Annotated in this window: 57 protein-coding genes (2 of these 57 cut by a window edge); 26 read left to right on the plus strand and 31 right to left on the minus strand. The window is 66.1% G+C overall.

Annotated features, from left to right (window positions below; translation table 11 throughout):
- The 5 genes in view from ACQR50_RS10510 to ACQR50_RS10530 are tightly spaced (at most 14 nt apart) and all read left to right on the plus strand, a layout consistent with a single transcriptional unit that may run on beyond the window.
- Nucleotides 1-148 carry the 3' portion of a hypothetical protein gene (locus ACQR50_RS10510; protein WP_428968280.1) on the plus strand. 449 nt of this gene lie to the left of the window's left edge, so the window shows 148 of its 597 coding nt (coding positions 450-597); its start codon lies off the left edge, out of view; it ends in the stop codon at nt 146-148.
- On the plus strand, nt 148-717 hold the full coding sequence (locus ACQR50_RS10515) for a hypothetical protein (RefSeq protein WP_428968281.1): 570 nt from the start codon (nt 148-150) through the stop codon (nt 715-717). The genes ACQR50_RS10510 and ACQR50_RS10515 overlap by 1 nt, the downstream gene beginning before the upstream one ends.
- The gene (locus tag ACQR50_RS10520) at nt 710-1132 is read left to right on the plus strand and encodes a DUF6950 family protein (protein ID WP_428968282.1); all 423 of its coding nucleotides are present in this window, start codon (nt 710-712) and stop codon (nt 1130-1132) included. The genes ACQR50_RS10515 and ACQR50_RS10520 overlap by 8 nt, the downstream gene beginning before the upstream one ends.
- Entirely contained in the window at nt 1120-3123 is a 2004-nt protein-coding gene (locus ACQR50_RS10525) for a hypothetical protein (RefSeq protein ID WP_428968283.1), read from the plus strand. Before ACQR50_RS10520 ends, ACQR50_RS10525 begins: the two co-directional genes overlap by 13 nt.
- A 14-nt stretch (nt 3124-3137) precedes the next feature.
- On the plus strand, nt 3138-5510 hold the full coding sequence (locus ACQR50_RS10530; RefSeq protein ID WP_428968284.1) for a hypothetical protein: 2373 nt from the start codon (nt 3138-3140) through the stop codon (nt 5508-5510).
- Here ACQR50_RS10530 and ACQR50_RS10535 read toward each other — a convergent pair.
- Nucleotides 5494-6162, minus strand: coding sequence for a 2OG-Fe(II) oxygenase (locus ACQR50_RS10535; protein ID WP_428968285.1), 669 nt, complete (start codon nt 6160-6162; stop codon nt 5494-5496). The genes ACQR50_RS10530 and ACQR50_RS10535 overlap by 17 nt on opposite strands.
- Before the next feature lie 169 nt (nt 6163-6331).
- Here ACQR50_RS10535 and ACQR50_RS10540 point away from each other — a divergent pair, with 169 nt between their 5' ends.
- The 7 genes from ACQR50_RS10540 to ACQR50_RS10570 all read left to right on the plus strand — a co-directional run bounded on the left by ACQR50_RS10540 (nt 6332) and on the right by ACQR50_RS10570 (nt 10817).
- Nucleotides 6332-6814 (plus strand): hypothetical protein, encoded by a 483-nt coding sequence (locus ACQR50_RS10540; protein WP_428968286.1) that lies wholly within the window; start codon nt 6332-6334, stop codon nt 6812-6814.
- On the plus strand, nt 6814-7095 hold the full coding sequence (locus ACQR50_RS10545) for a hypothetical protein (RefSeq protein WP_380865291.1): 282 nt from the start codon (nt 6814-6816) through the stop codon (nt 7093-7095). Before ACQR50_RS10540 ends, ACQR50_RS10545 begins: the two co-directional genes overlap by 1 nt.
- Nucleotides 7096-7340: 245 nt before the next feature.
- Nucleotides 7341-7844 (plus strand): TIGR02594 family protein, encoded by a 504-nt coding sequence (locus ACQR50_RS10550; protein ID WP_428968287.1) that lies wholly within the window; start codon nt 7341-7343, stop codon nt 7842-7844.
- Nucleotides 7841-8224: a DUF6527 family protein gene (locus ACQR50_RS10555; RefSeq protein ID WP_428968288.1), complete on the plus strand. Its 384-nt coding sequence runs from the start codon at nt 7841-7843 to the stop codon at nt 8222-8224. The genes ACQR50_RS10550 and ACQR50_RS10555 overlap by 4 nt, the downstream gene beginning before the upstream one ends.
- A complete protein-coding gene (locus ACQR50_RS10560; protein ID WP_428968289.1) occupies nt 8212-8649 on the plus strand; it encodes a hypothetical protein in 438 nt (145 codons plus the stop codon). Before ACQR50_RS10555 ends, ACQR50_RS10560 begins: the two co-directional genes overlap by 13 nt.
- Before the next feature lie 186 nt (nt 8650-8835).
- Nucleotides 8836-10485, plus strand: coding sequence for a hypothetical protein (locus ACQR50_RS10565; protein WP_428968290.1), 1650 nt, complete (start codon nt 8836-8838; stop codon nt 10483-10485).
- Entirely contained in the window at nt 10485-10817 is a 333-nt protein-coding gene (locus tag ACQR50_RS10570; protein WP_428968291.1) for a hypothetical protein, read from the plus strand. The genes ACQR50_RS10565 and ACQR50_RS10570 overlap by 1 nt, the downstream gene beginning before the upstream one ends.
- A 603-nt stretch (nt 10818-11420) precedes the next feature.
- On the opposite strand, the gene ACQR50_RS10575 is transcribed toward ACQR50_RS10570, so the two are convergent.
- Nucleotides 11421-11606: a hypothetical protein gene (locus tag ACQR50_RS10575; protein WP_428968292.1), complete on the minus strand. Its 186-nt coding sequence runs from the start codon at nt 11604-11606 to the stop codon at nt 11421-11423.
- A 41-nt stretch (nt 11607-11647) separates the two neighbouring features.
- Here ACQR50_RS10575 and ACQR50_RS10580 point away from each other — a divergent pair, with 41 nt between their 5' ends.
- Nucleotides 11648-11935 (plus strand): hypothetical protein, encoded by a 288-nt coding sequence (locus ACQR50_RS10580; RefSeq protein ID WP_428968293.1) that lies wholly within the window; start codon nt 11648-11650, stop codon nt 11933-11935.
- Here the strand turns inward: ACQR50_RS10580 and ACQR50_RS10585 are convergent.
- The 4 genes from ACQR50_RS10585 to ACQR50_RS10600 all read right to left on the minus strand — a co-directional run bounded on the left by ACQR50_RS10585 (nt 11914) and on the right by ACQR50_RS10600 (nt 14360).
- Nucleotides 11914-12072 (minus strand): hypothetical protein, encoded by a 159-nt coding sequence (locus tag ACQR50_RS10585; protein ID WP_428968294.1) that lies wholly within the window; start codon nt 12070-12072, stop codon nt 11914-11916. The two genes, ACQR50_RS10580 and ACQR50_RS10585, sit on opposite strands and share 22 nt — an antisense overlap.
- A gap of 292 nt (nt 12073-12364) precedes the next feature.
- Complete coding sequence (locus ACQR50_RS10590; protein ID WP_428968295.1) at nt 12365-13513, minus strand: glutathionylspermidine synthase family protein; 1149 nt, start codon at nt 13511-13513, stop codon at nt 12365-12367.
- Nucleotides 13510-13887, minus strand: coding sequence for a hypothetical protein (locus ACQR50_RS10595; RefSeq protein ID WP_428968296.1), 378 nt, complete (start codon nt 13885-13887; stop codon nt 13510-13512). The genes ACQR50_RS10590 and ACQR50_RS10595 overlap by 4 nt, the downstream gene beginning before the upstream one ends.
- 104 nt (nt 13888-13991) lie before the next feature.
- Nucleotides 13992-14360 (minus strand): glycine zipper 2TM domain-containing protein, encoded by a 369-nt coding sequence (locus ACQR50_RS10600; RefSeq protein ID WP_056437916.1) that lies wholly within the window; start codon nt 14358-14360, stop codon nt 13992-13994.
- A 102-nt stretch (nt 14361-14462) separates the two neighbouring features.
- Between ACQR50_RS10600 and ACQR50_RS10605 the strand changes: the two genes are divergently transcribed.
- Nucleotides 14463-14882: a secondary thiamine-phosphate synthase enzyme YjbQ gene (locus ACQR50_RS10605; RefSeq protein ID WP_428968297.1), complete on the plus strand. Its 420-nt coding sequence runs from the start codon at nt 14463-14465 to the stop codon at nt 14880-14882.
- Nucleotides 14883-15007: 125 nt separating this feature from the next.
- Nucleotides 15008-15589, plus strand: coding sequence for a CC0125/CC1285 family lipoprotein (locus ACQR50_RS10610; protein ID WP_052811366.1), 582 nt, complete (start codon nt 15008-15010; stop codon nt 15587-15589).
- A 61-nt stretch (nt 15590-15650) separates the two neighbouring features.
- On the opposite strand, the gene ACQR50_RS10615 is transcribed toward ACQR50_RS10610, so the two are convergent.
- The 4 genes from ACQR50_RS10615 to ACQR50_RS10630 form a co-directional block, all read right to left on the minus strand.
- Nucleotides 15651-16001 carry a hypothetical protein gene (locus tag ACQR50_RS10615; protein WP_428968298.1) on the minus strand — a complete coding sequence of 117 codons (351 nt, stop codon included), beginning with the start codon at nt 15999-16001 and terminating at the stop codon, nt 15651-15653.
- Between the two features lie 250 nt (nt 16002-16251).
- Nucleotides 16252-18996 carry a preprotein translocase subunit SecA gene (gene secA, locus ACQR50_RS10620; RefSeq protein WP_428968299.1) on the minus strand — a complete coding sequence of 915 codons (2745 nt, stop codon included), beginning with the start codon at nt 18994-18996 and terminating at the stop codon, nt 16252-16254.
- 109 nt (nt 18997-19105) lie between these two features.
- Complete coding sequence (locus tag ACQR50_RS10625) at nt 19106-19366, minus strand: hypothetical protein (RefSeq protein ID WP_428968300.1); 261 nt, start codon at nt 19364-19366, stop codon at nt 19106-19108.
- Nucleotides 19367-19443: 77 nt separating this feature from the next.
- On the minus strand, nt 19444-20280 hold the full coding sequence (locus ACQR50_RS10630) for an energy transducer TonB (protein WP_428968301.1): 837 nt from the start codon (nt 20278-20280) through the stop codon (nt 19444-19446).
- Nucleotides 20281-20363: 83 nt separating this feature from the next.
- On the opposite strand from ACQR50_RS10630, the gene argJ reads away from it, so the two are divergent.
- Nucleotides 20364-21590, plus strand: a complete 1227-nt coding sequence (argJ, locus tag ACQR50_RS10635; RefSeq protein WP_428968302.1) for a bifunctional glutamate N-acetyltransferase/amino-acid acetyltransferase ArgJ — start codon at nt 20364-20366, stop codon at nt 21588-21590.
- 5 nt (nt 21591-21595) lie between these two features.
- Entirely contained in the window at nt 21596-22207 is a 612-nt protein-coding gene (locus ACQR50_RS10640) for a glutathione S-transferase family protein (protein WP_428968303.1), read from the plus strand.
- Between the two features lie 228 nt (nt 22208-22435).
- Here the strand turns inward: ACQR50_RS10640 and trxA are convergent, their stop codons facing one another.
- The 9 genes from trxA to ACQR50_RS10685 form a co-directional block, all read right to left on the minus strand.
- Entirely contained in the window at nt 22436-22756 is a 321-nt protein-coding gene (gene trxA, locus ACQR50_RS10645) for a thioredoxin (RefSeq protein WP_007404159.1), read from the minus strand.
- Between the two features lie 52 nt (nt 22757-22808).
- Nucleotides 22809-26267, minus strand: a complete 3459-nt coding sequence (gene addA, locus ACQR50_RS10650; RefSeq protein ID WP_428968304.1) for a double-strand break repair helicase AddA — start codon at nt 26265-26267, stop codon at nt 22809-22811.
- Between the two features lie 138 nt (nt 26268-26405).
- A complete protein-coding gene (locus ACQR50_RS10655) occupies nt 26406-29360 on the minus strand; it encodes a PD-(D/E)XK nuclease family protein (protein WP_428968305.1) in 2955 nt (984 codons plus the stop codon).
- Entirely contained in the window at nt 29353-30108 is a 756-nt protein-coding gene (locus tag ACQR50_RS10660; protein WP_428968306.1) for a nucleotidyltransferase family protein, read from the minus strand. Before ACQR50_RS10660 ends, ACQR50_RS10655 begins: the two co-directional genes overlap by 8 nt.
- A complete protein-coding gene (locus tag ACQR50_RS10665) occupies nt 30105-31073 on the minus strand; it encodes an aminoglycoside phosphotransferase family protein (RefSeq protein WP_428970685.1) in 969 nt (322 codons plus the stop codon). The genes ACQR50_RS10660 and ACQR50_RS10665 overlap by 4 nt, the downstream gene beginning before the upstream one ends.
- Nucleotides 31070-31516: a tRNA (adenosine(37)-N6)-threonylcarbamoyltransferase complex ATPase subunit type 1 TsaE gene (tsaE, locus tag ACQR50_RS10670; RefSeq protein ID WP_428968307.1), complete on the minus strand. Its 447-nt coding sequence runs from the start codon at nt 31514-31516 to the stop codon at nt 31070-31072. The genes ACQR50_RS10665 and tsaE overlap by 4 nt, the downstream gene beginning before the upstream one ends.
- On the minus strand, nt 31513-33885 hold the full coding sequence (locus tag ACQR50_RS10675) for a PAS-domain containing protein (RefSeq protein WP_428968308.1): 2373 nt from the start codon (nt 33883-33885) through the stop codon (nt 31513-31515). The genes tsaE and ACQR50_RS10675 overlap by 4 nt, the downstream gene beginning before the upstream one ends.
- A 139-nt stretch (nt 33886-34024) precedes the next feature.
- On the minus strand, nt 34025-35443 hold the full coding sequence (gene ahcY, locus ACQR50_RS10680; RefSeq protein WP_428968309.1) for an adenosylhomocysteinase: 1419 nt from the start codon (nt 35441-35443) through the stop codon (nt 34025-34027).
- Nucleotides 35444-35737: 294 nt separating this feature from the next.
- Nucleotides 35738-36301 (minus strand): YqgE/AlgH family protein, encoded by a 564-nt coding sequence (locus ACQR50_RS10685; protein ID WP_338112289.1) that lies wholly within the window; start codon nt 36299-36301, stop codon nt 35738-35740.
- 123 nt (nt 36302-36424) lie between these two features.
- Here ACQR50_RS10685 and ACQR50_RS10690 point away from each other — a divergent pair, with 123 nt between their 5' ends.
- The 4 genes from ACQR50_RS10690 (at nt 36425) to ACQR50_RS10705 (ending at nt 39274) form a co-directional block, all read left to right on the plus strand.
- Nucleotides 36425-36904 carry a peroxiredoxin gene (locus ACQR50_RS10690; RefSeq protein ID WP_056437958.1) on the plus strand — a complete coding sequence of 160 codons (480 nt, stop codon included), beginning with the start codon at nt 36425-36427 and terminating at the stop codon, nt 36902-36904.
- A 115-nt stretch (nt 36905-37019) separates the two neighbouring features.
- The gene (locus tag ACQR50_RS10695) at nt 37020-37238 is read left to right on the plus strand and encodes a hypothetical protein (protein ID WP_056437961.1); all 219 of its coding nucleotides are present in this window, start codon (nt 37020-37022) and stop codon (nt 37236-37238) included.
- Nucleotides 37239-37317: 79 nt separating this feature from the next.
- Nucleotides 37318-38754 (plus strand): AMP nucleosidase, encoded by a 1437-nt coding sequence (locus ACQR50_RS10700; protein ID WP_184105919.1) that lies wholly within the window; start codon nt 37318-37320, stop codon nt 38752-38754.
- Nucleotides 38755-38827: 73 nt separating this feature from the next.
- A complete protein-coding gene (locus tag ACQR50_RS10705; protein ID WP_428968310.1) occupies nt 38828-39274 on the plus strand; it encodes a hypothetical protein in 447 nt (148 codons plus the stop codon).
- Between the two features lie 200 nt (nt 39275-39474).
- Here ACQR50_RS10705 and ACQR50_RS10710 read toward each other — a convergent pair whose 3' ends face one another.
- The 3 genes from ACQR50_RS10710 to ACQR50_RS10720 all read right to left on the minus strand — a co-directional run bounded on the left by ACQR50_RS10710 (nt 39475) and on the right by ACQR50_RS10720 (nt 43174).
- Complete coding sequence (locus ACQR50_RS10710) at nt 39475-41313, minus strand: M2 family metallopeptidase (RefSeq protein WP_428968311.1); 1839 nt, start codon at nt 41311-41313, stop codon at nt 39475-39477.
- Between the two features lie 76 nt (nt 41314-41389).
- Entirely contained in the window at nt 41390-42151 is a 762-nt protein-coding gene (locus ACQR50_RS10715) for an alpha/beta fold hydrolase (RefSeq protein WP_428968312.1), read from the minus strand.
- Nucleotides 42152-42400: 249 nt separating this feature from the next.
- Nucleotides 42401-43174: a DUF4019 domain-containing protein gene (locus ACQR50_RS10720; RefSeq protein WP_428968313.1), complete on the minus strand. Its 774-nt coding sequence runs from the start codon at nt 43172-43174 to the stop codon at nt 42401-42403.
- Between the two features lie 198 nt (nt 43175-43372).
- Between ACQR50_RS10720 and ACQR50_RS10725 the strand changes: the two genes are divergently transcribed.
- Together ACQR50_RS10725 and ACQR50_RS10730 are read left to right on the plus strand one after the other, a co-directional pair.
- A complete protein-coding gene (locus tag ACQR50_RS10725; RefSeq protein ID WP_428968314.1) occupies nt 43373-43906 on the plus strand; it encodes a hypothetical protein in 534 nt (177 codons plus the stop codon).
- 105 nt (nt 43907-44011) lie between these two features.
- On the plus strand, nt 44012-44656 hold the full coding sequence (locus ACQR50_RS10730; protein WP_428968315.1) for a YitT family protein: 645 nt from the start codon (nt 44012-44014) through the stop codon (nt 44654-44656).
- A gap of 136 nt (nt 44657-44792) precedes the next feature.
- Here the strand turns inward: ACQR50_RS10730 and ACQR50_RS10735 are convergent, their stop codons facing one another.
- The 8 genes from ACQR50_RS10735 to ACQR50_RS10770 all read right to left on the minus strand — a co-directional run bounded on the left by ACQR50_RS10735 (nt 44793) and on the right by ACQR50_RS10770 (nt 51956).
- The gene (locus tag ACQR50_RS10735) at nt 44793-45821 is read right to left on the minus strand and encodes an aspartate-semialdehyde dehydrogenase (RefSeq protein WP_184105915.1); all 1029 of its coding nucleotides are present in this window, start codon (nt 45819-45821) and stop codon (nt 44793-44795) included.
- A gap of 120 nt (nt 45822-45941) precedes the next feature.
- Entirely contained in the window at nt 45942-47228 is a 1287-nt protein-coding gene (lysA, locus tag ACQR50_RS10740; RefSeq protein WP_428968316.1) for a diaminopimelate decarboxylase, read from the minus strand.
- Nucleotides 47225-47473: a hypothetical protein gene (locus tag ACQR50_RS10745; RefSeq protein ID WP_428968317.1), complete on the minus strand. Its 249-nt coding sequence runs from the start codon at nt 47471-47473 to the stop codon at nt 47225-47227. The genes lysA and ACQR50_RS10745 overlap by 4 nt, the downstream gene beginning before the upstream one ends.
- A complete protein-coding gene (locus ACQR50_RS10750; protein ID WP_076716643.1) occupies nt 47470-47880 on the minus strand; it encodes a hypothetical protein in 411 nt (136 codons plus the stop codon). The genes ACQR50_RS10745 and ACQR50_RS10750 overlap by 4 nt, the downstream gene beginning before the upstream one ends.
- 14 nt (nt 47881-47894) lie before the next feature.
- A complete protein-coding gene (locus ACQR50_RS10755) occupies nt 47895-48158 on the minus strand; it encodes a hypothetical protein (protein ID WP_428968318.1) in 264 nt (87 codons plus the stop codon).
- Nucleotides 48159-48276: 118 nt separating this feature from the next.
- Nucleotides 48277-48528 carry a hypothetical protein gene (locus ACQR50_RS10760; protein WP_428968319.1) on the minus strand — a complete coding sequence of 84 codons (252 nt, stop codon included), beginning with the start codon at nt 48526-48528 and terminating at the stop codon, nt 48277-48279.
- Between the two features lie 299 nt (nt 48529-48827).
- Entirely contained in the window at nt 48828-49544 is a 717-nt protein-coding gene (locus tag ACQR50_RS10765; protein WP_428968320.1) for an MgtC/SapB family protein, read from the minus strand.
- A 144-nt stretch (nt 49545-49688) separates the two neighbouring features.
- Complete coding sequence (locus tag ACQR50_RS10770) at nt 49689-51956, minus strand: DPP IV N-terminal domain-containing protein (RefSeq protein WP_428968321.1); 2268 nt, start codon at nt 51954-51956, stop codon at nt 49689-49691.
- A 268-nt stretch (nt 51957-52224) separates the two neighbouring features.
- Between ACQR50_RS10770 and ACQR50_RS10775 the strand changes: the two genes are divergently transcribed.
- Nucleotides 52225-52875 carry a DUF6975 family protein gene (locus ACQR50_RS10775; protein ID WP_428968322.1) on the plus strand — a complete coding sequence of 217 codons (651 nt, stop codon included), beginning with the start codon at nt 52225-52227 and terminating at the stop codon, nt 52873-52875.
- 123 nt (nt 52876-52998) lie between these two features.
- A complete protein-coding gene (locus ACQR50_RS10780) occupies nt 52999-53535 on the plus strand; it encodes a CHAP domain-containing protein (protein WP_428968323.1) in 537 nt (178 codons plus the stop codon).
- A 197-nt stretch (nt 53536-53732) separates the two neighbouring features.
- Here the strand turns inward: ACQR50_RS10780 and ACQR50_RS10785 are convergent, their stop codons facing one another.
- Nucleotides 53733-54827 carry an anhydro-N-acetylmuramic acid kinase gene (locus ACQR50_RS10785; RefSeq protein ID WP_428968324.1) on the minus strand — a complete coding sequence of 365 codons (1095 nt, stop codon included), beginning with the start codon at nt 54825-54827 and terminating at the stop codon, nt 53733-53735.
- A 118-nt stretch (nt 54828-54945) separates the two neighbouring features.
- Here ACQR50_RS10785 and rimO point away from each other — a divergent pair, with 118 nt between their 5' ends.
- Nucleotides 54946-55394 carry the start of a 30S ribosomal protein S12 methylthiotransferase RimO gene (rimO, locus tag ACQR50_RS10790; protein ID WP_428968325.1) on the plus strand. 892 nt of this gene lie beyond the right edge of the window, so only the first 449 of its 1341 coding nucleotides appear in the window; it begins with the start codon at nt 54946-54948; its stop codon lies off the right edge, out of view.

Raw genomic sequence — 55394 nt, forward strand, 5'->3', positions numbered from 1 at the left:
AATGCTGCGCTGGCCATTTGCTGACGGCGCGCGGGTTCATCTGGTGCGCCCGATGATCGAAGGGCTGGTCGACGGCAGCGAGCAGGCTTGGTCGATCAGCGTCGAGAAATTCACCCATGTCGAATTCACCGTCGAGGAGGCTGCCTGATGGATCGCATCCTGCTCGCGGGCCTCATGAAGATGGAGCTTCCCGGCCGCACAGTGCTGCTGTGCGACGGCGGCTTCGTACCGTGGGGCTCGGAAACCTATTTGAGCGTCGACGACACGTTCGGCACGATCGCAGGGTTTGAGGTCCCGGAGGAAGGCGTGGGATCGGTCATCCCCTCGGCTTCGGTGACGATGTTGCCGAAGAGCACCGCTGCAGCAATCGAGATATCGCAGCCCGCCTATCAGGGCTCGCGGATTCGGATGTGGGTTGCTGAGGTCGACGAGGCCACCGGCCAGATCATCGGTCAACCCGACCTTCAGGCCGACTGGCAGCTGGACCGGACGACACTACGCTCCAAGCGCGGGGAGCGACAGGTCACTATCGACTGTGTCAGCCGGTCGCAGCGGCTGCTGGCGAAGGTCGAAGGCAATACGCTATCGAGCGCCTTCCATTCGTCGACCTTCCCCGGCGAACGCGGGTTCGACAACGCCACCGGCTTGGAAGCATCGTTCGCGTGGGGCGTCGCATCGCCCCCGCGCGGCACGGTCGCGAGCAATACCAGTGCTTGACCTCGCGCAACGCGCCAGCAAGACCGAGGCCGTGGTGGCGCGGTTCCGCGGTCGGCCGTTCGACTGGAAGAGCCGGCGCACCTGCATCCATCTCGCGCGCGCTCAGGCCCGGGCGCTGGGCCATCGTCCGCCATCCGTGCCGGACTTCCGGTCACCGTTATCGGCCCGTTCGGCGCTGCGATCGACTGGTCATGAGACATTGGAGGCGCTGCTCGACAGCCTGTTTGAGCGCATTGCGCCGGCGGCCATGTGGCTCGGGGATCTCGCGCTCATGGCGGGCGGGGACGGCTTCGACGCGATCGTCATTGCGGTGGGCGGCAAGATGATCGGCTATCATCATGATCATCTGGCGGACGGGCCCGTCGCCATCGAGCCGGAGAGCATGACTTCGTTCATCGGGGCGTGGCGCCTGTGAGCGGCGTGTTGTCGGCCGTCGGCAAGGTCGCCGGTATAGTTGCCACTGTCGCGGCGTTCATCCCTGGGGGCCAGCCTGTCGCGCTGATCGCCGCAGCCGTCTCCGCCGGTGCCAATGTCGGCGCATCACTACTGGCGGTACCGCCGCCCGCGAAGGGATCTGTCAACGGCATCACGGTCGGCTCGGACCAACCGATGCCATACCTTATCGGGGAGACCTATTATGGCGGGAGCCGGGCCTATCAGATCGGCTATGGCCCGACCGTCAAGAAGGTGCCGAACCCCTACGCACTGATCGTCGACACCTATTCGGGTGCGGGTCCGATCGAGGGTCTGGTCGATGCCCAGGCCGACTTCGTGTCGCTGGGCATTCCGACGACCGGCGGGGCCGCTACAGGCTATGCGGCGGGCTTCCTGTGGGCTTCGGTGCAGCGCGGTGCCGTGCCGGAGCCATCTGCGCTCCAGCCGCACTGGTCGGGGGCGCCAGGCTGGGGCCCCGATTACAGGCTTTCGGGTCATGCGGCGATCGCCTGGTCGCTGCTGTTCGATCGTGACGGCAAGATCTTCGCCAGCGGTGTGCCGCAGCTCGGCGGAATCTGGCGCGGCCAGCTTTGCTGGGACCCTCGGCAGGACTCGACCTATCCCGGCGGTTCCGGCTCGCAGCGTTGGGCGGTGCCGACCGATATTGGCGCGCATGATGCGGCGCGGGCCAGTTGGAGCTATACTGAGAACCCAGGCTTGAACGCGCTAAAATACGCGATGGGTGTCTATCACCGTGATCTGCGCGTCGCGGGATCGACCTATCAGAAGGTCGCAGGCGTCGGGCTGCCGATCGATGCAGTGATCGTTGAGGACTTCGTTCACCTCGCCAATGTCTGCGCCGCCAATGGCTGGACCTGCGGCGGGGTCGTTTTCGAACCGGCGGCCGGTGGCCAGTCCACCCGCTGGCAGAACCTGTGCGACATCCTGGCAGCAGGCGGTGCCGAGCCGTGCTGGCGTGGTGGTCGCCTTGGCCTGAAGATCAACGCTCCGCGCGTCGCACTAGACACTGTCACGGCAGCCGACTTGGCGGATGACGAAATCGTCGTGTCTTCCGGATCGGGCTGGGAAGAGCGGCTGAACACGATTGTGCCGAAGTGGCGGTCACGCGATCACAAATGGGAATACGTCGCCTCCACCGAGCCGATATCAATCGCCGCGTATGTCGCAGTCGATGGCGAGGTGAAGCGAGCGGAGCGCCAGTTCAATCTGGTTCAGGATGGGGATCAGGGGGCGGAACTGGCGGCCTATGAGTTGGTCAACCGGCGCGAGCTTGGCGAGATCGAGATCGTGGTGAAGCCGCGGCTGCGGCGGTACGGACCTGGTGACATGCTGATCGTCGACTTGCCTGACGATGGTCTCGTGCAGCAGCCGTGCGTGATCTTGAAGCGCCAAGCGATGCCAGATCGAATGGCCTGGAAGTTCATCCTGATGGGCGAAACTCCGTCCAAGCACGCGTTCGCGCTTGGGCAGACCTCCGTCGCGCCGGCTATTCCGGCACTGCGCTCGACGGCCGATCTTGATGGCGTCGCGGCGCCGGTGCCAGATCAGAACGTCGAGCAGTTGCTCATTACCAGCAGTTATACGATCGGAGCGACGTTGAGCGCTTCCGATGCGGGCGGCAGTGCCATGGTCACGATCTCCGATCACAGCCGCGTCTATCAGGACCGCACCGTCGCGGTGACCGGATCCACGATTGCCGGACTGGCCAACGGAACGACCTATTTCTTCTATTATGACGACGCGGCGCGCGCGGGCGGAGCGGTGACGATCATCGCCACCACCAATGCGGCCGAGGCATTTTCCACCTCGACGACCCCAGCCCGCCATCACCTCGGCTCGGTGACGGCCCCGGCCCCGGGCGGTCCGCCGTCCCAGGGCGGCGGGTCCAGCCCACCGGGCGGCGATGGCCAGCCCATTCGATACCCCGAGGGCGACGAACGCATCCCCTAAACGCGGAGCATTACATGGCTCATACAGCCTACCTCCCGATCATCGCCGATCGATACGGCGCGGTCGTCCGTCACATCTTCGTCGTCGGGATGGACCTGACCGGGCTCGACATGCGCGCGCAGGTCCGCCTGTATGGCGATGTCCCCGGCACGCCGCTGGTCGACCTGCTGGCCGTCGGCAATGGGAATGCGCAGGGTCTCCGCCTTGTTGAGGTGACCAGCGACGACATCGGCATCCCGACCAGTCACGTCGAGCTCGTCATCAATGAATCGACGATGGAAGCCCTGCCCTATGCCGGGGAGATCGGCGACGTCACCACGCTGGCTTGGGACTGGCAGGTCACGATCGCGGGCCGCAAGCGCCGCCTGGCCAAGGGTGAATTCCAGATCACCGGCGACGGCGTCACCGGCGCCGAGGCAGCGCCCACCAATCGCATCTCCCCCTTCGGCCTCCCCCAGCGTCCCGTTGCTGACGTCTGGTCGTCCGCCCGCATGACTTTCGGAGAAGAGCAAGTGACCGTGCAAATCGACGGCGCCGATCTGGTCGCCCCGCTCGCCAAGAAGGCCGATGACGCTGCGGCGCGTGCCGCCAGCGATGCTCAGACCGCCAACCTCGCGGCTGGGTCAGCCCAGGCGGTCTCCCGCTATTTCACCACCCGCGCCGCTGGCGAAGCGGCCAGTGCGGCCGGACAGGCATTCGCTACCGACGACGGTGCCGGGAACGTCATCTATTACAAGCGGACGGCGAGCGGCTCGACGGAAATCGGGCGGGCCGTGACCCCTGGCTCGCTGGGCGCAGCCGACGGTGCCAGCCGCGTGGGCTATGGTACGACGACCGCTAAGGCAGCCCTCGACGCCACTGCCGCCAAGCTGGCCAAGGTGGTCTATGTCACCGATCCGCCATGGAATGCAGTCGGCGACGGCGTGACGGACGACAGCGCAGCCATCCAGGCATGCATCGATGCGAACAAAGGCGGGACAATCATCCTGCCAGCTGCAAAGACGTTCTTGGCAGCAGGGACGGTCCTCTCCGGTTCGACATATGACGATACGACGCTTCGGATTGAGGGGATCTACCTTTTAAAGCCCAGCGGCGGCGCATCCAATTTTGGGGGAGCGTCCCCGTTTTGGGGCGGTCTGATCGTTCATGATTGCGATGGGGTGACGGTCGACATTCCAGGAATGATCGATGGCAACCGAGGCAATCAGACGCAATGGCAGCAACATCACGCTGTTGTGTTCTGGGGAGCGACCAATTTTGCGGCGCCTCGGATCAACGCCAGAGAGGTTCGCGGCGATGCCGTGTATATTAGTTCGAAGACCAACCTCGCGCCGATGGTCAAGAACTCGTCGAACGGCCAGATCGGCACGATCGTGGCGACGAATAGCGACTATGACGGCCGCAATGCAATTTCGGTTGTCTCGGGGGAGAATATCGTTGTCGGCTCCGTCCTGGGGGTGAAGGTTGGAGGCGTCATCAACGGCGAACGGATGCCCGGCGGAGTCGACATCGAACCCGACGGCGCTTGGCACCTAGTCAAGCGTCTCCGTATTGCATCTGCGATCATAGACTCCGTTGGGACCTCGGGCATTGCCGTCATCGGCCACTCAAAGACCGAAAATGATGCGGTCGAAGACTGGAATTGCGTCGATGTCGAAATCGCAGACTTTTCGGTGTTTAGCCCGATCGCGACGACCGCCAATGGCGCCACTGGAGGACCATTGTTTAAGCGGGCGAAGGGGCTGAAAGTAGCGGGCAGCTTCACTCAGGGGCAGCGCGGAACGGGCTTCACCTTCGATTACATCGATGGCCTGATCGCTGACATTCGCGCCAGCGGCGTGATCCGCGGCGCGACATTTGGCGTGGCCGGAACAGTCCGAAACTTCGATGTCCGCATGACTGTATACGACCATTCGGGGGCAGCGGTGCAAACGACTGGCGTTCGGGACGGGCGTTTCAGCCTTCAAATTCGTGGAGCCCAGGGAGCGGGGTCCTATGGATTGCAGCTGGCTGATCTTGGCCGCGGCGTGACCCAGACGAACGTCGAATACGCTGTGGATATTCCATATAATGCAGGCCTTTCTGGCGGCATTATCGTTTCCTCCGTGCTGATCGGAGAAGGCACGCATGTGACGGGGAGAATGACCGGCTACGTCGGCACCGCTGGCGCCGCTCTTCAATTTGTTGGCGGCGTGATCCCGACCAAATTGGTCGAAGGCCGCAATATCCGAGTGGCAGTCCCAACCGCTGGCCTTTGGCTCCAGCGCGAGCAAATCTGGTATACGACGCCAGTCGCTGGAGCTTCGCCCGGCGCCATCTGTGTGCAATCCGGCGATTTCGCCGGAACGCCACCGCAATTCAAGCCGATGCCTATCCTCGCAGCTTGAACTTCAGCCTGTGCAATAGGTGTCGAGCGCCAAACCGCTCGCCACGGCGGGGCTGGTAATTTGTCATCTCGCTCCGCTGCGCACCAGGCGCTGGGTCGGCGCTATAGTAATAGAGGGCTATGCTGTTCCGGACGACATCCGCCGGGCACATGAGCGGGTCGGGATGACCGTGGAAGCTATCATCCGTCGTCGAAAAGACGGCGAGCCGGTTCAGAATCGGCTGGATCAATGCACCTGGCCCGCTCATGTCCGTATGCCAAAGCTCTAGGCTCCCGCCCCAAACCTTCTGCCAGCCGGGGTTGAGATAGAGCAGGACATTGACCCGCCGGTACATTTGCATCGTCCCGTGCCAGTTGAAGTCGGCATGGACCTTCAAAAATCCGCCGCGCCGGATCTGATGCACGCCGCCGCCGAATAGGTCAGGGTCTGCACGCAAGCCGCCAATACCGGTCAGGTCCTGGAGCCAGGCGACGAAGCCCGGCGCGCTCATTTCGCGGATCAGCCCCGCGGTGACCGGGCCCATTTTCGCCAAATCGCGCTGACCACCCTTGAGGTGCTGACCATAGAATTCCGCACTCATATCCACCGTGCGCGCTTTGATCTCGGCAGCAGCCGCTGTTGCGCGATCCGGCTCGAAAAAGTCGTCGAGCACGATGTGGGGGAATGGTGAGGCAGAAGCGTACTGCTCGCTGAGCCCCAGCGACTTCGGTTGCGTAGCCATAAACAGAATCTGCCCACCGCACTGATGCAGTGCAAGGAGAAAGCGACACCATGGATAATGCAAGCTTCGCGGCCCGAGCGGTCGCGTCGGGGGGCGGCGCATGACCGTCGGAGCCCAGGCCGCCGAGGCCGTCGTGCAGACGGCCGCTGGCGGATCGATCCGAGCGGGTGTCTGGACTGGCGTCATCCTCGCCGCGATCGGCGTCATCTCTCTGGTCGTGCGGCAATGGGGGCCGTGGCAGATCATCGCACGTGACACCCGGCGGGCAGACATGGAGGGGATGGGCCGCCGCATCGCGGATCTCGAAAGCAGACTCGACCGCCAGACCGCCGCGCATGAGGTGAAGCTCGAGCAGGAGCGCGCGCAGCACGCGGCCGAGCTCCAGATCATGCGGCATCGGATGAATAACCTCGACCAGTGCCTGACCATGCTGCTGGCGCTCATCGAGCTCGACCCGGCCAAGGCCCGGGAGTCGGCCGCCCGCGTCCGCCAGATGCGCGAGCGTCAGGAAGCGCTCGAGGTCGCCGAGAAGGGCGCGATTGCCGCCGCCCGCATTGCCTCACCAACCACGGAGGAAACCTGATGTCCGACGTCGACCGCCATTGGCGTTACGTGATCGCTCTGGTGCTGATCATCGGTTACCTCGCGCTCGCGGGCGCTGCGTTCTTCCACGAAGTCCCGGCAAACAACACCCGCTTCGTCGATGGCTATTTCACGGGTCTCGGCCCGATCGTCGGCGCGGCTGTCGCTGCGGTGCTCCAGGTCGGCAAGGGTAGCAGCGCACAGCAGGAGGCTAACCTAGCTACTGCGCTCGATAAGCTGCCGCCCGTGACAGCTACCGCCGAGCCCAAATCCGAGGGCTGATCAAGTCGCCCCGCTCGGGGTGGTGGTGAGCGGGGCGACCTGTTGTCCGCCCAGCCTGCTGGCCGGACGAGCCATGCTTATGACGGCGCGCACTTCGAAATGGTTAACGGGCGGCATCTGGCTATCGCAGGGTCTGCCGTTCTCAGGACGGCAGACCCTGCGGCCGGTCCCATCGGGGGATGACCAACCGGCGCGGCTTCATATCAACGGCATTCTCCGCCGTCTTTAGCAAAAAGGATTCTGACATGACCGAACCGACGTGGCTGACCGCCGCGCGGGCGAAGCTTGGCGTGCGCGAGACGCCCGGCCCCGCAAATAATCCGACGATCATGGGCTGGGCGAAGACGCTCGGGGCCAAGGTGTTGGGTATCGTCTTCAATGCGGACAGCGTGCCGTGGTGCGGTCTCTTCGCGGCGAAGTGCATCGCCGAGGCGGGCCTGACGCCGCCCCCGATCGCGATCCGGGCGAAAGCCTGGGCGAGCTGGGGCAAGCCGCTGGCCGCGTCGGCGCTGGCCCCCGGTGCGGTGCTGGTCTTCGAGCGGGCCGGGGGCGGGCACGTCGGCTTCTATGTCGGCGAGGATGACGCCGCATACCGCGTGCTTGGCGGGAATCAGTCGGACGCGGTGACGATCACCCGCATCGCCAAGGATCGGTGCATCGCGCGACGGTGGCCCACCGACCTGCCCGTGATCGGCAAGCCGGTGAGGCTGATGGCCTCAGGCGAACCTCTGTCGAGGAATGAGGCATGACGAAGCTTCTTTCGCCGGTTCTGGCCGATTATGGTGAGCATCACGTCGCTTTTTGGTGCCCTGGCTGCCATTGCAGCCACGTCCTATCGGTTTCCGGGCCGGGGGCAATCTGGGGATGGGATCGCAACGTCGATCGCCCAACCTTCACGCCGTCCGTGCTGTTTCGGTCTGGTCACCATATCCCCAGTGAAGCGGGCAAACGGTGTTGGTGTGATGCCAACCGGGAACGAGTGGCGGAAGGCAAAGAGCCCTATGGGTTCTCCTGCGGCGTCTGCCACTCCTTTGTGACCGATGGGCGCGTCCAGTTCCTTGGGGACTGCACGCACCACTTGGCGGGGCAGACGGTAGACTTGCCGGAGTATCCGCAATGTCGTGGCTGATCCTGCTCCGCCGGTTCTGGCCCGCCCTAGTCGTGCTGGCGCTCGGCCTATGGGCGGCAAGGCTCGATCATCTCCGGGCCGATCATCTCCAGACGCTGACCAACGAACGCGCCGCCTGGTCTGCGGCGATCGCGAGCGGCGAGAAATCTCGCCTCGCCGATGAGGCGCGCTTCTCTCAGCAGCAGGCCGCCGCCGCCCAGACATATGCCGCCGCCCTGGCCGCCCGCCAGCCCCTCATCATCCACTCGAAAGACACGGTGACACGCTATGCGCAGACTGATGCTGGTCGCGCTCTGTGTCGCGCCCCTGACCGGGTGCGCGACATCGACGCGCTCGATGCCCTACTCGCCCGAGATCCCGCCGCCCCCGGCCGCAGCGGGCGAGCCGTGCCGCCCGACGGCACAGCACCGCCAGCCGGACGGTAGCGCCAGCGCGGCGGACGATGACGCGACTATCCGGGACGGGCGCTTCGACCTCGCTGCCTGTGATGCCAAGCGCCAGCTTCTCTGGGACGCGTGGCCGCGCTGACGCGCGCGTGATGCAGCGCGGGTCGCAATCCCTTCCTCGCCAGCCCCGTCGGCGGCGATCCTCCTGAATTCTGGAGCTTCTCGATGAAGACCATTCTGCTGTTCGATCCGCGCTTCCCGCTCAATCACCCGCGCCGCCTGACCGTCGCCGATGAGATCGCTTCTGCAGCGGTCCGGGCTGGGGTTGCTGCTGCTGCGAATCCCAGCGAAGCCGGAGCGCTAGCTGTAGGCCCGCAGCTCAGCCAGGCCGACATGACCGAAGTCGTCTTGCAGCACGGCGCAACCAACGCCGCCCTGGCGAGGGTCTTCGTCCCGTTGAGCGTCGCTCAGGTTGGCGCGGGGCTTGGCATGCTCGCGGCCGTGTCGCGCCCTATCGCTGGCACGATACCGTCTATCTTTCCGCAATTTCCAGTTGGCACCAAGATCAGCGTTCTCGGTGACAGCACAGTTGCTCACGGGACCTTCGGTGCAAGCCCTGGTGATAAGCTGGTCCGCAAGCTCAATGCGGGTCACTACGAGGTGGCGCAGGCCCTGAAGCCACGATTCGCCATGGAGGAATGGCCGTCCAATACGACCGCCCGCGACAATGCCGCCGCGGGGGGCAGCAGCAGCTATACCAAGCAATGGGTCGACGGTGGCAATCGCGCAGTGTCGGGCTCGCCTGTCAGCTTCCACGCCGGCCTCTTGCCTTCCACTTTGGCGATGGGGGCCCCGATCCTCGCCTATTCGGCGACAGTCAACAGCGCTGCGCTGCCAAACGCCGAGCAGACGATCATCGACCAAATTCTGATGCCCGCTATCAATGCAGGAAAGTATGTGCTGGTCGGCACAATGCTGCCCTGGGCAGCTAGTGGCACCGGCCTCGATACGCCTGCAAACGTCGCTTCGCGTATGCGCATCAACACTGCATTGCGCGCTTGGGCCGCGTCGGTCGGGCCGACAAAAGCGCTGCTGCTGGATTGGGATATCCCCTTCCCACTCGATGGCAGCAATTACGCTTCATCGGACAATTTTTACGATACGCTGCATCCCAATTCGCTGGGCGCGGCACGACTGTCGCTGTACCTGAACAGCCGCCTGGACCTGATCCTCCCGAGCGACAATCAGCTTCTGGCCCGGATCACCCCGAACAAGCAGCCCAATCCGACGTTTACCGGCACCACGGGAACAGCCGCAGGCACGGTATCGGGGCAGGTCCCGACTGGATATCGTCTGATCAACGCATCCGGCACCGTATCCACCGCTGTCGCATCTCTCGAGGCGAATGCCGCAACCGGTGGTCAGTCGCTTGTCGTTACAGTGCAGCCCGTGTCCGGCAGCATCGCCGAAGAAGGCTTCAATTTCACCTATGGAACGGCGGGCACAATCCCGGTGTCCGATATGGCTGGGCAGTATGTCGCCACGTATTTCGAGGTGGAAGTTCCTGCCAGTCCTTATGTCGGTGTCCCCACGGCTTATCTGTATGACGCGGGCAGCACGATGGAAGCTCGCGCTCTCGACCTCGACAGCACCTATGGCAATAGTAGCAAGTCGGACGGATCGGCCAAGACGTTCTGGATCGCGACAGACCCTGTATTGGTGGGTGCGTCGTCTACCGGACCTAATGTGACGCTGCGCCTTCGCCTTCGCGGCGCAGAGGCCTTTGCGGCGGGCGCCGCGCCAATCACTATCAAGATCAAACGGGTTTGGACCGGAGTTGTTGGCGATCCCAAACCACGGTGGAGCGCCAGCTGATGTCCCATGCCTGCCCCCATTGCGGAGCCGACCAGCCCGATCGCGTGGAGCGGTTCGGTTTGATCGTCCAGCGGGATCCGGGGGCAGTCTATTGGAAGGGCATCCGGTACCACCGGCCGCCCGGCGAGGTGGAGACGCTTTACCACCTCGTCCGGCGTGGCCGAGTCTCGCATCTCACCCTCGCCATGCTGACGGTAGGAGAGGATGCCGAGACCGATGTGGCCAAGGTGCGGATATGCAGGCTGCGCCGCTGGCTGCGCAGCCTGGGCGGAGAGGTGATGATCGTCACAGAGCGCGGCTGGGGGTATGTGCTGGAGCGTCCGCAGGCCTGACGTGTAAGATCGCGCCCCTCATCGTGGCGGCTACCATGCAGCGGTAGAATAGCTGGCGTTAGCATGCATGCTACCATACATCTCTAACCGTCCCTGCTCTGCTTCGGCATCAGGCTTTGCAGAGGGGCGCCAAGACTAAACGAATGGCTGCATGCTAGTTGTGCAGCAAATCTTCTGAATTTATCTTACACTCAAAAAGGTAAGGCGATTTTTCAACCTTAAGAATTTTAATAGTGCCCCTTGGAGGATGCGGCGGCAATCCACTAATCTCTGTATTATGCGTTAAAATACCGGAGACAACCATGCGATAACTGCATATATATGGCCCACCTCCATCTTCTGTCTCAACTTTCTCGTAGGCCGATATACAGGATTGACAATCTTCCGCAGGTTCAAGTCTATAAAGCTTTTGGGGATCTGACAGAAATGCAGCACTCTTAGGCCCATCGTCAAAGTCAATAGCAATCAAGGGCTCAGAAGTGAATGTCCTTTGTTTGTTATTGCAGGAGCACAGGGTCCCGGCTGCACAAAACGCCAAAATAATTCGCATCAGCTGCATTGGATACTTCCCCCACCTTCTAGGGCGGTTTCCTACCAGGTCGCTCAACCGAGCAGAGCCAATTTAGCGGACACCGCCATTTCCCGCATCTTAGCCTGCCAATAGGTGCCTGCATCGCTCCATGGCGTTGCAATCTCGAATTCGCCCATACGACTGTCCCATAGCTTCTCAGCCAGATACTCGATGAGCGCCTGATCGTCATTGCTGGTGCAGAGGCGGCAGCGTGCCATGGCAGGTCCCTTGATTCTTTGTTCCCGTTACGTTCCATAGCATGATGCGCCGCCATCATCGAATCGTCGTCGAACTTTCCGTCCAGGTCCTTCGCCAAGCCATGATCGAGAGCGGTGAGCGCCGGTGTGACACGATCCCGGTCCGCCTCGCCCTCCGCTGCCTACTGTCCCACTGCCCCGAGCGCTGGCCGCTGACGACGTTCTGGGAATCGGCCGGGCAGTCGAATGAGATCGGGCGCGCCCAGGGCGTGACGGCGGCGTTCAACGGGATCGTGCGCCAGTTGCGCCGCTCAGGGGTGTGGCGCGATCAGGACCACCCGGCGACATAGCGTATCGCACCCCAGGCGCTGGCGATCAGACCCGAGGCGGACAGGACGGCGAAGCCGCCGAATTCGAGCCAGATCTCGACCCGCTCCCATCGGCTCGGGGTCTGGTCATCACGCCCGGGCGGGCTCGGCTGGACCATGTTCGAGGCGTCCCGAATATGCTCGGATCTGGGGCGGTGGCGGCGCATCGTTATGCCTCAGCGAGGGGCGAGCGCTCGACGCTAATCACAGGTGATTCGCGGGTCCAGCGGCATTATGACAAAACCAGTATGCCTAAGGGGGTGGCTACCGTGAACAGACGGGGAAAAGGTCAGAAAGCCCCGCAGAAAACTGCCGTTTCCACTCGACTGTTAATCGAGCGGCCGTAGGTTCGAATCCTACTCAGGGAGCCACCGGCGCTGTCTTCTCCCAGACAGCGCCAGCCATGACGGATCAGCCGTCGATCACATGCGGTACGAACCGTGCCGTGTTCGAGGTGATCAGCCCGTCCTCGCGAATGCCCATCCCCACCGGCACGCCCTCCACGACCCAGCTGCCCAGTACCGGAAAACATCCCGGCGCCGCCTCCGGCAGACGGTAGAGCGACTGGTAGATATAACCCTCCTCGCCATAGTCTCCCGCAGTCTCCGCCACGATGCTGCCCGCCTTGCGGATCGAGACGTTTGCGCCCTCGCGCGACAATAAAGGCTTGGCCACCGCATCGCCGCTCGGCACCGAAAAGCTCGCAGGCAGCAGGTTGGGGTGGCCGGGGAACAGGTCCCACAGCACCGGCAGGATCGCCTTGTTCGACCAGATCATCTTCCAGATCGGCTCGATCCAGGCCAGGTCGCCGCGCTCCAGATTGTCGAGCAGCGGCCCGGCAAACTCCTCATGGACCAGCCATTCCCAGGGATAGAGCTTGAACAGCGCCTCGATCCGCATGTCCGCTTCGTCGACGAAGCAATGCGTGTCGTGGTTCCAGCCGATCCGGTCCATCAGGATGGGGATGGTGGTGATACCGGCCGCCTCGGCGGTATCACGCAGATAGGCGGCGGTGACGGCATCCTCGCCCGCCGGGTCTTCGACATGCGCGACATGAAGCGTGGCGGGCAGAGCGGACCCGATCTCGGCCCAGCGGGCGACCAGCGCCTCGTGCAGGCTGTTATACTGGTCGAGCGCGGGGAAAAGTTCTTCCTTCCACGCCCATTGCACGACGGCCGCCTCCAACAATGACGTCGGCGTGTCGCAGTTGAACTCGAACAGCTTCGGAGCACCCGAACCGTCATAGCCCAGATCGAACCGCCCGAAATTCAACGCGGGCGGTTCGGCCTCCCAGGCTTCACGGATCGGGTCGTGGAAGACGGGCGGGATGGCGAAACGGTTCAGAAGCGCGGGGTCGCTGACCACCGCCTCCCCCGCCGCCAGGAACAGGCGGTACAGCTCGCCCGTTGCGCCCTCGATCGTGTCGATCTGGGCGCGGGTGAAACGATAGCAGGCGCTTTCGTCCCAATAGGGCCGATCGCGCCCCTCATGCCAGATCAGGCCCAGCGCCTCGACCTTGGCCTGCCAGTCGGGTCGCGGGGTCAGTGTCTGGCGAATCATGCGTGGATGCTGCCGAAGCGGCGCGCCGAGCTGCCGAAGCCGCCACGGCTGACGGCGGCGGACCGGGTCATTGCGCTACCGGGCGGTGCATAGGCATAGCGGCCACCGGTCGCGGCACGGAAGCTGCCGCCGGTCGCGCGTTCGCCGAACCAGGGAATGGCGCGGCCGCGACCCAGAAAATACCAGAAAGCCCCGCCGCCGCCGCCCACGCGATGCTGGCGACAGCGATCGTCGGGCAGGCGCACACCCTGTGCATCGGTGCAGATCGCCGTGTCGCGATCGGTCGTCCAATTGTCATCGGCTTTGGCGCGATTACAGCCGCTTGCCAGCAACGCCGCCGCCATCGCGGTCGTCAGTCTCAGATCAAATGCCATATCGGCCCTCCCGCGCGCATCATGATGCAGGAGCGTCGTCCTTGGCCAGAAAAATGAAAGGGCGCCGGTGAACCCTGTCACCGACGCCCTTTCTCTCGCCGAACTTAGCGGCAGCGGACCTTGCCGCGATCGATCGAACGGCCGAGCAGCGCACCGCCGCCTGCGCCCAGCAGCGTGCCCAGCGTACCGCCGCCGATCACATTGCCCAACACGCCACCGCCGACCGCGCCGACCACCAGGCCGGTCGTGCCGTCATTGCGCTTGCAATAGGTCCGGCCGTCGCGACCACGATAGATCTGGTCTTCGCGGCTGAGGCGACGCTCGCGATGGTTGCCGCGACGGTAATCGCGCGAGGCATCCCAATCGTCACGATCGCCATGCCAGCGATAGTCACGATCCTGGGCGACGGCGGGCGTCGCGGCGATAGGCGCGGCAACAGTAACGACGGCCAGAGCGGCGAGCAGGGCTTTCATGGCAGGTCTCCTTATCTTCAAGCCCGCACAACGCGCTTGCCGCGAACCTGTTCAATTCCAGCGCGACTGGCACCGACAGGACCGGTCAGGCATTGAGGAGCGATGCGCCAAGCCACCACCATCATCACCGTCGACACCCATGGTCAGGGCCTGACCGAGATCACCCGGCCCGTCGCCGCCTGGGTCCGCGAACAGGGCATGGACGAAGGGCTGTTGACCCTGTTCTGTCGGCACACCTCCGCCTCGCTGATCATCCAGGAAAATGCCGCGCCCGAGGTGAAGACCGACATCCTCGATTATTTCGCCCGCATCGCGCCCGAGGATGCCCGCGCCTATGCCCATGACGACGAGGGGCCGGACGACATGCCCGCGCATCTGCGCAGCATCCTGACCGGTGTTCACCTGTCCATTCCGCTGATCGGCGGGCGGCTGATGCTGGGGACATGGCAGGGCATCTATTTGTTCGAACACCGCCGCGCACCGCATCGGCGGCAAATTGCAATCCATATGGCGGGCGTGTGACGCACTATTCATCGCGGGAGCCAAACCGTTCATCGACCGTTCTGCCGGGATAGGTTAGACCGGCGCCAGCTACAGGGCTGTTGCCGTCCGGCCTGGTCGAGCGGCAAGGAAAGGAAGAAGTGTCCATGCAATTCGGTCGGAAGATCGCGCTCGCGCTGCTCGGCGCCAGCACTTTGATGGTCGCGGGATGTGCGACCGAAACCACCTATCGCCCGGCAACGGGTTCGGGCTTCTACCGCACCGGCTATTCGGACCAGCAGCTGGAGCCGGGTCGCTTCATCGTCAGCTTCGCGGGCAACACCGTGACGTCGCGCGACACAGTCGAGCGCTATCTGCTGTACCGCGCGGCCGAGCTGACGCTGGCCAATGGCTATGACTATTTCGTCATGGCCGACCGCGACACGCAGCTGCGCTCGCGCACCTATTCGACGCCGGGTGCCTTCGGGCCGGGCTTCGGTGGCTGGGGCGGCGGCTGGTGGGGTCCGTCGTGGCGCTATTATGGCCGCGGCTTCGGCTGGCGCAGCTGGGACCCGTTCTGGGGTGATCCCTTCTTCGGCAACAACATGGATATCAATACCATCGACCGCTACGAAGCGACGGCCGAGGTCGTGATGCGCAAGGGTCCGATCCCGCGCGACAACCTCCGCGCCTTCGACGCCCGTGCGATCGTCTCGACGATCGGGCCGACGGTGGTGATGCCGAAGTAATTCGGCCAAGGTATCGGATCATGGGGCGGTCACCTTTGGGGTGGCCGCCCTTTTTCTTGATTTACGGGCGACCGCCACGCACCCGGCGTGCATTGACCATGCCGCGCAATGCCTCGGTGCGGACCTGCAACTCGCGTTCCTCGGATGGTGATAGTCCGTCCTGCCCGAAGCGGTCCCCCAACGCACCGATCGCGGCATCCTCACGCTTGAAGGATCGGGCCTCGGCGCGCGATATGTCGCCGCTGCGCCGTCCCTCACGGATCGAGCGGCGAATGTCGCGTCGGTCGGCCGTGACGCTCGGCTGGTTGGGCATGGCGAGGATATCGGAGGGTGGCCCGGCGCTGACGAACTGCGCAGGCGCGGCAGCGGGTAGTGAGGCTGTTAAGACGGCCAGCAGCGCATAGTGCTTCATGATTGATCCTCCCTGTCGGCTGAGGATCGCCCTTGGTAACTGAACAAGACCTGTCTGTTTTATATATCCTCCCCGGTACGGGGAGGGGGACCATGCGAAGCATGGTGGAGGGGGCTTTCCCCGAGAGACACGCAATGAGGAACGCCCCCTCCGTCAGGCCTTCGGCCTGCCACCTCCCCGTACCGGGGAGGAACAGAAAAGGCGGCGAACCGAAGTCCGCCGCCCTTTTACGCTACCGATCGAAAATGGATCAGGCCGTCACCGCTCCGTGGCAATGCTTGTACTTCAGGCCCGAGCCGCACGGGCACGGCGCGTTGCGGTTGACGCGACCTTCCCACTGCGAAGGGTCGGTACCGAGGTCCATGCCCTCGGGCTGCGGGATCTGCATCGGCGGCATCTGCGGCTGGAGCAGCCCGCGCGCGGCGGCGTCCCAATCGTTCGTATTGTCCTCGCCGGTGAACGGATCGAAGTGCGAGGTGATGAAGTCGGGCAGCTCGGGCAGTTCCGGCGGCGCCTGCAACTGGAACTGGGCATAGGCGATGGTGCGCGTCACATCCTCGCGGATATTGTCGAGCATCCGCTGGAACAGCGAAAACGCCTCGTGCTTATATTCGTTGATCGGCGTCTTCTGCGCATAGGCGCGCAGGTGGACGACCTGGCGCAGCGCGTCCAGCGTCGCCAGATGCTCCTTCCAGTGATGGTCCAGATTCTGGAGCAGGATCGACTTTTCGACGCTGGTCCAGGTGTCGGGCTCCAACTCCTTGGCCTTGGCCTCGACCATCGCATCGGCCTCGGCGGAGACGCGCTCGAGGACGATCTCCGGGTCGATCGCTTCCTCGGTCATCCAGTCGTCGATCGGCGGCTCGAGGTTCAGCAGGTCCTTCAGCTGCTGCTTCATGCCCGCGACATCCCACTGCTCGGGATAGCTGTTGGGCGGGCAGGCGGTGCCGACGATCGCATTGACCGTCTCGGCACGCATGTCGGCGACGACCTCGCCCACCGTCTCGGCATCCATGATGTCGGCGCGCTGTTCGTAGATGACCTTCCGCTGGTCGTTCATCACGTCATCATATTCGACGACCTGCTTGCGGATGTCGTAGTTGCGCGCCTCGACCTTCTTCTGTGCGGTCTCGATCGCCTTGGACAGCCACTTGCTGCCGATCGCCTCGCCATCCTCGATATTGCTGCGCATCATCTTGGCGAACAGCGTGTCCGGACCGAAGATGCGGAGCAGATCGTCGTCCAGGCTGAGGTAGAAGCGCGACAGGCCCGGATCGCCCTGACGGCCCGAACGGCCGCGCAGCTGGTTGTCGATGCGGCGGCTTTCATGGCGTTCGGTGCCCAGCACGAACAGACCGCCCGCTTCCAGCACCTTCTGCTTTTCGGCGACGATCTCGGTGCGGATGCGGGCGGCCGCCTCCTCATATTCCGGCGTACCCTCGACCAGATCGGGATGCTCGTCGAGCATCCGGAATTCCAGGTTGCCGCCCAGCTGGATGTCGGTGCCGCGACCCGCCATGTTGGTCGCGATGGTGACGGCGCCCAGACGGCCCGCCTGCGCGACGATATGCGCCTCCATCTCGTGGTAGCGGGCGTTCAGCACCTTATGCGGCACGGCTTCCTGGGTCAGGAATTCGCTGAGCAGTTCCGACTTCTCGATCGACACGGTGCCGACCAGCACCGGCTGCCCCTTGGCGGCGTGGTCGCGGATCTTCTTGGCGATCGCCAGGAACTTGTCCTGCGTGTTCTTGTAGAACTCGTCCTCCTCGTCGACACGCGCGATCGGCACGTTGGTCGGGATGGTGACGACGTTGATCTTGTAGATGTCGTAGAATTCGCCCGCTTCGGTCGCGGCGGTGCCGGTCATGCCCGAAATCTTCGGATACATGCGGAAATAATTCTGGAAGGTGATCGAGGCCATGGTCTGGTTCTCGGGCTCGATATTGACGCCCTCCTTCGCCTCGACCGCCTGGTGCAGGCCTTCCGACCAGCGACGCCCGTCCATCATGCGGCCGGTGAATTCGTCGATGATGACGACCTTGCCGTCCTTCACGATGTAATCGGTGTCGCGCTTAAACATCATGTTCGCGCGCAGCGCCTGGTTCAGGTGATGGACGACCTGCGTATTCTCGAAATCATAGAGATTCTCGCCCTGGAGCAGCCCGGCTGCCTCCAGCAGTCGTTCGGCGCGCTCGGTGCCGTCCTCGGTCAGGATGATCGACTTCTGCTTCTCGTCCTTCTCGTAATCGTCAGCGGTCAGCTGCTTCACGATCGCATCGACGCCGATATACAGCTCGGACTTGTCGTCGGTCGGGCCGGAGATGATCAGCGGCGTGCGCGCCTCGTCGATCAGGATCGAGTCCACCTCGTCGACGATCGCATAGTTGAAGGGGCGCTGCACCATCGACGAGCGCTCATACTTCATATTGTCGCGAAGATAGTCGAAGCCGAACTCGTTGTTCGTGCCATAGGTGATGTCGGCGTCATAGGCCGCGCGGCGCTGCGCATCGTCCAGATTGGGGATGATGGTGCCGGTGGTCAGGCCCAGGAAATTATAGACCCGGCCCATGGTCGCGGCGTCGCGGCTGGCCAGATAGTCGTTGACGGTCACGACGTGCACGCCCTTGCCGGGCAGCGCGTTCAGATAGGTGGCGAGCGTGGCGACCAGCGTCTTGCCCTCGCCGGTGCGCATCTCGGCGATTTCGCCCCGGTGGAGCACGATGCCGCCGATCATCTGCACGTCATAGTGACGCTGGCCCAGCACGCGACGCGCAGCCTCGCGCACGGTCGCGAAGGCTTCGGGCAGCAGGCTGTCGAGCGTGGCGCCGTTATCGAGCTGTTCGCGGAACTTCACCGTCTGCGCGGCGAGCTGTTCGTCGGTCATCGCCTCCATCTCGGGCTCGAAGGCGGCGATCTTGGCGACGGTCGGCTTGAGCGACTTGACGTAACGGTCGTTGGACGAACCGAACAGGGACTTGGCGAGGCCGCCGAACATAAGCGATTTCCTGACTGAAATATCGTGAGATGGGCGCAGCGCCGGTCGAAGCGGGGCGCGCGCGACTGCAATGGCAAGGGAATGGGGTCGGCCACGGCCGACGCCGGGGCTATTCGCGCCGACGGCCCATGAAGATCGCGGCAACCGGCCGGGGCGTGACGGCCCGGAACATGCCGAGAGGTCCGGCGCTATCCACCAGCGCAACGAGCGTCTGCACCGGTCGCGTCGCGGCGCGGGCAACGGCGGCCTGCTTGGCAGCGGCCACGATGCAGCGCTCGGCAACGACCCCACGCGCCTCCTGCCCACGCGCACTCGCACCCACGCCGGTCAGCGCGGACAAAAGAGCGGAAAGGAGCAGAAGCAGGTTCATGCGAGACTTGTCTTAGGCAGATACGCGCGGCGCGTCCATCCGTTGCATGGTCGCAACCGATAGAGGCCGAGGGGGCATCAAGGGCGGGGTGGCAGGATCTGATAAACCCATTGCACTTGGTCATAACCCGACTTGGGTACATTCTGATCCTTCACAAACGCTCTTCCCACTTCGCAACGCGTCGGCCCATGCGGCACACCGCCCCCACCCAGACTGATCGACACGCGACAATCAACCGCCTTGCCCGTCGCATCGATCGCGAAATCGACCCTATAACGCTGAAGGACGACCGCTCCTTCGGGAACCTCATCGTTGATCACTGTTCCGTCATCGAAAATGCGATGGGTAAACCCCATGTAACGGAAGCGTGGCGGGGTCCTGCTGCCACTATGCTCCATGACCGCCTTTTGCAGCCCCGCGACCGACGGCGGACAGGGTACGTTGGGAATCACGTTATGGCCCGGCATGGTATATACCCGGCAGTCGCTCACCCGACCATCAGCCTCGACGGTCAGTTCCGATATCGTTGACCCAGAACGGGCGGCCTCATGAAATTCAGTATCACCGCTGGGTAAGCTCCAGCGAACGCGAAGAGCAAAGTGGCCGATCATCGCTTTGCCGCGTTTGTCCTTTGCGGCACGAAACAAATCGGCGCGCGACATGACGATCCGGCACGTTTGCTCGTCCAACGCCGTCGACGCCGACTCGAGTATTTTGCAGCCGACCACCAGCCCATGCGCATCGATCGTCAGATCAGCGACGACCAAGCCCTCTTCCCGTCCCCGCAAAGCCGCCGGGGGATAGTTTTCCGGGGCAAAGGCAGCGGCCATATTACCGATCAATTCGGGCTTGGGGCCGTCACCCGCAGTAGCCACCATCCCTTGCCCCAGCAACGTCAGCGCCAGCAAGATCATCCCCCGATACCCCCCAATCAAAATCGCTCGCCTCCCGTATCAACCCGTTGCAGCGCGCGCGCGCAAGCGGCAAAGCACGGGCCATGAGCATCGCCACCTCTCCCCTCGCCCAGCCCTTTCCCGCTTTGCCCGCGATCGACGGCGTGACGCTGCGCATCGCCCGCGCGCAGTATAAAAAGTGGGATCGCTGCGACCTGACCTTCGTGACGCTGCCCGAGGGGACCAGCGTGGCGGGCGTGCTGACCACCAGCAAATGCCCCAGCCCGGAGGTCGAATGGTGCCGCAAGGCGCTGGTTCTGGGCCAGGCCCGTGCGCTGGTCGTCAATGCGGGCAATTCCAATGCCTTTACCGGCCACCGGGGCCGCGCCGCCGTCGAGGCCATCGCCGCGCGCACCGCCGCCGCGATGGAGTGCCAGCCCTCGGACGTGTTCGTCGCCTCGACCGGGGTGATCGGCGTGCCGCTGCCTATCGACAAGGCGGAGGCGGGCCTCGACGCCGCCTTCACCGCCGAGCCCTGTGGCTGGGAAGACGCCGCCGCGACGATCATGACCACCGACACCTTCGCCAAGGGCGCAACGACGACCGCCGTCGTCGATGGCCGCACGGTGACGCTGGCGGGCATCATCAAGGGCTCCGGCATGATCGCGCCGGACATGGCGACGATGCTGGGCTTCATCTTCACCGATGCGGCCGTCGCGCCAGAGTTCCTGCAACGTACCCTGGGCGCCGCCAATGGCCGCAGCTTTTCGTGCATCACGGTCGATGGCGACACCTCGACCAGCGACACGGTGCTGGCCTTTGCGACGGGTAAGGCGGGCAATGCGCCGCTGATCGACGACGAGAGCGACGGGGCGGAGGCCTTCCGTGCGGCGCTGGCCGATCTGTGCCATCAGCTCGCGCTGCTGGTCGTGCGCGATGGCGAGGGTGCGACCAAGCTGATCAAAATCCGCGTCGAGGGCGCGGAGAGCGACCGTTCGGCGCACCGCATCGCCATGTCGATCGCCAACTCGCCGCTGGTGAAGACCGCGATCGCGGGCGAGGACGCCAATTGGGGCCGCGTCGTCATGGCGGTCGGCAAGGCGGGCGAACCGGCCGAGCGCGACAGGCTGTCGATCCGCTTCGGCGAGACGCTGGTTGCTAAGGACGGCTTGGCGGTCGAGGGCTATGACGAAGCGCCCGTCGCCGCACACCTGAAGGGACAGGAGATCGCGGTCGGCGTCGATCTGGGCCTGGGCGAAGGCGTCGCGACGGTTTGGACCTGCGACCTGACCCACGGCTATATCTCGATCAACGCCGATTACAGGAGCTGAAGCCTATGCTGACCATCTGGGGCCGGATCAACTCGCACAACGTCAAGAAGGTCGTCTGGCTGGCCGAGGAGATGGGGCTGGCCTATGACCGGCGCGATGTCGGTGGCCCGTTCGGCATGGATGAGGCATACCGCACGCTCAACCCCAATGCGCTGATCCCGACGATCGAGGACGACGGCTTCGTCCTGTGGGAGTCGAACAGCATCCTGCGCTATATGGCGGCGACGCGGGGTGGCGAGGATTTCTATCCCGTCGATCCGCAGGCCCGCGCCTCGGTCGAGCGGTGGATGGACTGGGGCTTCACCTGGGCGGATGCGATCCGGCCGATCTTTTTTCAGATGGTCCGCACGGCCCCCGAAGCGCGCGACACCGCGCTGATCGAGCGGAGCGTGGCACGGGCGGCGGGGTTGTCCGCGATCCTCGACGATGTGCTGGCGCGGCAGGAATGGTTGTCGGGTGATTCGTTCGGCGTCGGGGATATTCCGGTCGCGGCCTATGCGAATACGTGGTTCCAGCTGCCGGTCGAGCGGCCTTCGCGGCCCAATCTGGAACGCTGGTATGCCGCGTTACAGGACCGGGCGCCGTTTCGCGACGTGGTGATGATCCCGTTGAGTTGAACCCAATAAAAAGCCCCTCCCGCAGGCGGGAGGGGTTTGGGGAGCGGAGTGCCGCGAGCGCTGATCTCGGTGAGACCTCCTGCCCTCCCCCATCCCCTCCCGCTTGCGGGAGGGGCGTGCTTGAAGGCGCGCGAAGGGTTCTACAACCTACCGCTCTTCTTCCTCCCCTCCCGCAGGCGGGAGGGGATCGAGGGGAGGGAAAGGTGTCTCACCGAGACCGTCTAAACCTTAAAGCGCGCCTTCGAGCCAGGCCTTGATCCGGCCCTTGGGCTCGGCACCGACCTTGGTCGCGGCGGCGGCACCGCCCTTGAACAGGATCATCGTCGGGATGCCGCGCACGCCGTAACGGCCCGGCGCGTCGGGATTGTCGTCGATGTTCAGCTTGGCGATCGTCACCTGCTCGCCCAGTTCTTCCGACAGCTCTTCCAGCGACGGGCCGATCATCTTGCACGGTCCGCACCACTCGGCCCAGAAATCGACCAGCACCGGCTTGTCGGAGTTCAGGACGTCCGCTTCGAAGCTGGCGTCGGTGATCTGCTTGGTTGCCATAGTCTCAATACTCCTTGGATTGCCATCCATCTAGGACGCGCGCGTCGGTCGCTCAACCACCGAGCGCCAAGCTTTGCTCCCGGTCGCGATAGCCGGGCTTGTGCGCGGCCAGCAGCGCATCGGGCACGGTGATCAGGCGAGGCCCCGCCGTGTAGAGCAGCGCCACCGATACGCGCCGACCCGGAAAGATCACCTCCAGCGCGGCGGCATAACCCGCCATCTGCGCCAGATGGAATGCGGGCACATCATCGATCCCGCCGGGCGCGCGCCGCCCGGTCTTATAGTCGATCAGGCGTATCTCGTCGGCATCGATCAGCAGCCGGTCGACCCGACCCGACACCACGAGCCCATTGGCCAGCGTCGCCGCGATCGGCGCTTCGGCCAGCGAACCCGGCCCGAACAGCGGCGCATAGGCCGGATCGTCGAGGATCGCGAAGACCGCCCCCGTCACATCGGCGCGCATGGCCGCATCCTCGACCCCCGCCGCCTGGGACAGCCAGCGCTCGGCCGCCCCACGCCGCTGCTCCGGTGCCACCGGCGGCAGACGTTCGAGCAGACAATGGATCAACCGCCCCCGCTCGGCGGCGGCGCGCATGGCGGGCGTGGGGGGCGGATCGGCGACCATGTCCTCGCCCAGCTGCGACGGTGCAAGCGGGCGCGGCGGCCGCGACTCCTGCGGCGCGGGCGCATGAACCCAGTCGGGCAGCCGCGTCTCCTCCCGCGCCGCCGCCACGACCATAGTGCCGGGTCGGGCCGCGACCGGCGGCTGTGGCAGGGTGCCGAGGAACTGGCGCGACTGACCGTCGCCCGGCTCGACCTCGGGCACGCCCAGCGCGGTCATCGCCCGTGCGCAGGTCGCGTACCAGCTGTGCATCGGCGGTACGCCCGCCGCCCGCTTGCCCAGCGCCCCCGCGACCACCAGTTGCTCCTCCGCCCGCGTCGCCGCGACGTAGAAGAGCCGCCAATGCTCGGCCAGTTCGCGCGCGGCGATCTCGGCGGCGACGGCATCCAGCGGCCCGCCCCGTTCCTCGGCACGCGGCGGGAATACCGGGATCGGCAATGCCCCCGGCTCGGGCGTCCAGCGCAGGATCGAACGAGGGCTTGCGGTCGGATCGGCGGTCGCGTCGGCCAGGATGACAAGCGGCGCCTGCAACCCCTTGGAACCATGCGCGGTCATCACCCGCACGGCATCGAGCGGCGCGGACGGATCGCGCACGATCTCGACATCGCCGCGATCGAACCAGTCGAGGAACCGCTGGAGCGAGGGCGTCGTCGTGCTTTCGAAGGTCAGCGCGGCGTTGAGCAGTTCCTCGATCGGATCGCGCGCCTCGGTCCCCAGCCGCCGGATCAGCTTGCGCCGCCCGTCGAGCGGCCCCGACAGCAATTCCTCCAGAAACTGGTAGGGCGTCGACACATCGGCACGCGCCAGCATCTGGCGGAGCGGGGCCAGATCGTCGGCGGGCAAGGTCCGCGTCAGATGCGCCCAGAGCGATCCGCGCGCCCGGTGCCCGGCCGCCATCAACCGATCCTGCGACCAGCCGATCAGCGGCGACACCAGCAACGACGCCAGCGACAGGTCGTCCTCAGGCTGAAGCGCGAACCGCACCGTCGCCAGCAGATCCTGCACCGCCAGCGGCGCGTTCAGCCGCAGACGGTCGACACCCGCCACCGGCACTCCCTCGGCATAGAGCCGCGCGACGATCAGCGAGGCGAGGTCGCCGCGCCGCTTGACCAGGATCATGATGTCCTGCGGCTCCAGACGGCGTCCCTTGCTCTCCAGCATGATGCCGTCGTCCAGCCAGCGACGGACGGCGCGCGCGATATCGGTCGCCACTTTGCGCACCGCATCGTCGATCCAGCCCTCCTCGTCCTCGTCGCTACCGCCCGCCACGACCGGCGGCCAGAGCGTGACGCGGCCGGGGCCCTTCACCTCGCTCGCATGGCGCTCCACTTCGCCCGCCATGCCCATGCCCGGCTCGCCCAGCGCCTCGATGGCGGCATCGACGAACTCGAGAATCGGCGTGGTCGAGCGGAAACTGTGGGTCAGCGACAACTGGTTGAACGGCAGGCCGCGCTCTTCGGGCGGCCATTCGTCGTCGCCCGCCACCTCGTCCGCGCGGCGCGAGAAATGCAGCTCGGCCGCCTGAAAGTTGATCGGGTCGGTGCCCTGGAAACCGAAGATCGCCTGTTTGTGATCGCCCACGGTGAACAGCGTCCGAGTAGACGGCGCATAGAGGCCGCGCCCGACAAAAAACTCGTCCGCCAGCGCGCGCACGATCCGCCACTGATGCGCGTTGGTGTCCTGCGCCTCGTCGATCAGGACATGCTCGGTCACCTGGTCGAGCTTGTAGCGGACCCATTCACCGATGCCGGGCCGCTCTAGCAGCTCGACGGTGGTGCGGATCAGGTCGTCGAAATCGACCGCCCCGATCGCGCGCTTCGACAAGGTATAGGCGCGCGCATAGTCACGCCCCACGCTCAGCGCATCGGCGAGCAGATCGGCATGACGCGCCCGCGCCGCCAGACCCAGCAAATGGCGGCAGGTCTCACCCAGTTCGCGCGCCATGTCCTCATAATCGGGATCGGCGTCGGTCAGCTTCTTTGACGCCTTGCGCGGTTCGCCCTTGGCGGTGAAGACCGTGCCCATCAATTCTTCGAGCAGCGCAACCCGCCCCGCCCGGTCGCTGCCGATCCAGCGCTCCAGCGTCGTTGCCGCCTTGTCGCCGGTCGTGGTGCCCCAGGCGCGGTTCGCCCCCGCCAGACGCACGACCATGTCCTCGTCGATCTCCTCGACACTCTCGGCAATCGCCTCGTCGATATCCCCAGAAGGCAGATCGAGCGCGCGGCGGAGCCAGGGCTGGATGCCGGTCGGCAGCGCCTCCAGCGCACCCGGCGCGCGGGCGCAGGCGGCGAGGAAGCCCTCCGCCCCGCCCTCGCCCAGCCGCAGCGAGAGTGCGCCGACCGTCTCGACCGGGCCGACACGGCCCTCGCGCTCGGCGGTTTCCAGCATCCGCGCCAAGGCCTCACGCGCCAGCACGGCTTCCTCGCGCGCTTCCAGCGGTCGGAAGCCCGGCGCAAGCCCGGCCTCGACCGGGAAGGCTGCGAGCAGCCCCTGGCAGAAGCCATGGATGGTCTGGATGCGCAGCCCGCCGCCCGGCGCGTCGAGCACGCGGGCGAACAAGGTCCGCGCCCGGTCGCGCAGGTCCGGTGTTGGCGTTTCGCCCAGCGCCTTCAGGTCGCGGAACAGCTCGGTCTCGGGCATCCGCACCCAGGCAGCGAGGCGGCCATTGATCCGCTGCGCCATCTCCGCCGCGCCCGCCTTGGTGAAGGTCAGGCACAGAAACGCCTCGGGCGCGACACCGCGCAGCAGCAGGCGAAACACGCGGGCGGCGAGCACCTGCGTCTTGCCGGTGCCCGCCGAAGCGGACAGCCAGACATGCGCGGCGGGGTCGCTCGCGGCGGCCTGATCGCCTTTCAGCGGGGGGAGGTTGGCCATGGGACGGGCGCTCATGCGGCATGCTCCGGGCCGCGAGAGTCCCGTGCGCTTCGACTTCGCTCAGCGTGAACGGAGGTAGGACCCAAGCCCCCGCTCCGTTCAGCCTGAGCGAAGTCGAAGGCCACGCAGTTACGTGCGAACACAGCCCAGGATTTACCGATCACGGCCATACCATTCATCCCGCCGCATCAGCTGGTCATATTCCGCATAGGGCGCATATTCGGGGACCAGTTTCGCGGTGAATGGCGCATCGCCGGTCAGCCATTGCCCGGCCGCGTCGGCGAAGTTGGCCGCCGCAATGGACACGAACTCGTCGGTACGGATGCGTTCGCGCTTGCCATCGGGGTCGACCGGGGTGGCGATATAGCCCAGCCCCTCGCGCCCGCGTCCCAGCGACCAATATTCGAACCCGCCCGCCTTGCCGGACACGCCCTCGAACCCGCCCCGCTCGGCGATCAGGCCGAGCAGGCCGAGTTGCAGGCTGAACCCTTCGCGCACCGCCGTCGTGGAGGGCGGCTTGCCGGTCTTGTAGTCGATCACCACCAGCGACCCGTCCGCCGCCTTGTCGATCCGGTCGAACCGGCCGGTCAGCGTCACGCCCGCCAGCTTGGCCTCGCCCTTGCCCTCGGCACTCAGGACATGGCGGCCTTCGCCGGCCTTGGCGGCGACCTCGGCGGCGATCCAGTCGATCGCCTCGATCAACCGGGGCTGCCACAGCGCGCGCATCATCGGATGGGTCCGCTGGTCGCGCAGCATCGCCAGCGCACGGGGACGCAGCGCCTCGACATCGCAAGCGTCCTCCTTCCACCACATCTCCAGAATGTCGTGGACGGCGGTGCCGCGCCACGCCGCGCTGGGGTCGGCATCGACCGGGTCGAGCGGCGACAGGCGTAAAACCCGGCGAGCGTAGAATGCATAGGGGTCAGCCTTGAGCCGGTCGACCTCGGTCACTGAAATGGTGGTGGGGCGCAGCGCGGCGGGCGGCGACGGTTCTGGTCGTGTCGCGGGATAATGACCGGTGGGTTGATCCAGCTCGACCGCCCAGGCGGCTAGGCTCGGATGCGCCTCGAACCGCTCGCCCGCCATGGCCTGAAGGCGCAACCAGAAGCGCGAGGCCAGGGTCGGTCCGCTCGCATCGCGGCGCGCGCGGGTCAGGATCGCACGGGGTGCCCCCATCGCCTGCGCCAGATCATGCGCGGCGATGCCGATCCGCTGCTCCAGCCCGACCAGCCCCAAAAGCGAGCGAATACGCGGCGCCAGCCACGGGTCCGGCGCAGGCCGCCCCGGCCAGACGCCCTCGTTCAGGCCGCCCGCGATCATCAGGTCGGCGGTCTGAAGACGCGCCTCGATCGGCCCATAGATGGCGAGGCGGGGATGCTGGCCTTCACGCGGGATGGCGCGGATCGCGATCTCGTCGAACAGGCTGCGAAGGAGCGCGGGCAGCTCGGCGGGATCGACCCGGGCGGGGCCGTGATCGGCCTCTTCCTCGTAACCCGCCAGGAACTCCGCTGCCGCGCGACCGGCGGGACCGGTCCATAGCGCATCGCCGCACAGGATCTGCCCGCATTCGCGCAGACAGGCGAGCAGGCTGCGCAACCCCTGCGGCCCGTCGCCGAATGTCCGTCCGACCGCTTCCATCATCGGCGCGGCCTTGGCCCAGAAGGCGGAAGCCGTGGGCTTGTCGGCGACATGAGCGGCGATGCCGTCGAGACCCGGCGCCGGGCGCGGCCCCCTGAGCGCCCGGTCGAGCGCACGGACGCCGTCCAGCCATTCGACCCGCTCCATCTCGCCCCGGATCAGCGGGTGCTTGAGCAGAGCGAGCAGCGGTAACGGTGCGAAATGCTGCGCCGCTGCCTCGGCCAATTGCAGCAGAAAGGTGCCCGGCAACAGGATCGAAAGCGGCCGCCCCGCCGTATCGTCGATCAGGATGTTCCACCGCCGACAATGCGCCGCCACGCGCCGCGCCAACGCGCGGTCGGGGGTGACGAGCGCGGCGGTACGGCCCGGCTCCTCGACCGCCTCGCGCAGCGCCAGCGCGATGGCCTGTGCCTCTTCGGCGGGGGTGGCGAGTTCGATGGTGGAGACACCCGACAGCCGCCGGTCCTCGGCGGGCAGGTCGGTCCATTTGCCGGTAAAGTCGGCCGGGGCCATGGCATTGGCGATGGCGCGACCCCGCGCGGCCCCCGCGTCATAGTCGCCACCGCCGCGCCACACCGTCACCTCGCCGCGCCCGACGCCCATCCGGTCGAGCAGCAGTTTCAGCGCATATTGCGGGTGCGTCTCGATCGAGCGGCGGGTGCGGTCCGTCTCGGGATCGGGCTTATGGGGGCCCAGCGCATCCCATTCCGCGTCGGGCATGGTCAGGTCCAGCCCGGCGAACACCACCGAGCCGCCCGGCATCTCCGACACGCAGCGCAGCAGCCGCGCGACCGCAGGCGCGGTATCGGTGACACCCGCCGCACACACGAACCCGCCGGGCTGCGCCTGGGCCCAGCGCTTGGCCGTCCGGTCGAGCAGCAGGGTGCGGCGCTTCGCCGCATCGATCCGCCCCATCCGTTCCAGCACGGCGGGCCAGCGGTCGAGCACCACTGAAAAGGTCGCCAGCGCCGACTGCCAATGCTCGGTCAGCTCGGGGCCCAGGTCGAGTGCGGCGAGTTCGGCCGGATCGACCTCTTCGACTAGCATCTGGTCCAGCGTGCGGGCGAGGTCGCCCGCCAGCCGAACGGCTTCGGCCGCCGTCACCGGCTGGCCCGCGCGTTGCCGCTCCTGCTCGACCAGCCGCGCCAGGATCATCCGGCGCGCGGAGGGTGCGATGGCGGGCGGCGGGGGTGCTTCGGCATCGGCGGGGTCGAGCGCGGAGCCCGCCGCCTCGCCCAGTTCGGGATCGCCCAGCGCGACCATGCGCGGCAGGATCAGGCCCCCGCCGCTCGCGCGGACGAACGCCTCGGTCACCGCGCGGACGCCGCGATTGGTCGGCAGCAGGATCATGCCCTGCGCCAGCGTCAGCGGATCGCCACCGCTGCGCCGCATCAGCCCGGCGACCAGCGCATCGGCAAAACCACGATGCGCTGGGATGGTATGCAGCCTCGGGCGGCGTGGCTCACCCATCCGCGAGGATCAGCTCCGTCTGCGGGATGGCGCGCGGGGTGCCGACATCGAACCACAGCCCCTGATGCACCTGCCCGAAAGCGCGCTCCGCCTCGATCGCGCGGTTCCAGAACAGGTTGGTCGAGAAGGGCCCCTCGGGCGCGTCGGCGATCAGGCGCGGGTGCAGGATCTGAAGCCCGGTATAGGAGAAAGGCGCGACCCGGCCGCGCTGACGCCGCGCAGTGATCCGGCCATCGGCGCCAAGGTAAAAGTCGCCCTGCCCGTCATGATTGTGCGCCCGCGCCAGCGGCACCATCAGGAGGAGCGCGTCCATCGTCGCCTCGTCCCAGCGCGAGGCGAGCAGACGGATCGCGTCGACCGGCCCGTCGATCCACAGATTGTCGCTGTTGACGACCAGGATTGGATCGTCGCCCAGCAGGGGCCTGGCCTTGACCAGCCCGCCGCCGGTTTCGAGCAATTGCTCGCGCTCGTCCGAAATGATGACTTCGATCCCCGGAAAGCGATCCTTCAGATGCGCTTCCAGCTGGTCGGCGAGATAGTGGACATTGACCACCGCCCGCTCGATCCCCGCCGCGACCAGCCGGTCGAAGACATGGTCGATCAGCGGCTTGCCCGCCACCGACACCAGCGGCTTGGGCCGCGTGGCGGTCAGCGGACGCATCCGCTTGCCCAACCCCGCCGCCATCACCATCGCGGTGCGCGGCACCCGACCCGAGGGCGTCGGACGAAGCGAGAGTTGCCGGGTCATCGGGTCAGCACCTTCGGGTCGCCGCGCCGTTCGGGCGGCACGTTATCGTCGAACCAGGCGGCCACCGGCGCCAGCACCGGCTGCGACAGATCGCGTTCCAGATAGGCCCAGACACGCGGGCACAGCGCGGCATAACGCGGCTTGCCGTCGCGCTTCCAGAGGCGGGTGAAAATGCCGACGATCTTGGCATTCCGCTGCGCGCCCAGCACGTGATAGGCGTTCAGGAAGGCATCGCCTTCGCCGGTCGCGGCCAGATAGCGCCTGAGCATCGCCTCTTCGATCGATGGCTCGACATCGCGCCGCGCATCCTGGAGCAGCGAGACGAGGTCATAGGCCGGATGCCCGGCCAGCGCGTCCTGGAAGTCGAGCAGACCGAGCGTCCGTTTCGGCCCGACCAGCATCAGATTCTCGACATGATAATCGCGCAGCACGGTGACGGGCCTGTCCGCCAGCGCATGGGCGAACACCTGGTCCCAGGCCGCGCGATAACCCTCGACATCGACATCCAGGCCGACGGCGGGCGCGTACCATTCGGGCAGGAGCGCCGCCTCACGGTGAAGGACGGCGGTGTCATAGGGCGCCAGCCCCTCGGGCGCGTGGTTGCGCAGCGCGGCCAGCAGGTCGACCGCATCGCTGTAGAGCTGCACCGTCGCATCGGGATCGGCCTCGATCGCCTCGCGCATCCGGTCGTCGCCGAAATCCTCGATCAGGACCAGGCCACGTTCCTCGTCCGCGCCCAGGATCGTCGGCGCGGCAAAGCCCTTGCCGACCAGCCAGCGGGCGATGGCGATGAAGGGACGCGGGTCCTCATGCGGCGGCGGCGCGTCCATCAGAACGGCGCGGCGCGCCCCCAGCGTCACCCGGAAATAACGGCGAAACGAGGCGTCTCCGGCGAGCGGGGCGATCACCGCCCCCTCCCATCCCAGCGTCGTCAGAAAGGCGGGCGCATCCGCCGGAGGGGTCATATCGGCCATCGGTTTTCCCAGCCCGAGGGGACCTGTGCTGTCAAGATACGTCCGCCGCCCGGATCCATCGCGATGGTCAGCGCCAGGGCCTGCGGCCAAGCACCCTCACCTGCCCGGTCGGGCCATTCGACGATCAGCGCGGAGTCCCACAGTGCCTCGTCCAGCCCCAATTCCTCCATCTGCTCCGGCCCGTCGAGGCGGTAGAGATCGACATGCAGGACCGGGATCACGGTCTCGGGCGGGGCATAGGGCTGGACGATGGCAAAGCTCGGGGACGGAGCCTCGCCGGGCAGGCCGAGCGCGGCGAGCAGCCCGCGCGCCAAGCTGGTCTTGCCCGCCCCCAGCGTCCCGGTCAGCGTCACCACATCGCCGGGGCGGATATGCGCGGCCAGCCGACGCCCGAAATCCTCGGTGGCGGCGGCGTCGGCCAGCCGGATCGTCATGGATTTTCCTTTTCCGCCACGCGCCGGGGCAGTTCGACGGTGACTAGCGTGCCCTCGCCCGGTTCGGACAACAGGGTGACGGTGCCGCCATGCGCCTCGACGAATTTCTTGGCGAGCGGCAGGCCGAGGCCCAGCGCACGCTCGCCTGTCGCCTTTATGCCCGGCTCGGCAAAACGATCGAAGGCACGCGCGACGGCCTGTTCGTCCATCCCCTGCCCGTCGTCCGACACCACGATCCGCGCGCGCGCCGAATCACCATCGGCGTGGAGCAGGATGCGCCCGCCCTCCGGCGTCTGTTCGACCGCGTGGCGCAGCAGATGCTCGATCGTCTCCTGCAACCGGCGGCGGTCGCCGGTGATCCGGCCGAGCGAGCGATGCACCTCGACCGCGAAGTCGAGCTTGCGGCGTCCCGCGATCGGCCGGATCGTATCGGCCGCCGCCCGTGCGACGCGGGCCAACTCAACATCCTCGCGCGCGATGCCGCCATCCGCCTGATCGCGGGTCAGGTCGAGCACATCGTCGACCAGCAGGCCCAGCCGCTCGGTCGATTCGAGGATCGCCTCGACATAGCTGGTCGCCGTCTCCGGCAGCGGCCCGGCAAACCCGCCATGCAGCATCTCGGCAAAACCACTGATCGAGGTCAGCGGCGTGCGCAGCTCATAGCTCATATTGGCGACGAAGGCGGTCTTGACCTTGTCCGCCGCCTCCAGCGCATCGGCACGATCCCGCAAGGCTTGTTCGGCGCGGCGGCTGTCGGTGATGTCGAGCAGCGTGAACAGTGCATTGCCATCGGGCAGCGGCACGCCCGCAAACTCGAAATGCCGCCCATCGGCGAAGGCGACGCGCCCGCCGCGCTGTTGCCGCTCGATCGTCGCGGAGCGGACCAGATCGACGATCAGCGCCGAGCGGCCCGGCGTCGCCAGTCGCTCCGCCACGCGCTCGGCAAAGGCGTCGACGCGCGGATGGCTGGTCAGGAAATCCTCCTCCAGCCCCCAGAGCGCGCGGAAGCGGTTGTTCCACAGCTGCAACCGGCCATCGGCGGCGAACACGCCCAGCGCCTCGAACAAATTGTCGAAGGTCGCGGTGCGTACACGCAGCAGCGTGTCGCGCGCGGAGGCCAGCTGCACCTCCTCGGTCCGATCCTCGAAGATCATCAGCAGGCCGCCATCGGGCAGCGGCTGCGCCACGACGCGCAAATGCGTGCCGCCGGGCAGATGCCATTGCTCCTCGATCCCGCCGCTCGCCTGGCGGAACCAGCCGACGCGCTCCGCCTTCCAGCCGGGGAAGTCGCGGACTTCGGGGCTGCGATTGGCCTCGCGCATCCGCTCCAGGATGCGGTCGAATTCGGGATGGTCGGCCAGCCACTCGGCGCGCATCGCGAACATGCGGCGGAAGGGCTGGTTACAGAAGACGAGGCCGCGGTCCGGCCCGAAATGCGCGACCGCCGCCGACAGCCGGTCGAGCATTGCGCGTTGCGCCTCGGCAAAGCGCTTGGCGCCCGCGCGCGACTGTTCCAAATCCTCGATATCGACGGCGAAGCCCGCGATGCCGCCGGTCGGCAGCGGCACGTCGAAGATGCGTAGCGCCCGGCGCGCGCCGTCGATGGTGGCGGGCAACACCTGCTCATGCGGCCGCCCCTGATCGCGCGCCGCCGCCGCGCCCGCCAGCGGACCGCCGCGCCCCGACCCCTCGACCAGTTCCAGGCCGCGCCCGACGACATCGGCGGCGTCCCGTCCCTCGACCGCTTCGACATAGGCGGTGTTGACCATGGCGAGGCGCAGATCGGCGCCGCGATACCACATGGGCAGCGGGGCGGCCTCGATCAGTCCGGTCAGCGCCTGGAACGCATCGCCGAGCCGCTTTGCCTCGCCGTCGAGCCGGACGATCTCGTCCTGCGTCTCGGTCATGTCGAAGACCCAGATGACGACCTCTCCGGCCGCCCCCTGATGCGCGGGCGCGCGGGCACCGTCGAACAGCAGCGTTCGCACCGATCCCTGCGGCCGGACGATCCGGCGGAAACGGCGCCCGGTCTTCTGCGCGGCGTTCAGATCGGCGGCGAGCAGCGCCTTGTCCTCAGGCGTAAGCCCGGCATCGTCATAGGCCAGTTCCTCGAGGAAGCGCGCGACATCGGCCAGACCCAGCCAGTCGGCCAGCCGCCGGGGCATTTCGATCCGCCCGTCGCTGCGGATCACCATCGCCTGGGCCGGACCGGCGCGCAGCATCGCGTCGAGCCGATCGCGCTCCAGCCGTACCGTCGACGCCTCCGCCCGGGCGCGGACACCCAGATAGAGCAGCACCATGCCGATCACGATCAGGGCACAGGCGCCTGCACCCAACAGGACCGCCTCGGTGTCACCGATCGCAATCATCCGAGAAAGGCCGGGCCGAAACGCTGCATCCGCCCATCTCTAGCCCGATCGGCACGCGATACGCCATAACGAAGGCCAAAGAAAAAGGGCCGCCCTTCCGGACGGCCCTTCAGTCTCGCGCCTAGGCCCGAAGACGGGATCAGTAGCGGTAATGATCCGGCTTGAACGGACCTTCGACCGGTACGCCGATGTACGCCGCCTGCTTCTCCGACAGCTTCGACAGCTGGACGCCCAGCTTTTCGAGGTGGAGTGCTGCGACCTTCTCGTCGAGGTGCTTCGGCAGGACGTAGACTTCGTTCTTGTAGTTCTCGCCCTTGGTCCACAGCTCGATCTGGGCGAGCGTCTGGTTGGTGAACGAGGCCGACATCACGAAGCTGGGGTGGCCGGTCGCGCAGCCCAGGTTCACCAGGCGGCCCTTGGCCAGCACGATGATCTGCTTGCCGTCCGGGAACTCGACCAGGTCGGTGCCGGGCTTCACTTCGGTCCACTTGTAGTTCGACAGCGCCGCGATCTGGATCTCGCTGTCGAAGTGGCCGATGTTGCAGACGATCGACATGGGCTTCATCGCCTTCATGTGATCGGCGGTGATGACGTCGGCATTGCCGGTCGCGGTGACGAAGATGTCGGCGCGCTTCACGGCCTCATCCATGGTCACGACCTCGAAGCCTTCCATCGCCGCCTGCAGCGCGCAGATCGGGTCGATTTCGGTCACGAGCACGCGCGCGCCGCCATTGCGGAGCGACTGGGCCGAGCCCTTGCCCACGTCGCCGAAACCGGCGACCGCGGCGACCTTGCCCGCCAGCATGACGTCGGTGGCGCGACGGATCGCGTCGACCAGCGACTCCTTGCAACCATAGAGGTTGTCGAACTTCGACTTGGTGACCGAGTCGTTGACGTTGATCGCCGGGAAAGGCAGCTCGCCCTTCTTGGCGATCTCGTACAGGCGGTGAACGCCGGTGGTCGTCTCTTCCGACACGCCCTTCAGGTTCTGGACGGTCTGGGTCAGATAGCCCGGCTTCTTGGCGATGAACGCCTTGACCGAACGCTGGAACTCGACCTCTTCCTCATTCTCCGGCTCGCCGAAGGTCTGGCCGGCTTCCAGCTTGGCGCCCCAGAGCGCAAACATGGTCGCGTCGCCGCCATCGTCCAGGATGATGTTGGCGGTCTGACCCTCGACGTCGCCGTCCCAGGTGAAGATGTCGCCGACATAATCCCAATATTCGGCCAGCGTCTCGCCCTTGACAGCGAAGACGGGCACGCCGCTCGCGGCGATCGCGGCGGCGGCATGGTCCTGGGTCGAGTAGATGTTGCAGGTCGCCCAGCGGACATCGGCGCCGAGCGCGGTCAGCGTCTCGATCAGCACGGCGGTCTGGATCGTCATGTGCAGCGAGCCGGTGATGCGCGCGCCCTTGAGCGGCTGTTGAGCGCCGAATTCGTCGCGCAGGGCCATCAGGCCGGGCATCTCGGTCTCGGCGATCTTGATCTCGGCGCGGCCGAAATCAGCCAGGCTGATGTCCTTGATGACGTAATCGTTCTTGGTGGCGGCAGTCGTGGACACGACGAAACTCCGTGCAAAATGGGGCCGACCAAGACGTAGCGCGCACGCCGATCGGCACGGCGCCCGCCTTAGCGGTGATCGCCTTAGGGATCAAATATAAAGATATCTTTATATCGTTGAGCGTCTGTCGCGTGAGCTGCACATATTCCTCCCCTGCGAGGGGAGGGGGATCATGCGCGGCATGGTGGAGGGGTGTCGCCGTGGCGATGGCACTCGCATTCACCATGGGCGACACCCCTCCGTCAGTCCTACGGACTGCCACCTCCCCTTGCAGGGGAGGAATCGGTTAAAGCCTCAAGCCCTGCCGCCGCCCGTCACCAGTTGGCGCGGATCGACACCGGCCGCGCCGTAAGCTGCCTGCCAGCGGTCCTCGGCGGGCACGTCGAACAGGATGCCCGGCTCGCCCCCGACGTTGAACCAGGTGCCGGGTTCGCGCAGTTCCTGCTCCAATTGGCCCGCATCCCATCCGGCATAGCCCAGCGCGACCACCCATTGTTTCGGCCCGTTGCCCTCTGCGATAGCGCGCAGCACGTCGACCGTGCTCGACAGCACCCAGCGGCCGCCGACATCGACGCTGTCCTGCCCCTGCCAGTCATGGCTGTGCAGCACGAAGCCGCGCCTCGGCTCGACCGGGCCGCCATAATGAACCGGTGCGTCGGGGATATCGCCATGCGCGATCTCGAACTGGTCGAGCAGCGTATGGAAGCCGATGCCGTCGATCGTCGCGCCCAGCCCGATGCCGAGCGCCCCGCCCTCGTCATGGGCGCATACGGCGATGATGGCATGATCGAAACGGGGATCGCCCATGCCGGGCAGGGCCAGCAGGAATTGGCCGGAAAGATAGGTCAGTTGATGCACGCCACCGACTATAGGCATCGCCGCTCCGCCTCGCCATGCTTGAAATCTATAAGGTCTCTGCGCCATGAACGCCGCGTGGCCCGGCATGGTGCCGTGGCAAATCCCCCGCGAAGGATCCGCACGATGACGATCAAGGTCGGAGACCGCCTGCCTAGCATCACGCTGGTCAAGGTGACGCCCGAAGGCCCCGAACAGGTCAACACCACCGATTATTTCGCGGGCAAGCGCGTCGCGCTGTTCGCGGTGCCCGGCGCCTTCACCCCCACCTGCTCGGCGCAGCACCTGCCCGGCTTCATCGCCCAGGCAGATGCCGTGAAGGCCAAGGGCGTGGACGAGATCGCCTGCACCTCGGTCAACGACGTGTTCGTCATGAAGGCCTGGCGCCAGACCAACAATGCCAGCGAGATCACGATGCTGGCCGACGGCAATGCCGATCTGGCCAAGGCGGTCGGCCTGACGCTGGACGGGTCGAAGTTCGGCATGGGCACGCGCAGCCAGCGCTACACGATGCTGGTCGATGACGGCGTGGTCGAACAGCTGTTCGTCGAGGCACCGGGCGAGTTCAAGGTCAGCTCGGCCGAGCATCTCCTCTCGGTCCTCTGATCGGCCCTGCTGATCCGGTCGGTCGCACGGCCGGTCGGATCGGGGGTGGAACAGTGCTGGAGGCTTTGGCGTTTTTTGCCCATCGAAGGATCGGCACAATGAGAGGAGCCTTGCCATGACCACCTATGTCCCACCCGAAAAGCAGGCACAGGCCAAGAGCTTCACCGAAAAGGCGCAGGGCGCCGCCAAGGCGGCCGGCGACAAGGTGAAGGAACACCCCTATGCCGCCGCCGGAATCGCGGCGGGCGTGGCGGCGGCCGTCGCCGGTGCGGCGTTCGGCGCGTCGAAGCTGCGCACGCCCGGTGACGACGAGAATTCGGCACTGGGGGCCTGATCCCCTGACCGGGGCGCGGGCGATCCGATGTCGCCCGCGCCCGCTTGCCAGCCCGGTAAACAGGGCTTAGCTCTGGACGATGACTCACGCTGTCCAGATCGTCGAAGAACTCGACCGCCTCTATACCGCCTCCGTCACGCGTCTGAAGGATGCGTTGACCCTCTATCTCCGCGACGGCACCGCGCCCACGCTGGAAGACCGTGCGCATGGCTGTTTCGCCTATCCCGAAATCCGGCTGATCTATCGCGGCGAGGGCGGGCGCCCCGCCCCGATGCGGTCGTTCGGCCGGTTGGTGTCGCCCGGCGACTATCGGATCAGCGTCACCAAGCCCGCGCTGTTCAAGGATTATCTGGTCGAGCAGTTGACCCTGCTGATCGAGGATTACGACGTCTCGGTCGAGGCGGTGCCCGGTCGCCAGGAAATCCCCTTCCCTTATGTCCTCGACCCCGGCCATGCCCTGAGCCTGGACACGGTATCGGCGGCCGAGCTGGCGCGCTTCTTCCCCGCGACCGAGCTGGCGCATATCGGTGACGAGATCGCCGACGGGCTGTGGATGAATGCCGACGGCAACCGGCCACTGGCGCTGTTCGACGGGTTGCGCACCGACTTCTCGCTCGCGCGCCTGCGCCACTATACCGGCACCCCGCCCGAGCATTGCCAGCGCTTCGTGCTGTTCACCAACTATCACCGCTATGTCGATGAATTCGTTCGCTGGGGCGCGTCGCAGCTGGGCGAGGGTTCGCGCTTCACCGCCCTGTCCGGCGCGGGCGGCGTCGTGATCGAGCGCCCCGAGGATGTCGACAAGATCGTCACCGACAGCGCGTGGCGGCGGCACCAGATGCCCGCCTATCACCTGGTCGCCAAGGACGGCACCGGCATCACGCTCGTCAATATCGGTGTCGGCCCGTCCAACGCCAAGACGATCTGCGACCATCTGGCCGTGATGCGGCCCGAGGCGTGGCTGATGATCGGCCATTGCGGCGGCCTCCGCCCCAGCCAGCGGATCGGCGACTATGTGCTGGCGCATGCTTATCTGCGCGACGATCATGTGCTGGACGATGTGCTGCCGCCCGAAATCCCGGTGCCCGCCATCGCCGAGGTGCAGGTCGCGCTCGCCAAGGCCGCCGAGATCGTCTCGGGCCAGTCGGGCGACGAGTTGAAGCGTCGGTTGCGGACCGGCACGATCGTGACCACCGACGACCGCAACTGGGAGCTGCGCTATTCCAAGTCGGCACTGCGCTTCTCGCTCAGCCGCGCGGTCGGGATCGACATGGAGTCGGCGACGATCGCGGCGCAGGGTTATCGCTTCCGCGTGCCCTATGGGACGTTGCTCTGCGTGTCGGACAAGCCGCTGCATGGCGAGTTGAAGCTGCCGGGCCAAGCCAACCGTTTCTACGAGCGCGCGATCAGCGAGCATATGCGGATCGGCATCGAGACGTGCGAACAGCTGCGTCGGGAAGGCAACAAGCTGCACAGCCGCAAGCTGCGCGCGTTCAACGAGCCGCCCTTCCGCTGACAAGCAACCGGGGGCGGGCGCAAGCGTTACGGTGACGAACCGAAGCTGCTTTGTTTAAATGGGGGATTTCGTCATGGTCGATACCACGGACCCGAAAAAGCCACGCCCGCCCCGCCGCCGCGCCACGCCCAAGGCAGCCGGCACGCCCGCCCCGCGCAAGCGCCCCGTGGCCAAGGCCGAACCGGTGACGGAGGAGACACCACCTGCGGCGGAGCCCGTCGAGGGCGTCGAAACCCCGGCGACCGAGGCCCCGGCCAAGCCCAAGGCTCCGCCCAAACCCCGCTCGACCAAGCGCACCGCGTTGCGCAAGTCTCCACCGCGCAAACCTGCTGCCATCAAACCGGCCCCCGCGCCTGCCTTGGGCAAGCATGGGCTAGACCGGGTTGGCGGCAAATGGGGCGTGGCCTCGATCCTGGGCAGTCTTGCGGCGGCGGCCGGACTGACGGCGGCGTTGCTGTCGCTCAAGGGCAGCACGCCCAAGCGCGACAAGGGCAAAGGCAAGGACGGCAAGAAGGACTGAACCCAGGCAGCCGTTCGGCCTGAGCGGAGGCTGGTATGAACGCCCCTCCACCACCGCTTCGCGGCGGTCCCCCTCCCCATCGAAGATGGGGAGGATTTAGAGAAATGCCGTCGCAATTCCTCCCCAAGCTGTGCTTGGGGAGGGGGACCGCTCGCGTAAGCGAGGGGTGGTGGGGCAGGTAACGTCCGCCAGGAACCCCATCACCAACCCTGCGGCTTGCCCTTGTTCTGCTGGTCCAGCCATGTCTTGAGCGGGGCAAAATATTCGACCAGCGCCTTGCCCGACATCTCGCGGCTGCCGGTGAACACCTGAAGCGCGTCCGGCCACGGCTTGGACTGGCCCATGGCCAGCATCGCGTTCAGCTTCTTGCCGACCTCCTTGTTGCCATAGAAGGAGCAGCGGTGGAGCGGCCCCTTCCACCCGGCCTGCTGGCATGCCGCCTTGTAGAACTGGAACTGCAGCACCCGCGCCAGGAAATAGCGCGCATAGGGCACGCCCGCCGGGATATGGTATTTGGCACCCGGATCGAACTTCGTCTCGTCGCGTGCGACCGGCGGCACCACGCCCTGATATTTCAGGCGCAGTGCGTCCCAGCCCGCCTGATATTGCCCGGCCGGAATCTGGCCCGAGAACACGCCCCAGCGCCACTTGTCGATCAGCAGGCCGAAGGGCAGGAACGCCACCTTGTCCATCGCCTGACGCAGCAACAGGCCGATATCCTTGTCCGCGCTGGGCACGCGCGCCGGATCGAGCAGGCCGATCTTCACCAGATAATCGGGCGTGATCGACAGCGCGACTGTGTCGCCGATCGCTTCGTGGAAACCGTCATTCGCACCGTTCTTGTAGAGGAACGGCTGATCCTTGTACGCACGCTGGTAGTAGTTATGCCCCAGCTCGTGATGGATGGTCACGAAGTCGTCGGCATTGACCTTCGTGCACATCTTGATGCGGATATCGTCCAGATTGTCGATATCCCAGGCCGAGGCGTGGCAGATCACCTCGCGGTCGGCGGGCTTCACGATCTGCGACCGCTGCCAGAAGGTCTGCGGCAGGGGCGCGAAGCCGAGCGAGGAATAGAAGCCCTCGCCCGCCTTCACCATCTTGATCGGGTCATAACCCTTGGCCTTCAGCAGATCGCCGGTGTCGTATCCGACATCGCCCGCCCCCTTGGGCGCCACGACGTCATAGATATTGCCCCATTCCTGCGCCCACATATTGCCGAGCAGATCGGCGCGGATCGGGCCGGTCTTGGCCTGCACCGCGTCGCCGTACTTCTCGTTCAGCTTCCAGCGGACATAGGTGTGGAGCGCCTTGTACAGCGGCTCCAGCTCGCCCCAGATTTTGTCGGTGACCTGCGCGAACTGTTCGGGCGACATGTCGTAACCCGAACGCCAGAGCGACCCGGCATCGACATAGCCCAGTTCCTTGGCACCCTGGTTGGCCAGCGCGGTCATCTGGGTGTAATCGGCTCGCATCGGCGCGCCGACATTGTCGTGCCAGCTGACCCACATTTCCTTCAGCTTGGCGGGGTCACGCTCGCTCCCCATCGCGGCCTCGATGTCCGATCCGTTGATCGGCTGACCGTTCAGCACGCCCTTGCCCTTGCCATAGGAGGAGGACATGCGCGTCGTCAGCATGGACAGCTGCGCCGAGGCCCCCGGCGTGGTCGGCGCGGGCAAGGTGATCCCACCGCGCAACAGGTCCAGCTTGCGCTTGGTATCATAGGACAGGCCCGGCAGCGCCTGATAACGCGCCGCCCCCAGGCCGTAACGGACGGCGAGATCGGTCATCTCCGCGCCCGACGCGGCGGCCAGCGCATCGGTGTCGTCGGTGATATAGGTCGCATTGACCCAGGCGACCTGCTGCGCGCCCACCGACTTTTCGGCCAGCGTCTTCTCGGCCTCGGCGACAAAGGCATCCGCCCCGGCGACGGTCGCGGGCGGCTGGGTGGCCGGCGCGGCGGGCGCCGCAGTCTGGGCGTGAGCGGCACCGGCGAGCACAAAGGCGAGTACGGCGCCGGAAACGGCGGAACGGATCATGCTATCCCCCTAAGATTCTGAAACGCCCTCGAGACGGGGCGGATGGCGCGCAGTTGCGCGGCTTTGGTCGCCGCCGTCAAGCGGTGAGGAACTGCACGATCGCCGCACCCAGCTCGGGTTTGGTGACCGAGGCCATATGGTTGCCCGGAATCTCGATATAGCGCCCGCGCGGCAAGGCCTCGGCCAGCTCGACCGCCGCGCCATTGTCGAAATCGTCGACGCCCGCCACGACCAAGGTCGGCAGGTCGAAGCCCTCGATCCCGGAGAGCGGCGTGTCGGCAAAGGTCTGGAGGATATGGAGCAGCGCCACCGGATCGCCGCCCGTGGTCTTCAGGAAGGCCTCGGCCATCCATTCGGGGGTGCCGCGCTTATGCTCGCCCAACCGGGTCAGGATATTGGTGAAATGCGCAACCCGGCGGTCGGTGTGTAGCAGCCCTTCCAGCCCCATGCCCGCAAAGATCGCCTTGCCCGGCTCCGCCCCGGTCGCGAGCATCCGGCTGACCGTCCGCGCGCCTAGCGAATAGCCGCCGAGATCGTAATCGGTCAGTCCCAGATGCTCGACCAGCGCATGGCCGTCGCGGGTCAGCGCATCCTTGGGATAAGCGGCGGGATCATGCGGCTTGCCGCTCTCCCCATGCGCGCGCAGGTCGGGCATGATGACCCGGTAGCCCTTGGCCGCGATGGCGGCGGCGTGGCCGTAGCGGATCCAGTTGGTATAGGCGTCGGAGAAATAGCCGTGGATCAGCACCACGGGCCGCCCATCCCCGATTTCACGCCACGCGATCGGGGTGCCGTCGAAGCTGTCGAAGAAGCGGGTTTGGGGGGCGGTATCGGCCAAGGGTTCGGTCTCCGGCGGTTAAGCTGTACGCCAACCTCCTAATACGGATCGGCGAAGATGTGGACCTTTGTTCCTGCCGCGACACCATGGGCAGGGTCGACGTTCAGTGGTTCCGCGCTCATTCCTCCCCTGCAAGGGGAGGGGAACCAGCGAAGCTGGTGGAGGGGTGTCCCGCTCTCGATAACGCAACACCCCTCCGTCAGGCCTTCGGCCTGCCACCTCCCCTTTCAGGGGAGGAATGGACTCGCCCTAGCCGACATAAATCCCGGCAACCCGCCACTCGCCATTCTCCCGCTCCAGCGTAACGGTTTCGACGACATCCGCCGAGCCGGCGAAGCGCGTGTTGAACCGCACCATCCGATAACCGGCGGGCGGTGCGGGAACATCGTCTTGGCTGAGCAGGGTCCGCGAAACCGTCTTGCCCAGCGGCGTCCGCACCTTTTCCGAGGTGGCGGCCCAGACCTGCTCGGTGTTCAACTTGTGGAAGCTGCTCGTGGTCAGGCGGTAGCTGTCGGTCCAGCGGCCCTGGTCGATCAGTTGCAGGAAATGCTGGGCGGCTTCGACGACCGCCGGATCGGTGGCCGTTGTGGTGGCCGTCTGGGGCGGCGCGGACGCCATATGGGTCAGGCCGCCAAGCGCGAGCAGGCTGAGGGCGAGGGTCATGAGTATCGCTCCGATGATGATCCGGGGACGGCGGATGCCGTTCTCCACGCCGACGACCGGCGCCGGGCTTTCATCCGCCATCGGCTCGGGCCGGTCCTCCCCGATCGTCATGTCCCCCAGATATTCGGGGGTCGGCAGCGTCGCGTCGCCTTCCACCTCCAGCAGCATCCGCGCCGCTTCGCGACTGCTCGACACGGCCAGCTTGCGGCGGGCGTCGCGCAGCCGTTCGTTGATGGTGTGGACCGACAGGTTCAGTTCGCGCGCGATCGACTTGGCGTCATGCCCCCGCACGATCAGGCGCAGCGTCTGCTTTTCCCGGTCGGTCAGCGCGCCGATACCCGCTTTGGCCTGCATGGTCATGGTGCCGACTATGCCGGAGCCGGGCCTGCCGACCACCCTCAAAAAATTGTACCTTGACCACGGCGGCGCAGGTCGAAGCAGCGCCCTGAGTCCCATTCTCGCCAGTCCGCGACAAAATGGCGGGAATCCGTGCTTTTTTGTGATTCCACGCGAGTCGCACGCATGGACAAAAGGGGTACAAGCGGTTAGCCGCCGCCCATGGCAGCATCCCTATTCCTTCTTCTGGCGGTGATCCTGGCGTTCGCCGGTGGAGGAGGCCCCTGGATGCTGATCGCGTGCGTGGCGGCGGCGACGGCAGCGGGGACGCGGCTGCCCGATCTCGACACGCCGCTCCAGCTCCAGCATCGCAGCGCGCTGGTGCACAGCGTCCTACCCTTCTACGTCGCCACGCTCGACCTGCGGACCTGGCCGGTCGCGGCGGGACTGGGGTTCGGCGTCGGCTTTCATCTGGCGGCGGATCTGTTTCCCGGCACGATGCGGGGCTTTGCCACGATCAAGATCCCGCTGATCGGATCGATCGGGGCCTTTCCTTCCTATATCTGGATCGCGGTCAACGCGGCGGCGAACATGGTCGGCGCGTTCGTCATCCTGGAATGGATCGCCGCCGACCGGGTGGCCGCCTGTGCGCTCGCTGCCACGGGCGTATTGGGCGCCAGCTATCTGTTGCGGACCAAGGGCGGCTTCTATGCGCTGGTGGTGATGATCGCGCTGGGCTGGCTGTTCCTGAGCTGAGCCAGGCAATTGGCGTTTCGCCACGATTGCGGTATGGGACGGTTCTCTGCCGCCAAGAAGCAGGCCAATCGGGAGCGGATGCCGGACCCTTGATCCGGACCCTCGATGACCGCAGCGACCGCCTCCCCTGCCGAAACCCTGCCGCCCAGCCCGATCGGGCGTCCGCACAGCCTGCTTGAAGACGCCTATGCGATCTTCATCGGCGTGACCCTGCTGATCGTCGGATTGATGTTCCTGAAGGCGGCGGGACTGGTGACGGGCGGCATCGCGGGCGTCGCGCTGCTGCTGTCCTATCTGCTGCCGCTGCCTGCGGGCGTGCTGTTCACGCTGGTCAACATCCCCTTCTTCCTGTTCGCGCACAAGGTGATGGGCGCGCGGTTCGCGGTGAAGACGGTGCTGGTCAATATCGGCATCGGCGTCGCCTCGGCGATCACGCGCGTGTCGGTGCATGTCGACGGGGTGCACCCGGCCTTTGCCGCGCTGGTCGGCGGCACGGTGATCGGCATGGGCATCTTGTCGCTTGCCCGGCATCAGGCGGGGGTCGGCGGCACCGGGGTCATCACCATCTGGCTCTATCGCAAGCGCGGGTGGAATATGGGCATGACCCAGGTCGCGCTCGACGTCGTCATCCTGGCGATGGCGATCCCGGTGGTTTCGGGTGTGCAGATGATGTGGTCGGCGATCAGCGCGGCCGCGATCAGCCTGATCCTGTTCGCCTGGCATCGGCCCGGATTGTATATGGGGCGGTAAACCCTTGATCCTCCCCTTGCAGGGGAGGTGGCAGGCCGTCAGGCCTGACGGAGGGGTGTCACCCTCTCGATAGCGGGACACCCCTCCACCAGCTTCGCTGGTCCCCCTCCCCTTGCAGGGGAGGAATTAAATGGGCTCAGTCGCCCTTCTTCAGGTGGCGGCGGCCGAGCAGTTCGGCGATCTGCACCGCGTTCAGCGCGGCACCTTTCCGCAGATTGTCCGACACGCACCACAGCGACAGGCCGTTATCGACCGTCGAGTCCTCACGCACGCGGCTGATGAAGGTCGCATAGTCGCCGACGCACTCGACGGGCGTGACGTATCCACCGTCCTCGCGCTTGTCGATCAGCATGACGCCGGGCGCCTCGCGCAGGATGTCCTGGGCTTCCTGTGCCGAAATCTCGTCCTCGAACTCGATGTTCAGCGCCTCGGAATGGCCGACGAAGACGGGCACGCGCACGCAGGTCGCCGTCACCTTGACCTTGGGGTCGAGGATCTTCTTGGTCTCGGCGACCATCTTCCACTCTTCCTTCGTCGAGCCGTCGTCGAGGAAGCTGTCGATGTGCGGGATCACATTGAACGCGATCTGCTTGGTGAACTTCTTCGGCTCGGCGGGGTCGCCGACGAAGATGTTGCGGCTCTGCTCGAAAAGCTCGTCCATGCCCGCCTTGCCCGCGCCCGACACCGACTGATAGGTCGCCACGACGACGCGCTTGATCGTCGCCTTGTCGTGCAGCGGCTTGAGCGCCACGACCATCTGTGCGGTCGAGCAATTGGGGTTGGCGATGATGTTCTTGGCCGTGTAGCCGTCGATCGCGTCGGGGTTCACCTCCGGCACGATCAGCGGCACGTCCGGGTCCATGCGGTAGAGCGACGAATTGTCGATCACGACGCAACCGGCGGCGGCGAATTTGGGCGCATAGACCTTGGTCGCGTCGCTACCGATGGCGAACAAAGCCATGTCCCAGCCGGTGGGATCGAAATGCTCGATATTCTTGATGGTGAGCATCTTGCCCGTCTCACCATATTCGATCTGGTCGCCCTGGCTGCGCGACGAGGCGACGACCGCCAGCTCGTCGATCGGGAATTCCCGCTCCGCCAGAATGTTGATCATTTCCCGGCCGACATTGCCCGTCGCCCCGGCGACCACCACGCGATAACCCATTATATCCTCCACTCGGAAGCGTGAGCCGGTAGCGTCATTGCGTGGACACGTCCACCAACTTTGCGAAAAGTGCGCGTTTCGCCGTGACAAGCGGGGGTTTAACGAACCCCCGCCCTCCTCTCAGGCGGCATGGTCGAACGCATGCGCATCCAGCCAGTCGGGCACGACCTGCGGCCGGATCGCCACCGCATCGATCCGCGGCGCGATGACGGCAAAGCGATCGCCCTCGACCATGACTTCCGCCGCCAGGGCCCGGCTGTTGTAGCAGGACGCCATGGAGGCGCCATAGGCCCCGGCGTCGCGCAGGACGGCGAGGTCGCCTTCCTTCACCCGGTCGATCAACCGGCCTGTGGCGAAGCGGTCGCTGCTTTCGCAGACGGGTCCCACGACATGCGCGCGCATCGTCGCACCGTTCGGAGCGACCGCCGCGAACTCATGCCAGGCGTCGTAGAGCGCGGGCCGGGCAAGATCGTTCATGCCCGCATCGATGACGACGAACGGACACTCCTCGCCCGGCTTCACCCAGAGCACACGGGTCAGCAGCACTCCGGCATGGGCGGCGATATAGCGCCCCGGCTCGAACATCAGGGCCACGTCCCAATCCTGCGTCACCCGGGCGACCATGGCGCCATAGGCGGCGACGTCGCCGTCCGGGCCGCCGTGGTAATCGACGCCGAGCCCGCCGCCCAGATCGACATGGGAGATCGCATGTCCCCGCGCCCTCAGTTCGGCGATCAGTTTGCCGATCCGGCGATAGGCGGACTCCAGCGGGCCCAGCTCCATGATCTGGCTGCCGATATGCACCGCGACGCCGTGCAGCGTCAGGCCCGGCCGTTTCGACAGCCGGTCGAAGATGCCGATCGCATCTGCGAAGGCCACGCCGAACTTGCTGTCTCTGGTGCCGGTGGTGATCTTGGCATGGGTCCCCGCATCGACATCGGGATTGACCCGCAGCACCGCGATGGCCTCGACACCCATTCGGACGGCGGTCGCCGCCAGCACTTCCCCTTCGCGCTCCCCTTCCAGATTGATGTGGCCGACCCCGGCCCGCAGCGCCTGGGCGAGTTCCTCCGGGGTCTTGCCGACGCCCGAATAGACGATATCCCCGGCCTTCATGCCCGCCGCGAGTGCGGCAGTCAGTTCGCCGCCCGACACGATATCGGCGCCGAACCCCTCGTCGCGCAGGACGGACAGGACGGCCAGCGACGGATTGGCCTTGACCGCGAAGGCGAGCGACTTGCGCCGGATCGGGGCCAGCCCTTCGCGAAACCGCCGGGCGGCAGCACGCAGAGCGCTTGCCGAATAGACATAGGTCGGCGTGCCCACCGCCTGCGCGATCCGGCCGAGCGCGACTCCCTCCGCATGGAGCGCGCCGCCCCGCAGCTCAAAGCCTGTGTCGCGGCTCATGACCGACGCGCCCGACGAAGGCGCGCGGCATGAATAGCCTCGGCCGTATGATAATGCCCGCGACGTTCGGCCCGGAGCGCCTGGATCATGTGCTTGCCGTTCAGCATCAGCACGACGCCGCCCAGCGCCGCGAAGAACCAGAACAGCGCCAGCAGCGATTCCGAAGGCCCGCTCAGCGTCGCCACCACCGCGCCCAGCGTCGTCAGGCCGCCCAACGACCGCCATGCCATGTCCCGCCCGTTCATGCCGCCATCTCCTCGCTCGGATCGCCGATCACGCAGGTCGCGGCGGCACGCATCTGGGTGCCGCACCGATGACAGACCAGAATGTCGGCGGGGAAATCACGCTCCTCGGCCAGCGCATCGGCCGTGTCGCCGCGCTCGAACACCAGCCCCATCGCGGCATGGCGATGACGCCTGGCCGCAGCCCGCGCCCGGCCGATCATCGCGGGCGAACCGCCCAGTCCGCGTCCCTCGATCGCGGTGAAGCCCATCGCCCGCGCCTGTTCGGCGACCGCGATCAGGAAGCCGCCCGCGCCGCAATCGGCGTCGACGATCCGCACCGCGCGGCGATGCCGCTCGCGCAGCGAACCCAGCGCCGCCTCGATCGCGGGCCAGCGGGGGTCATGGCGATATTTGCTGTCGATCTGCATGGTCGGCCCCTCCCTCACGCCGCACGCGACAGGACGGAGGTGTCGGCCGCCACCGGGTCGAACGACACCAGCGGGGTCAGCGCATCTTGCGCGACCGCGACGCTGGCATGATAGATTTCGGCTTCCTCCACCGCATAGCGCATGGCCGCGCCACGCGAGATGAAGCGCCCTTCCAGCTGGCCTGCGCTATCCTGCACCAGCCAGTGACCCGCACGGTCCTGGCCGACATAGATGAGCCGCGCCTGACGGGCGGGTTCGATAGGGAAATCGGTACACATGGATACGGGAAACCTCTGCCGATCGGGCGTTCGATCGCCCGCCCGCATCAGCTACGCCTCGCCCCATAGGGTTTCGAGATGGATTTCCCGCTATCGCATAGCGCCCGCATAGTGTCGGTCATGTCCGCCGCCAGCGGGCGCTGACCTGCACCTCGTCGAACAGATGCTTGCCCATGATCGCCAGCGCGCTGCCCAGGCTGGCGAAGAGGAAGCCTGCGGTTGCCAGCGCATAGCCCACCAGCCCGGCACGGCCGCCCTGCCCCGCCATGGCCATCAGATGCGCGATCGCCCGCCAGGCGAGGACGCACAGCCCGACGCCCAAAAACCGGATCGCCAGTCCATGCCGCCATGTCCGAACCCGTACCGCCATACCGCCTCCTTGGTCGGTTCGGCGGCTATTCCCGGCGGCCATAGCAATGCGAGAGCGATTCCCCGGTTTCGCATAGTGTTGGCATAGGGCGGGCGGGCGATGGTCCGGGCCGATGGGGATAGCTTATCCCCTGGACCATCCCGGCGAAGGCCGGGATCCAGCTGCCGGGCCGCCGTCAGCTTTTCCAACCGTCCCCCAACTGGACCCGGCCTTCGCCGGGGTGGTGCCTGTTGTGGGGAGCAAGCCCTTGGACGCGTCGCGATTTTTGCGGAAGCACCCGGAGCAGAGACCAAGCCGCCTCAGTCGTGCGTGCTGGCGGCCCAGGTGGCGTGCGCGATGCCGTGGACGGACTGGAAATGGTCGGTGATCCGGTCGAGTTCGCCCGCCTCGACGATGGTGCTGGTCAGGGTGGCGACGACGGTCACCTGATCCTCGCCCAGTTCCTCGATATCGAGTTCGGCCACCGGCAGGCCCGCGCGCTCCAGATGCTCGACCAGCATGTCGCCGACCGGCCCGGCCTGCGCGGCGCTGGTGGTCAGGCTGACCGAATAGGTCGCCTCGACATGGCGTCCCTCGACCGGAATGCGGTTGATCGCATCGACCAGCGGGCGCAGCGCGGTATTGGCGATCAGCACCATGACGGTCAGCAGCACCGCTTCGGCCACCATGTCGCTGCCCGCGATCGAACCGACCGCCGCCGAGCACCAGAGGGTCGCCGCGGTGTTCAGCCCGCGAACGTTCATCCCCTCCTTCATGATGACGCCGGCACCCAGGAAGCCGATGCCGGAGACGACATAGGCGATGATGCGGATCGACTCGACATCGCCGCCCAGCCGCTGCCCCAGATCGACGAACGCCGCCGCGCCGATCGCGACCAGGGCGTTGGTGCGCAGCCCCGCCGTACGCTGGCGGTACTGCCGTTCGGCGCCGATCACGGTGCCCAGCACGAACGCGGTCAGATAGCTGACCAGCGTGTCCAGGAACGGCCAGAGGTGGAAGGTCTTGAGGAATGCCATGGGCAGGTCCGTAGATCCTCCTCGTTACGGGGAGGTGGCAGCGCGAAGCGCTGACGGAGGGGGAGCGCCGCACAGGTCATCACTTGCGGCGAGCCCCCTCCACCAGCTTCGCTGGTCCCCCTCCCCGTGCCGGGGAGGATCACTTTACTTCTTCGGCTTGTCCTTCACCGTCCGGTCCAGGAAGTTCAGGATCGTATGCCACAGATGCTCCGACACGCCCGGCCCACCGACACGGTGGGTCTGGCCGGGGTAGAGCATCATCTCGAACGGGGTGTCGGTCTTCTGCATCTCGGCGGCGAAGGCGGTCGCGTTGTCGAGGAAGACGTTGTCGTCCGCCATGCCGTGGATCAGCATCAGCGGATCGCGGATCTTGGCCGCATCGGTAATCGCCTGCGACGTCGCATAGCTTTGCGGGTCGGTACGCGGATCGCCCAGATAACGCTCGGTGTAGTGCGTATCGTACAGCTGCCAGTCGGTGACCGGCGCACCCGATACGGCGGCGGCATAGACGCCCGGCGTCTTCTCCAGCATCTTGATCGACATATAGCCGCCGTAGGACCAGCCATAGGTCGCGATGCGCGCGGGATCGACGAAGGGCAGCGTCTTCAGATAGTTGGCGCCCGCCAGCTGATCGGCGACCTCGACCGTGCCCATCGCGTGATAGATGGCGTCCTCGAACGCCTTGCCGCGATTGTACGAGCCGCGATTGTCGATCTGGAAGAAGATCCAGCCCTGATCGACCAGATATTGCGGCAAAGCGCCCTGCCAGCCGCGCGTGACCTGCTGGCCGGTGCCGGGGCCACCATAATGTTGGAAGAAGACGGGGTAGCGCTTGCCCGGCTCCAGCTTGGGCGTGATCATCTCCCAATAGAGCGTCGTGCCGTCATCGGCCTTGATCGTACCGAACTTCGTCTCGCGGTGGCTGGCGAGATAGGGCGCATAGGGATGCCCGGCCCGGATCGCATTCTCGTTGATCCAGTTCAGCCGCTGGCCCGCCGTATCGGCCAGATAGACCTGGGTCGGCTGGGTCGGACTGGAGCGCGAGACGATGAAGCGGCTGGCCGACGAGTCCATCGTGGCGCTGTTGGTATAGCCACGCTCGGTCAGGCGGGTGATGACGTTCGGCTGGGCGATGTCGACGGCATAGAGATGCTGTTCGAGCACATCGTCCTTCAGACCGGTGAAGTATAGCCGTCCCTTCGCTTCGTCGACGCCGACGAGGTTGGTGACGACCCACGGGCCCTTGGTCAGCTGCGTCCACTGGCCGTTCGCGAAGCGGTAGAGATGGCCATAGCCATCGCGCTCCGAACGCCAGATCAGGCTGCCGTCCTTCATCGGGCGATAGGCGTCGGACAGGTTCAGCCAACTGCGGTCGCCAGAACGCTCGGTGAAGAGGACGGTCGACTTGCCGGTCTTGGGATCGACGCGGAGCATGTCGAGCGTCTTCTGGTCGCGGCTCTCGCGCTGGACCAGCATCGCTGAGCCGTCCGGCGTCCAGTCGACGCGGGCCAGATAGATGTCGGGATTGGTGCCCAGATCGACCTTCACCCGGCCCGACCCGTCCGCCTTCATGACGTAGAGATCGACCAGGGCGTTGGGCGTACCCGCCGCCGGATAGCGCTGTTCATAGACCTTGGTGCCCGCCGCGCCGATCGCCGCGCGGACGGCGACCTTGACGGGCGCGTCATCGAACCGCTCGACCGCGATATAGCGTTCGTCGGGGCTCCACCAATAGCCGGTGAAGCGGTGCATTTCTTCCTGCGCGACGAATTCGGCCTCGCCGAAATGCACAGTGCCGCCGCCATCCTTTGTCAGCGGCCGTGCCTCGCCACCACCCAAAGGCATGGCCCACAAATTCTGGTCGTGCACGAAGCTTACAAAGCCGCCCTTGGGGCTGACGATCGGGTTCAGTTCGCCGCCCGGCGTGTTGGTCAGGCGACGGACCGTGCCGTCGAGACCGGCGAGATAAAGGTCGCCGTCCAGCGGCACCAGGATCGACTTGCCGTCGGGTGCCCAATCATAGGCAACGATGCCCTTCGACCCGCCGATGCGTGCGCGTTCGCGCTGCATCTTCTCAGCCTCGGACAGTTCCGCGCCCGAGCCGACCTTCTTGGAGTCGACCAGCATCCGCTCCTCGCCGGTGCGGGTGTCACGGGCCCAGAGGTCCAGCCGCTCGCGCTCGTCGGCGCGCGGGCGCAGCGAGGTCAGCAGCGTGCCGTCGGGCGACAGGCGCAGGCCGCGCGGCTGCGATCCCGACAGGTCGGGGCTGCCGAAAACGCGCTTCAGGGTCAGCGTGCCCTGTTCGGTCCCCTGCCCGGTCGGCGCATCAGCCGACATGGCCGAGGCCCCCGAACCCATGGCGATCGACGCCCCGACCGACGCCAGCGCCAGACCCAGCACCCATTTGCGCATTCATACCACTCCGAACCTTGTCATTGCCGGGTCCCGGCCCGGCCATGGCGCGCGTTATCGCGGGGGCGCTGCCATCCCGCAAGCGCGATCCGGCACAGGGCGGCGCGGCGCCTGTTTTCCTGAAACGAATCAGTAGCGTAACTCATAACGAAGGCGTTCCAGATTTCGTAAACCCGGCATTAACGAATTTCGGTTAAGGCATTCCTTCGGGTGCGACGGTCGAATGACGGTTCTGTCGCCTGCGCCCGGCCCATTATTCGGAACGGACATGGCGACGAGTACCGCTTTGGAATTTCAGAACGATCGGCGCGGCGACATCCGTGCGATCCTGGCGCGATGGGGCAGCGCCGGGCATCCGCACGTGCAAGCGTTGCTGATGCCGCAGGTTCTGCTGCACGATCTGACCGATGCGGTTCATGCGGTCTGTGCGGTCCACGGCAATCATCCCTGCATGATCGATTACGCCATGGCGCGCGGCGTCCAGATCGAAACCCTGCCCTGGCTGATCCAGTCCTCCAACGCCTTTGCCCTGGAGCGGGCCTTTCTCGCCAATCTGACCTCGGCGGCGGGTCCGCTGCCCTCCACTCCCGGCCAGGCGCAGACCGATGCCGCGCTGACCCAGCTTCGCCATACGCTGGAAATGCTCGCCAATTCGGATCGGCGGGGCTGCGCGACCGGCGCCGTTTCGGCGCTGATCCTCGACTGGCGCTCGATCCGGCAGGTACTCGATCAGGCGGCGCGGCGCTTCGGCCTGTCGCCCGCCCCCGGCCGGATGCCCGAGCCGCTGTGTGACGTGGAGGATGACGAATCGGGCATCGGCCTGGCGCGCGCGCGGGGGTTCGGGGCGACGCAGCTGCTTGTCCAGCATCGCGGCCTGTGGGACCTGCTGGAGGCGCGGGCAAGCGCGCGGCGCGGCTGATGCCGTCCATGGGGTCTTCGACTGGTCGCGTCCCCGCCTCCGTCGATCTCCCTACCGCCATGTTAACCATCTTGAACAGTTGGGTATTCACGCAAATCCGATAGCTTGATCGGCATGAGAGGCATGGTGTCCAAGGCAATCGTATCGCTCTGCGCACTGACGGTCATTCCGGCGGCCGAGGCGCACTCGCTGCTCGACTATGTCGGGCAGTGCGTGCCCTTTGCCCGGCAAGCCTCGGGTATTGCGATCTATGGCGACGCCTGGACCTGGTGGTCGAAAGCGGAGGGCAAATATCCCCGCGGCCGCACTCCCCGTGTCGGCGCGGTCGTCGTCTTCGAGAAGACCAGCCGCCTGCCGCTGGGCCATGTCGCGGTGGTCAGCCGCGTGGTCGAGGACCGGGTGTTGATGCTGACCCATGCCAACTGGTCGATCCAGAACGGCCAGCGCGGCCATGCCGAGCAGGACGTGACCTTGTTCGACGTCTCGCCGGGCAATGACTGGAGCGAAGTGAAGGTCTGGTTCCGCGACTCCGAAGGTCTGGGTAGCTCGACCTACCCCATTTACGGCTTCATCTATGGCAAGGGCCGCGCCGCGCCCGAACTGACCAGCGACAAGCCCGATTATGTCGGGGCGTTGATCGACGCCTATGTCGCACGCTGATTGCCAGGTCCGGGGCTGTTCCGCGTCTGTCGCCAGCCCCCACTATAGTCTCAATGAAAGCCAAACTGCACCAATCGATTCCTCCCCTGCAAGGGGAGGTGGCAGTCCGAAAGGACTGACGGAGGGGTGTAACGGCCAGCGGTGACACCCCTCCACCAGCTTCGCTGGTCCCCCTTCCCTTGCAGGGGAGGAATGGGTCACCCCGCCAACGGCCGATGGACCACACCGCCGGTCATCGCCTCCGGCACGCCGGTCGTCCCCGGAAAGCTGATCGCCCGCTCCCCCAGCCGCCGGACCGCCATATAGGCGAAGCCTTGCGCCTCCAGCGCGTCGCCGTCCCAACCCAGCGCATCGGTCGGCTCGGGCGTCAGGCCCGTCGCGGTCGCGATCATCGCCAGCATGGTGGCATTGTGCCGCCCACCCCCCGCGACCAGCAATTGCCGGGGCCGCTCGGGCAGATGATCGAGCGCGCGGGCCACGGTCTGCGCGGTGAAGGCGGTCAGCGTCGCCGCCCCGTCCGCTGCCGACAGGCCCCGCGCGGGCTGGATGGTGAAGTCGTTGCGGTCGAGCGACTTGGGCGGCGCCAGGTCGAACCAGCCATTGTCCATCATCGTGTCGAGCACCGTCGGCTCCACCCGCCCGCTTGCCGCCATCTGGCCGTTCGCATCATAACGCTGGCCGGTTTCGGCCTCCATCCAGCTGTCGATCAGGCCGTTCGCCGGACCGGTATCGAAGGCGACCAGCGCGCCGTCCGCCCCGATAAAGGTGATGTTGGCGACACCGCCCAGGTTCAGGAGCGCAACCGGCTTCTCCAGATCGGCGGCGAGCGCGGCGTGATAGACGGGGATCAAGGGCGCGCCCTGCCCCCCCGCCGCGACATCGGCCGAGCGGAAATCGGACACGGTGACGATCCCGGTCGCATCCGCCAGCGCCTGCCCGTCACCGATCTGCCAGGTCCAGCCGCGATCGGGGCGATGCGCGACCGTCTGGCCGTGAAAACCGATCACGTCGACCGCCGCGGCCTCGACGCCCGCGTCGCGGAGCAGTTTCTGCACGACCATCGCATGGGTGCGCACGATCAGTTCTCCCGCCGCGACGATGGGCGGACTGGCACGCGGCCGGTCGAAGGTCAGGGCGAGCGCGGTCGCCTCGGCCAGTTCGGCGCGGGCGGTGTCGGAATAGGCTTCGGTGCGAAAGGCGATGGGCCGGACCAGCGCCTCGCCATCGGTCTCGATCAGCGCCGCGTCCACGCCGTCCAGCGACGTTCCCGACATCAATCCGATCGCCAGCATCGCGCCCTATCCTCTCGCTTCCGTGCCCATCCATGCCGGGATCGCGCGCGCCTGTCGACCGGACTTCGCGCACCATCTGGAAAAGCGTCGCGTTTTGGCCTATGTGCGCGCGTATCCCATGGCAACCAAACTCCCTACTCCGCCGCGTGTCGGCATGGTCTCGCTCGGCTGTCCCAAGAATCTGGTCGACAGCGAACGCATTCTGACCCAGCTGCGCGCCGACGGCTATCAGATGTCGCCCGACTATGCCGGGGCCGATGTCGTGCTGGTCAACACCTGCGGCTTTCTCGACTCCGCCAAGGAGGAAAGCCTGGAGGCGATCGGCGAGGCGATCAAGGAGAACGGCCGCGTCATCGTGACCGGCTGCATGGGCAAGGAAGCCGAGGCGATCCGCACCCGCTTCCCGGACGTGCTCGCGATCACCGGCGCGCATGAATATGAACAGGTGGTCGAGGCCGTGCACGCCGCCGCGCCCGCGAACCTGTCGCCCTATATCGACCTGATCCCCGATGCGGGCCTGAAGCTGACCCCGCGTCATTACAGCTATCTGAAGATTTCGGAGGGCTG

The organism is Sphingomonas sp. Xoc002 (assembly GCF_050408055.1).
Taxonomy (GTDB): Bacteria; Pseudomonadota; Alphaproteobacteria; order Sphingomonadales; family Sphingomonadaceae; genus Sphingomonas; species Sphingomonas yabuuchiae.

What these genes read in the sequence shown, in the direction of transcription:
- ACQR50_RS10765 (WP_428968320.1), bottom strand. Translation starts at nt 49,544, where the DNA reads ATGGCATTCCTCAAGACCTTCCACCTCTGGCCGTTCCTGGACACGCTG.
- ACQR50_RS10725 (WP_428968314.1), top strand. Translation starts at nt 43,373, where the DNA reads ATGGCAGCATCCCTATTCCTTCTTCTGGCGGTGATCCTGGCGTTCGCC.
- ACQR50_RS10770 (WP_428968321.1), bottom strand. Translation starts at nt 51,956, where the DNA reads ATGCGCAAATGGGTGCTGGGTCTGGCGCTGGCGTCGGTCGGGGCGTCG.
- argJ (WP_428968302.1), top strand. Translation starts at nt 20,364, where the DNA reads ATGAGCATCGCCACCTCTCCCCTCGCCCAGCCCTTTCCCGCTTTGCCC.
- ACQR50_RS10530 (WP_428968284.1), top strand. Translation starts at nt 3,138, where the DNA reads ATGGCTCATACAGCCTACCTCCCGATCATCGCCGATCGATACGGCGCG.
- ACQR50_RS10590 (WP_428968295.1), bottom strand. Translation starts at nt 13,513, where the DNA reads ATGATTCGCCAGACACTGACCCCGCGACCCGACTGGCAGGCCAAGGTC.
- ACQR50_RS10515 (WP_428968281.1), top strand. Translation starts at nt 148, where the DNA reads ATGGATCGCATCCTGCTCGCGGGCCTCATGAAGATGGAGCTTCCCGGC.
- ACQR50_RS10735 (WP_184105915.1), bottom strand. Translation starts at nt 45,821, where the DNA reads ATGGGTTATCGCGTGGTGGTCGCCGGGGCGACGGGCAATGTCGGCCGG.
- ACQR50_RS10700 (WP_184105919.1), top strand. Translation starts at nt 37,318, where the DNA reads ATGACTCACGCTGTCCAGATCGTCGAAGAACTCGACCGCCTCTATACC.
- addA (WP_428968304.1), bottom strand. Translation starts at nt 26,267, where the DNA reads ATGAGCGCCCGTCCCATGGCCAACCTCCCCCCGCTGAAAGGCGATCAG.
- ACQR50_RS10755 (WP_428968318.1), bottom strand. Translation starts at nt 48,158, where the DNA reads ATGTGTACCGATTTCCCTATCGAACCCGCCCGTCAGGCGCGGCTCATC.
- ACQR50_RS10625 (WP_428968300.1), bottom strand. Translation starts at nt 19,366, where the DNA reads ATGAACCTGCTTCTGCTCCTTTCCGCTCTTTTGTCCGCGCTGACCGGC.
- secA (WP_428968299.1), bottom strand. Translation starts at nt 18,996, where the DNA reads ATGTTCGGCGGCCTCGCCAAGTCCCTGTTCGGTTCGTCCAACGACCGT.
- ACQR50_RS10560 (WP_428968289.1), top strand. Translation starts at nt 8,212, where the DNA reads ATGTCGTGGCTGATCCTGCTCCGCCGGTTCTGGCCCGCCCTAGTCGTG.
- ACQR50_RS10595 (WP_428968296.1), bottom strand. Translation starts at nt 13,887, where the DNA reads ATGGCATTTGATCTGAGACTGACGACCGCGATGGCGGCGGCGTTGCTG.
- tsaE (WP_428968307.1), bottom strand. Translation starts at nt 31,516, where the DNA reads ATGACGATCCGGCTGGCCGACGCCGCCGCCACCGAGGATTTCGGGCGT.
- ACQR50_RS10730 (WP_428968315.1), top strand. Translation starts at nt 44,012, where the DNA reads ATGACCGCAGCGACCGCCTCCCCTGCCGAAACCCTGCCGCCCAGCCCG.
- ACQR50_RS10615 (WP_428968298.1), bottom strand. Translation starts at nt 16,001, where the DNA reads ATGAAGCACTATGCGCTGCTGGCCGTCTTAACAGCCTCACTACCCGCT.
- lysA (WP_428968316.1), bottom strand. Translation starts at nt 47,228, where the DNA reads ATGAGCCGCGACACAGGCTTTGAGCTGCGGGGCGGCGCGCTCCATGCG.
- ACQR50_RS10605 (WP_428968297.1), top strand. Translation starts at nt 14,463, where the DNA reads ATGCGCCAAGCCACCACCATCATCACCGTCGACACCCATGGTCAGGGC.
- ACQR50_RS10750 (WP_076716643.1), bottom strand. Translation starts at nt 47,880, where the DNA reads ATGCAGATCGACAGCAAATATCGCCATGACCCCCGCTGGCCCGCGATC.
- ACQR50_RS10745 (WP_428968317.1), bottom strand. Translation starts at nt 47,473, where the DNA reads ATGAACGGGCGGGACATGGCATGGCGGTCGTTGGGCGGCCTGACGACG.
- ACQR50_RS10610 (WP_052811366.1), top strand. Translation starts at nt 15,008, where the DNA reads ATGCAATTCGGTCGGAAGATCGCGCTCGCGCTGCTCGGCGCCAGCACT.
- ACQR50_RS10640 (WP_428968303.1), top strand. Translation starts at nt 21,596, where the DNA reads ATGCTGACCATCTGGGGCCGGATCAACTCGCACAACGTCAAGAAGGTC.
- ACQR50_RS10570 (WP_428968291.1), top strand. Translation starts at nt 10,485, where the DNA reads ATGTCCCATGCCTGCCCCCATTGCGGAGCCGACCAGCCCGATCGCGTG.
- trxA (WP_007404159.1), bottom strand. Translation starts at nt 22,756, where the DNA reads ATGGCAACCAAGCAGATCACCGACGCCAGCTTCGAAGCGGACGTCCTG.
- ACQR50_RS10785 (WP_428968324.1), bottom strand. Translation starts at nt 54,827, where the DNA reads ATGCTGGCGATCGGATTGATGTCGGGAACGTCGCTGGACGGCGTGGAC.
- ACQR50_RS10675 (WP_428968308.1), bottom strand. Translation starts at nt 33,885, where the DNA reads ATGATTGCGATCGGTGACACCGAGGCGGTCCTGTTGGGTGCAGGCGCC.
- ACQR50_RS10575 (WP_428968292.1), bottom strand. Translation starts at nt 11,606, where the DNA reads ATGGCACGCTGCCGCCTCTGCACCAGCAATGACGATCAGGCGCTCATC.
- ACQR50_RS10585 (WP_428968294.1), bottom strand. Translation starts at nt 12,072, where the DNA reads ATGGTCCAGCCGAGCCCGCCCGGGCGTGATGACCAGACCCCGAGCCGA.
- ACQR50_RS10655 (WP_428968305.1), bottom strand. Translation starts at nt 29,360, where the DNA reads ATGGGTGAGCCACGCCGCCCGAGGCTGCATACCATCCCAGCGCATCGT.
- ACQR50_RS10555 (WP_428968288.1), top strand. Translation starts at nt 7,841, where the DNA reads ATGACGAAGCTTCTTTCGCCGGTTCTGGCCGATTATGGTGAGCATCAC.
- ACQR50_RS10565 (WP_428968290.1), top strand. Translation starts at nt 8,836, where the DNA reads ATGAAGACCATTCTGCTGTTCGATCCGCGCTTCCCGCTCAATCACCCG.
- ACQR50_RS10665 (WP_428970685.1), bottom strand. Translation starts at nt 31,073, where the DNA reads ATGACCCCTCCGGCGGATGCGCCCGCCTTTCTGACGACGCTGGGATGG.
- ACQR50_RS10705 (WP_428968310.1), top strand. Translation starts at nt 38,828, where the DNA reads ATGGTCGATACCACGGACCCGAAAAAGCCACGCCCGCCCCGCCGCCGC.
- ACQR50_RS10690 (WP_056437958.1), top strand. Translation starts at nt 36,425, where the DNA reads ATGACGATCAAGGTCGGAGACCGCCTGCCTAGCATCACGCTGGTCAAG.
- ACQR50_RS10780 (WP_428968323.1), top strand. Translation starts at nt 52,999, where the DNA reads ATGGTGTCCAAGGCAATCGTATCGCTCTGCGCACTGACGGTCATTCCG.
- ACQR50_RS10720 (WP_428968313.1), bottom strand. Translation starts at nt 43,174, where the DNA reads ATGACCATGCAGGCCAAAGCGGGTATCGGCGCGCTGACCGACCGGGAA.
- ACQR50_RS10760 (WP_428968319.1), bottom strand. Translation starts at nt 48,528, where the DNA reads ATGGCGGTACGGGTTCGGACATGGCGGCATGGACTGGCGATCCGGTTT.
- ACQR50_RS10540 (WP_428968286.1), top strand. Translation starts at nt 6,332, where the DNA reads ATGACCGTCGGAGCCCAGGCCGCCGAGGCCGTCGTGCAGACGGCCGCT.
- ACQR50_RS10630 (WP_428968301.1), bottom strand. Translation starts at nt 20,280, where the DNA reads ATGATCTTGCTGGCGCTGACGTTGCTGGGGCAAGGGATGGTGGCTACT.
- ACQR50_RS10775 (WP_428968322.1), top strand. Translation starts at nt 52,225, where the DNA reads ATGGCGACGAGTACCGCTTTGGAATTTCAGAACGATCGGCGCGGCGAC.
- ACQR50_RS10550 (WP_428968287.1), top strand. Translation starts at nt 7,341, where the DNA reads ATGACCGAACCGACGTGGCTGACCGCCGCGCGGGCGAAGCTTGGCGTG.
- ACQR50_RS10600 (WP_056437916.1), bottom strand. Translation starts at nt 14,360, where the DNA reads ATGAAAGCCCTGCTCGCCGCTCTGGCCGTCGTTACTGTTGCCGCGCCT.
- ACQR50_RS10710 (WP_428968311.1), bottom strand. Translation starts at nt 41,313, where the DNA reads ATGATCCGTTCCGCCGTTTCCGGCGCCGTACTCGCCTTTGTGCTCGCC.
- ACQR50_RS10660 (WP_428968306.1), bottom strand. Translation starts at nt 30,108, where the DNA reads ATGACCCGGCAACTCTCGCTTCGTCCGACGCCCTCGGGTCGGGTGCCG.
- ACQR50_RS10695 (WP_056437961.1), top strand. Translation starts at nt 37,020, where the DNA reads ATGACCACCTATGTCCCACCCGAAAAGCAGGCACAGGCCAAGAGCTTC.
- ACQR50_RS10545 (WP_380865291.1), top strand. Translation starts at nt 6,814, where the DNA reads ATGTCCGACGTCGACCGCCATTGGCGTTACGTGATCGCTCTGGTGCTG.
- ACQR50_RS10580 (WP_428968293.1), top strand. Translation starts at nt 11,648, where the DNA reads ATGATGCGCCGCCATCATCGAATCGTCGTCGAACTTTCCGTCCAGGTC.